The following is a 57,671-nucleotide window of genomic DNA, read 5'->3' on the forward strand; positions in this document are numbered from 1 at the left end:
TTGGTTACTTTGGCCGAAACCAAAGTGACGCGCCGTAAAGGCGCAAGGCGGCCTCAAGCCGAACCTTCAATCGGCAACCACGCGGCACCTGTTTGCTGCGCGACAGCGCGGCACCGGGGCGATGAGCGAACTCCCACAGCATTACCAGCGCTGTACCAGAGAGACCACAACACTTAACGAGGGCAGAGTCCATTCATTCACGACCAACCGTAACAAAATCATTCCACCGTAACGAATTCACTCCAAACTTCTCCGATCCCCAACCTGCAAGGCTTTGATCAGACGGGAATTTTGCAGCCCTGCATTACTGTATCGATTTCGCTACACCCCTCATTTCAATCGTACCCCAAAAACATCACAAATCATTGATTTAAAACAACAAATCCATATTGGCCGCAAAATTGCTACTGAGCCTCGCATTATGCCGGCATCAGCCGCGGTCTTTACCCTTGAGGAGTTGTTATGAGCGAGTTGCGATTCACCGTTGAACACGAATGGCTGCGGGCCGAAGCCGATGGCAGTGTCACGGTAGGCATCACACCTTATGCACAGGAATCGCTCGGTGATGTGGTCTTTGTACAGCTCCCCGAATTACAGACCTACACTCAACACGCTGAAGTCTCGGTAGTGGAATCGGTAAAAGCCGCCAGCAGCATCAATATGCCGCTGGATGGCGAGGTGGTCGCCGTCAACTCCGAACTCGACAGCACCCCGGAACTGGTCAACGAAGATGCGCTGGGCGCAGGCTGGTTCTTTCGCTTCATCCCGCAAGACGCCAATGCCATTCACGGCCTGTTGGATCAGGACGCCTATGACCGACTGATCAAAGCCAACGCTGAAGCCTGAGGAGCGAGCCATGACTGACCTGAACACCGCCAACGAATTCATTGCCCGCCACATCGGCCCACGTGCCAGCGACGAGCAGGCCATGCTGAAAACCCTGGGCTTCGACTCCATCGAAGCACTGAGCGAAAGCGTGATCCCGCAAAGCATCAAGGGCACCAGCGTTCTGAACCTGCCGGCTGGCCAGAGCGAAGCGGATGCCCTGGCATCGATCAAGGCCATCGCCAGCAAGAACCAGTTGTTCAAGACCTACATCGGCCAGGGTTACTACAACACCCACACCCCGGCTCCGATCCTGCGCAACCTGCTGGAAAACCCGGCCTGGTACACCGCCTACACGCCGTATCAGCCAGAGATTTCCCAAGGCCGCCTGGAGTCGCTGCTCAACTTCCAGACCCTGATCAGCGACCTCACCGGCCTGCCGATTGCCAACGCATCGCTGCTGGACGAAGCCACTGCCGCCGCAGAAGCCATGACCTTCTGCAAGCGCCTGAGCAAGAACAAGGGCAGCCAGCACTTCTTCGCTTCGGCCCATTGTCACCCGCAAACCCTGGACGTGCTGCGCACCCGTGCCGAGCCATTGGGTATTACCGTTGTCGTGGCCGATGAAGCGGAACTGGGCGATGTCAGCGACTACTTCGGCGCGCTGCTGCAATACCCGGCCAGCAATGGCGATGTGTTCGACTACCGCGAACTGATCGAACGTTTCCACAGCGTCAACGCTCTGGTGGCGGTGGCAGCCGACCTGCTGGCTCTGACTCTGCTGACGCCACCGGGCGAATTCGGTGCCGACGTGGCCATCGGCAGCGCCCAGCGTTTCGGTGTGCCGCTGGGCTTCGGCGGTCCGCATGCGGCGTATTTCTCCACTCGCGATGCTTTCAAACGCGACATGCCGGGCCGTCTGGTCGGTGTATCGGTGGATCGCCACGGCAAACAGGCCCTGCGCCTGGCCATGCAGACCCGCGAGCAACATATCCGTCGCGAGAAAGCCACCAGCAACATCTGCACCGCACAAGTGCTGCTGGCCAACATCGCCAGCATGTATGCCGTCTACCACGGGCCTGCGGGACTGACGCAAATCGCCAACCGCGTGCATCGCATGACCGCGATCTTCGCAGAAGGCCTGAACCAGCTGGGCCTGAAAGTCGAACAGGAATTCTTCTTCGACAGCCTGACGATCAACACCGGTGGCAAAACCGCCTCGCTGCACGCCAAAGCACGCGCGCACCATATCAATCTGCGTGAAATCAACACTGAATACCTGGGCCTGTCCTTCGACGAAACCACCTCGCAGTCGGCCGTCGAAACCCTGTGGGCGATTTTTGCCGCCGACGGTCAGAGCCTGCCGGACTTCGCAACCCTGGCTTCCAGTGCCAAGTCTTATCTGCCCAAGGCCCTGGCGCGTCAATCGGCGATCCTCAGCCATCCGGTCTTCAACCGCTATCATTCCGAAACCGAGCTGATGCGTTACCTGCGCAAGCTGGCCGACAAGGATCTGGCGCTGGACCGCACCATGATTCCGCTGGGCTCCTGCACCATGAAGCTCAATGCTGCCAGCGAAATGATCCCGGTCACCTGGGCCGAGTTCGGCAACCTGCATCCGTTCGCACCTGCCGAGCAAAGCGCCGGCTACCAGCAACTGACCAGCGAACTGGAAACGATGCTCTGCGCCGCCACCGGTTACGACGCCATCTCCCTGCAACCCAACGCCGGTTCCCAAGGCGAATACGCAGGCCTGCTGGCGATCCGCGCCTACCACCAGAGCCGTGGCGACGAAGCCCGAGATATCTGCCTGATCCCGTCGTCCGCCCACGGCACCAACCCGGCCACCGCGCATATGGCGGGGATGCGCGTGGTGGTGACTGCCTGCGACGCTCGCGGCAACGTCGATATCGAAGACCTGCGCGCCAAGGCCATCGAACACCGCGATCAACTCGCGGCACTGATGATCACCTACCCTTCGACCCATGGCGTGTTCGAGGAAGGCATCCGCGAAATCTGCGGCATCATCCATGACAACGGCGGCCAGGTTTACATCGACGGTGCCAACATGAATGCCATGGTCGGCCTCTGCGCACCGGGCAAGTTCGGCGGCGACGTTTCGCACCTGAACCTGCACAAGACCTTCTGCATCCCGCACGGCGGTGGCGGCCCGGGCGTCGGCCCGATCGGCGTGAAGTCGCACCTGACCCCGTTCCTGCCCGGCCACGGCCAGATGGAACGCAAGGAAGGTGCAGTCTGCGCAGCGCCATTCGGCAGTGCCAGTATTCTGCCAATCACCTGGATGTACATTCGCATGATGGGCGGCGAAGGCCTCAAGCGCGCTTCGCAACTGGCGATTCTCAACGCCAACTACATCTCCCGTCGCCTGGAAGACCATTACCCGGTGCTCTACACCGGCAGCAACGGTCTGGTGGCCCACGAATGCATTCTGGACCTGCGCCCGCTCAAGGAAACCAGCGGCATCAGCGTCGATGACGTTGCCAAGCGCCTGATCGACTTCGGCTTCCACGCTCCGACCATGTCGTTCCCGGTGGCTGGCACTCTGATGATCGAGCCGACCGAGAGCGAATCCAAGGAAGAGCTGGACCGCTTCTGCGAGGCCATGATCAAGATCCGCGAAGAAATCCACGCGGTGGAAAACGGCACCCTGGACAAGGATGACAACCCGCTGAAAAACGCTCCGCACACCGCTGCGGAAATCGCCGGTCAATGGAGCCATCCGTACAGCCGCGAGCAGGCCGTGTACCCGGTCGAATCGCTGATCGAGGGCAAATACTGGCCACCTGTGGGTCGTGTCGACAACGTGTTCGGCGACCGCAATCTGGTCTGCGCCTGTCCGTCCATCGAAAGCTACCAAGAGGCGTGATCGCCCAGCCTTCGCGAAAACATTCATTCGCGAAGGCCTCCTCTCCAAACGGAATCCATCATGCCAACAGAACAATTGCTGACCACACCGCTACACACCCTGCACCGCGAACTCGGCGCAAAAATGGTGCCTTTCGCCGGTTACGACATGCCTGTGCAATATCCGGCCGGCGTAATGAAAGAACACCTTCACACCCGTGAAAAAGCCGGTCTGTTCGATGTTTCGCACATGGGCCAGATTCTTCTGACCGGTGCCGATGCTGCGCAGGCACTGGAAACCCTGGTCCCGGTGGACATCATCGATCTGCCGGTCGGCATGCAGCGCTATGCGATGTTCACCAACGAAAACGGCGGCATCCTCGATGACCTGATGGTCGCCAATCTGGGCAACGATCAACTGATGCTGGTGGTCAATGCCGCCTGCAAGAACGAAGACCTGGCGCATCTGCGCAAGCATCTGGGCTCTCGGTGCACCATAGAACCCCTGTTTGAAGAGCGAGCCCTGCTCGCCCTTCAGGGCCCGCTGGCAGCGGTCGTGCTCGCTCGTCTGGCCCCACAGGTAGCGAGCATGACCTTCATGCAGTTCACCCGTGTCACGCTGCTGGGTATCGAATGCTATGTGAGCCGCTCGGGCTACACAGGCGAAGACGGTTATGAAATTTCGGTTCCTGCCACACAGGCCGAAGCACTGGCGCGTCGCCTGCTGCAAGAGCCGGAAGTGGCTCCAATCGGCCTGGGTGCCCGTGATTCGCTGCGTCTGGAAGCCGGTCTGTGCCTGTACGGCCATGACATGAACGCCGAGACGTCACCCGTAGAAGCCAGCCTGTTGTGGGCAATCTCCAAGGCCCGGCGCGCCGAAGGTGTTCGTGCCGGAGGATTCCCCGGTGCCGAAAAAATATTCGTCCAGCAGCAGGCCGGCGTAGAAAAAAAACGTGTCGGCCTGTTACCGCAGGAACGTACACCGGTGCGTGAAGGCACCGAAATCGTCGATGCAGAAGGCCAGACAATCGGCAGTGTTTGCAGCGGCGGTTTTGGCCCGACGCTGGGCGGTCCCCTGGCGATGGGTTATCTGGACAGCCACTTCGCTGCGCTGAATACGCCGGTCTGGGCGATGGTACGTGGCAAGAAAGTCCCGATGCTGGTAAGCAAAATGCCTTTTGTTGCACAACGTTACTTCCGCGGTTAATAACGGCGTCAAAAAAACAGCAATTATTCATGGCACGATTACCCTGTTGCATGACTCTTTTCGAGAGTCGGGCAACAGGGTTTTTGTCGTCGAAAACAATGCCCCGACAAAGTGCATGAACGGTCCATGATCGGGCAGTTTTGCACCCTCGCTGGAAGATCTCTGCAACTCATCGAGGAGCATGAAAACAAGGGGCAAACCGGGGCTTGTTTTTGTAACGAGAGTTGGCGTAGAGTTTCCTGACTGTGTTTGCATAGGTCGCTGAATCTGGACCTGGGCAGTAGCTCAAAGCGTTGCTACATCCCGTTCTACGTTTCTTACTTCTTGCAACCAGCCCCAGTACTCTTTCGTGTGAAAGAGGCTGTCACCAATTCAAGCGTCAAGGAAATAAGAAAATGTCTCAACGTCAGAGCGGCACCGTCAAGTGGTTCAACGACGAAAAAGGTTTTGGTTTTATCACTCCAGAAAGCGGTCCGGATCTGTTCGTACATTTCCGCGCAATTCAAGGTAACGGCTTCAAGAGCCTGAAAGAAGGCCAGAAAGTGACCTTCATCGCCGTGCAGGGCCAGAAAGGCATGCAGGCAGATGAAGTACAGGCCGAAGGTTAATAACCAAAGCCCGAAAAGCCCCTGATTTATTGATCTCAGGGGCTTTTTTATGGACGCGATTTCGTAAGATGCGGTCTTGACCGTAATCGAGAGCTTCGCAATGTCCAAACACCTGCTTCGACCGCAAGGCGATTTCGCCCCCGCCGGCCTTGCTCGACGTCTGGCAGCCATCTGTTACGACGCCTTCCTCTGCTTCGCCCTGCAACTGGTTACCGCATTCCTCTACAAGCTGGTGCTGATGGCTTTCATCGGCGAGGCCAGACTGCGCGTCCTGTCCGAATCCGGTTCGCTGGATGGCGATCCCCTGCTCTCCTCCATTCTCCTGCTGGTCACCTTCGGCTTCTTTGCCAAGTTCTGGACCCATGGCGGCCAGACGCTGGGCATGCAGGTATGGGGCATTCGCGTGCAGAACGCCGACGGCACCGCTATCAGCCTGATGCAGGCGCTGCTGCGCTTTATCGTGTCAATCGCGTCCTGGCTGTGCCTGGGGCTGGGCTTTGTCTGGAGCCTGTTCGACAAGCAGCAGCGCACCTGGCATGACCTCTACTCCAACACCCGACTGGTGCGGGTTCCCAGACAGAAATAGCGCCCATGAAAAAGCCGACTCAAGGTCGGCTTTTTCAACTCACTGAATGATCATCCAGCGCGGCGAAGCAACAACACACCTGCCAGGGCGCAGGCACCCGCCGGTACCAGCACCGCGAACAGCGGCGAGAAACCGAACACCAGACTCGACGGGCCCAGCAGATCCTGAATGATGCGGAAGGTAAAGCCGACCAGCACACCCGTGAAGACACGTTGCCCCAGAGTCACGGAGCGCAGCGGGCCGAAGATAAACGAGATAGCCATCAGCACCAGCGCCACAGTCACCAGCGGCTGCAGGACCTTGGTCCAGAAGGCCAGCCAGTAACGACCATTGCTCAAGCCCTGATCCGCCAGATAGTGGGCGTAGCTCCACAGGCCGGAAATCGACAGCGACTCGGGCGGCATGATGACCGTGCTCAGCAGTTGCGGGCTGAGGGAGACTTCCCAACGTTCCACCGGAGTGTTGATGACCTCGGTGCTGCCATCACGGAAATACGTGGTGCTGACGTCCTTCAGCTCCCAGTAGTCGGTCATGTAGTTGGCCTGTCTGGCAAAGCTCGACGTCAGCATGTGGTGCTGCTCATCGAAGCGATAGCGCGTCACGCCATACATCAGCCCGTTGGGCTGAACCGTGTTGATGTGGATGAACTCATCGCCCTGACGGTGCCACAGGCCATGCTTGGCACTCTGGGAATCGCCGCTGCCCTGAGCCAGCGAGCGGGCGGCCTGAGCCTGGTTTTCGGCGTAGGGCGCAACATACTCGCCCACCAGCACACCGGCAGCCATCAGGAACAGCATGGGCTTCATGACCGCCCATACGATGCGTGCAATCGACACACCGGCGGCACGCATGATAGTCAGTTCGCTGCTGCTGGCCAGGGTACCCAGGCCGATCAGGCAACCGATCAGGGCGGCCATCGGCAACATGTCGTAGACCCGCCGCGGGGCGGTCATCAGAACGAAGCTGCCGGCATCCATCAGTGTGTAGCTGTCGCTGATATCGCCCATCTCGTCGATGAAGGCGAACAGCGAAGCCAGACCCAGAATGATCCCCAGCACCGCCATGATCGCCAGGAATACGCTTTTACCAATGTATCGATCGAGCTTAACCACGAGCCACCTCCGCTACGCTACGGCGACTCGCCATTTTCAGCCGCAATGGCTCCCAGTAAATCAATGCCATGCCTATCAGCAGGAAAATCCCGTGGACCCACCACATGCCAAGGCCGAGCGGCAGCTTGCCTTTCTCCAGGGCGCCACGCACGGCAATCAGGATGGTCAGGTAGGACATGTACAGCAGAATCGCCGGCAGCAGCTTCAGGTAACGCCCTTGACGCGGGTTGACCCGTGCCAGCGGCACAGCCATCAGGGTCACGATGAAGACCAGGATCGGCAGCGAGATACGCCATTGCAACTCGGCCCGATAGCGTGGCGTGTCGTTGCCGATCAGCTCGCTGGTGGGAATCGCTTCACGATCGGTGACGTCTTCGCTGATTTCCGGCTTGGGCAGCATCGCGCCATAGGTGTCGTATTTGACCGCCCGATAATCGGCCTGCCCCGGATTACCGTCGTAACGGTAGCCGTTTTCAAGAATCAGGAAACGGCTGCCATCCGCACGTACTTCCTGGTGGCCCTTGTCGGCTACCAGCACGGTGATGCTCGGTTCCTTGTTCTTGTCGGTGGGAATACGCCGCTCGGAAATGAACACGCCGCTCAGGTTGGTGCGGTCCTCGGACAGCTCCTGGGTGTAGGTAACCCGCGTACCGTCGCGCAACGCCTGAAAACGACCCGGTACCAGGGTGTCGAACTCGGTCATCGCATCCTGCTTGTTGATCAGCAGCGAAAACTGGGTTGCGCCTTGCGGCGCGAGGCTGAAGCTCAGCCAGGCAACCAGCAGTGCCACGACGGCAGCCGGAGCCATGGTGATAGCGAGCAGACGCTGCTGACTCATGCCGGTAGCGGCAAGCACGGTCATTTCACTTTCCAGGTACAGACGGCCATATGCCAGCAGAATACCGAGGAACAACCCCAGCGGCAGGATCAACTGCAGGAAGCCCGGCAGACGGAAGCCCATGATCATGAAGAGCACGCCCGGATCGAGCGCACCCGAAGCAGCCTGGGCCAGGTACTTGATGAAGCGCCCACTCATGATGATCACCAGCAATACAGCGCTTACCGCGCTCAAGGTGATCAGCACTTCTCGGGACAGATAACGGAAGACAATCAAACCAGACACTCCAGAGTTGTCAGGCTCAGGCAGCCGAACAAGGAAAAAATGAGCCACGGCAACCAGACATTCACACCCGGCAAAGGTGCGAGCCGCCAAAAAATATGCGGCATTATCCTGTGATTGAGTGTTCCTGTCACTGCGCGGTCTGGATAGATCTCACAACAACTTCCTACACAGACCGTACGAGCTGTTGTTCGGGGTTGTCAGCGGCTGCAAAGCGGGGTCAAACTGCAAGGCTTGACGCTGGCGTCGGCTGCACAAGGCTTCGACTTGCCGCACACATCATTCATTTTGCGAAAGCTCGCAGTCTATTCGGGGACCCGACATGGAATTGGTTGTTAAAAGCGTAAGCCCAGAAACCTTGAAGACCGCCACCCTGGTGGTTGCCGTGGGCGAAAATCGCGTTCTGGGCACCGCGGCTCAAAGCGTGGACACGCTCAGCGGCGGTGCCATTGCCGCCGTTCTCAAGCGCGGCGATCTGGCAGGCAAGGTTGGTCAGAGCCTGTTGCTGCACAGCCTGCCCAACCTCAAGGCCGAGCGCGTCCTGCTGGTGGGTATCGGCAAGGAAACCGAACTGTCGGATCGTCAATTCAAGAAAGTCATCGCCAGCGCGCTCTCGACCCTCAAGAGCCTGGGTGGCAGCGATGCCGCCATCGCCCTGGATCAGGTGGCGGTGAAAAATCGCGACACTTACGGCAAGGCCCGCCTGCTGGTGGAAACCCTGGCTGACGGCGAATACGTGTTCGACCGCTTCAAGAGCCAGAAAGCCGAACCTCGCGCCCTGAAGAAAATCACCCTGCTGACCGCCAAGGCCAGCGTTGCCGATGTAGAACGCGCAGCCACCCACGCCCAGGCCATCGCCAAGGGCATGGCTTTCACCCGCGATCTGGGCAATCTGCCGCCCAACATCTGCCACCCGACTTACCTGGGCGAAGAAGCCAAGGCACTGGGCAAGGCCCACAAGAACCTCAAGGTCGAAGTGCACGACGAGAAAAAACTGGCCGAACTGGGCATGGGCTCGTTCCTGGCCGTGGCTCAGGGCAGCGCCCAGCCGCCGCGCCTGATCGTCATGAACTACCAGGGCGGCAAGAAAAGCGAAAAACCTTTCGTGCTGGTCGGCAAGGGCATCACCTTCGATACCGGCGGCATCAGCATCAAGCCGGCAGCCGGCATGGACGAGATGAAGTTCGACATGTGCGGTGCCGCCAGCGTGTTCGGCACCCTGCGCTCCGTGCTCGAGCTGCAACTGCCGATCAATCTGGTCTGCATCCTGGCCTGCGCCGAGAACATGCCGAGCGGCACCGCGACCCGTCCGGGCGATATCGTCAAGACCATGAGCGGCCAGACCGTCGAAATCCTCAACACCGACGCCGAAGGCCGTCTGGTCCTGTGCGATGCTCTGACCTACGCCGAGCGCTTCAAGCCGCAGGCGGTCATCGACATCGCGACCCTGACCGGCGCCTGTGTGGTTGCGCTGGGTGGCCATACCACAGGCCTGCTGGGCAACAACGACGTGCTGATCAATCAACTGCTGGACGCTGGCAAAATGGCCGACGACCGTGCCTGGCAACTGCCGCTGTTCGATGAGTACCAGGAGCAACTGGACAGCCCGTTCGCCGACATCGCCAACATTGGCGGCCCGAAAGGCGGCACCATCACCGCGGCCTGCTTCCTGTCGCGCTTCACCAAGTCTTATGACTGGGCGCACCTGGACATCGCCGGCACTGCATGGCTGAGCGGTGGCAAGGAAAAAGGCGCAACCGGTCGTCCGGTTCCGCTGCTGACCCAATACCTGCTCGACCGCGCCGGCGCATAAGATGCCAGGCGGGATATCGGCCTTGCTGGTCGATATCCCGCCTGATCTGGAACAGAAATGACTCAAGTCGACTTTTACATTCTCCCCAGCGCCGATCCTGCGGCACGCCTGGATTTCGCCTGCAAGCTGACGGAAAAAGCCTGGCGCCTGGGTCACAAGGTCTATCTGCATTGCAGCGATGCCGCCCAGCGTGAAGACCTCGACGCCCGGCTGTGGCGTTTCAAGGGTGAAGTCTTCCTGCCCCACGGCGAAGCCGAAAGCGATCAAGAGGCCCCGGTGGTACTGGGCCTTGGGGACGATCCGGGGCAACATCAGGACCTGCTGGTCAACCTCGACCTGCGCATCCCGACCTTCTTCAAACGCTTCGCCCGGGTGGCGGAAGTGGTCGTCGAAGAGCCGGCAATACGTCTGGCGGCACGAGAGAGTTTCCGCTCGTACCGCGAACAGGGTTATCCTCCGCAAGATCACCGACTACAGCGTCTTTGAGTACACGATGGATACTTCAAAAAAAGCTGAACCTGCGCTTCTGCTGGACGATCTCGAATCGATCCGCCAACTGCTCGGCGATGACAACCTGCAACCGCCCCTGCTGACGGATACTGTCCACCGCGAAGTCCAGATCCCGTTGCTGTTCGACGTCGTCGGCAACAAGCCCGACAGAACACCGGAAGCGGATTACGACAACCCGGACATTCCGACGCTGCAGCCCGACACAGCAGTGCAAGCAGCAGCCCCCGAGCCCGCTGCAGAACCGCAACCCGGCCCGAACCCCGATGCCCTGCTGCATCTGGACAGAGAACTGCGGGCCGCAGCGCAATTGATCATGCAAGACGTGATCGACGACTTTGCACCGCATATCGAGACGGAGATAAAGCGCCGGCTCGAGGCAAGGGTAGAGAGGCTTTTAGCCTCAGCGGCAAGCGGAAAGCTCTGAAGCTGCAAGCGACAAGCCTCAAGCGGCAAGAAAAAGCTCTCCGCTTGCAGCTTGTAGCTTGTAGCTTGTAGCTTGTAGCTTGTAGCTTTCAACCTGCAGCTTACCGCTTGTAGCCTGCAACTCCCCCCCGGTCTATACTTGTCGGCTTTTCTGAATCAATGCCACAGGGTCCCGCCGCGCATGGACAAGACTTACCAGCCGCACGCCATCGAAACTTCCTGGTACCAGACCTGGGAGTCCGAAAACTATTTCGCTCCGCAGGGCGCGGGTGACTCCTACACCATCATGATTCCGCCGCCGAACGTGACCGGCAGCCTGCACATGGGGCATGGTTTCAACAACGCGATCATGGATGCCCTGATCCGCTTCCGTCGCATGCAGGGCCGCAATACCCTGTGGCAGCCGGGTACCGACCATGCGGGTATCGCCACGCAGATGCTGGTAGAGCGTCGCATCGAGGCTCAGGGCCTGAATCGTCACGACCTGGGTCGCGAGAAGTTTCTGGAAAAGGTCTGGGAATGGAAAGCCGAGTCGGGCGGCAACATCAGCCGTCAGATCCGTCGCCTGGGCTCGTCCGTTGACTGGAGCCGCGAGCGCTTCACCATGGACGACGGCATGTCCGCCGCCGTACAGGAAGCCTTCGTTCGTCTGCATGAAGACGGCCTGATCTACCGTGGCAAGCGTCTGGTCAACTGGGACACCAAGCTGCACACCGCGATTTCCGACCTGGAAGTGGAGAACCACGACGAGAAAGGTCATCTGTGGAACCTGCGCTACCCACTGGCCGATGGCGCGAAAACCGCTGAAGGCCTGGATTACCTGATCGTTGCCACCACTCGCCCGGAAACCATGCTGGGTGACGCGGCCGTCGCGGTAAACCCTGAGGACGAGCGTTACAAGGCACTGATCGGCAAGTTCGTCGAGCTGCCACTGGTTGGCCGTCGCATCCCGATCATCGCCGACGACTACTGCGATCCTGAATTCGGCACCGGTTGCGTGAAAATCACCCCGGCTCACGATTTCAACGACTACGAAGTCGGCAAGCGCCACAACCTGCCGCTGCTGAACATCTTCGACAAGAACGCTTCGGTACTGCCTGCCGCTCAGGTGTTCAACCTCGACGGCACACTCAACGAATCCATCGATGGCCGTCTGCCTGCCGAATACGCCGGCCTGGACCGCTTCGAAGCCCGCAAGCAGATCGTTGCCGCCTTCGACGCCGCCGGCCTGCTGGTCAGCGTCGACGACCACGCCCTGAAAGTCCCGAAAGGCGACCGCTCCGGCACCGTCATCGAGCCGTGGCTGACCGACCAGTGGTACGTATCCACCAAGCCATTGGCCGAGCCGGCCATCGCTGCCGTGGAAGACGGCCGCATCGCCTTCGTGCCCAAGCAATACGAGAACATGTACTTCTCGTGGATGCGCGACATCCAGGACTGGTGCATCAGCCGTCAGCTCTGGTGGGGCCACCGTATCCCGGCATGGTACGACGAGTCGGGCAAGGTCTACGTCGGTCGCGACGAAGCCGAAGTCCGCGCCAAGCACAATCTGGGGCCGGACGTTGCGCTGCAACAGGACAACGACGTACTCGACACTTGGTTCAGCTCGGGCCTGTGGACCTTCTCCACCCTGGGCTGGCCGGAAAAGACCAAGGCACTGGAAACCTTCCACTCCACCGACGTGCTGGTCACCGGCTTCGACATCATTTTCTTCTGGGTCGCCCGGATGATCATGCTCACCATGCATCTGGTGAAAAACGAAGACGGCACCCCGCAAGTCCCGTTCAAGACCGTGTATGTGCATGGCCTGGTACGTGATGGCCAGGGTCAGAAAATGTCCAAGTCCAAGGGCAACGTCCTGGACCCGCTGGATATCGTCGACGGTATCGACCTGGAAACCCTGGTGCAGAAGCGCACCAGCGGCCTGATGCAGCCACAGCTTGCCAAAAAGATCGAAAAGCAGACCCGTCAGGAGTTCGCCGACGGCATCGCCAGCTACGGCACCGACGCCCTGCGCTTCACCTTCTGCTCGCTGGCGTCCACCGGTCGCGACATCAAGTTCGACATGGGCCGCGTCGAAGGCTATCGCAACTTCTGCAACAAGATCTGGAACGCAGCGCGCTACGTGCTGGACAAGGGCGAAGACTGCGGCCAGAACGGCGAAGAAGTCGAACTGTCACTGGCTGACCGCTGGATCATCTCGCAACTGCAACGCACCGAAGCCGAAGTGACCCGCCAGCTGGATCAGTTCCGTTTCGACCTCGCTGCGCAAGCCCTGTACGAGTTCATCTGGAACCAGTACTGCGACTGGTATCTGGAATTGTCCAAGCCTGTGCTCTGGGACGAAAACGCTCCGATCGAACGTCAGCGCGGCACCCGTCGCACCCTGGTTCGCGTGCTGGAAGTCGCGTTGCGTCTGGCGCATCCGTTCATGCCGTTCATCACCGAAGAAATCTGGCAGCGTCTGGCGCCACTGGCCGGCATCAACGGCAAGACCATCATGCTGCAGGCCTGGCCGGTGGCCAATGAAAGCCGCATCGACCCGGCTGCCGAAGGCGACATCGAATGGCTCAAGGGCCTGATGCTGGCCGTGCGTAACATCCGTGGCGAAATGAACATCGGCCCGGGCAAGCCGCTGCAACTGTTCCTCAAGAACGTCAACGCCGAAGACCAGCGTCGCCTGAGCGAAAACGACTACCTGCTCAAGAAGCTGGCCAAGCTCGAATCCATCACCGTACTGGCTGAAGGTGCAGAAGCGCCGCTGTCGGCGACCGGTCTGGTGGGCGAGATGGAAGTGCTGGTGCCAATGGCCGGCCTGATCGACAAGGGTGCAGAACTGGCGCGTCTGGACAAGGAAATCCAGCGTCTGCAAGGCGAAGTCCAGCGCGTGGGCGGCAAGCTGTCCAACGCAGCGTTCGTCGACAAGGCACCGCCTGAAGTCATCGCCAAGGAACGCGCCAAGCTGACCGAAGCCGAACAGGCCCTGAGCAAGCTGGCCGAGCAACACGCCCGCATCGCCAGTTTGTAAGCGACAAGACAGGCCAGCCCGCTCGCGGGCTGGCTTTTTATTGGCTGACCTATTCGCGAGCAAGCTCGCTCCCACAGACTGCGCGGGAACGAGCTTGCTCGCGAATAGGCCGGACACCACCTATCACGGCCGAAGCAGAATCATGAACGAAAGCACCAAGCCTCCCCGCAAAAAGCCCCAGCGCCCCGCCAAACCGGCAGAACCCCGCGAGAAGGCCACGCTGCATCCGCGCAATCGCCATCAGGGTCGCTACGACTTTCCCAGGCTGATCAAAAGCAGCCCGGAACTGGCCGAGTTCGTGATTCTCAACCCCTACGGCAAGGAAAGCATCGACTTCGCCAACCCCGCGGCGGTGCGGGTCTTCAACCGGGCGCTGCTCAAGGCCCTGTACGGCATCGCCCATTGGGATATTCCGGCCGACTACCTGTGCCCGCCGATTCCGGGACGCGCGGACTACCTGCATTTTCTCGCCGACCTGCTGGCCAGCGAGAACAATGGCGAAATTCCACGCGGCGCGCCGATCAAGGCCCTGGACATCGGCACCGGAGCCAACTGCATCTATCCCTTGCTGGGCCATAGCGACTACGGCTGGCACTTCGTAGGCTCGGATATCGACAGCACAGCCATCGCCTCCGCCACGACCATCATCAAGGCCAACGGCTTGAGCAAGGCCATCAGCGTGCGTCAGCAGACCAATCGCAAGCACATCCTGCTGGGCCTGCTCGACAGCAGCGAACGCTTCGAGGTGAGCCTGTGCAACCCGCCCTTCCACTCTTCACTGGAAGAGGCACAACGCGGCAGCCAGCGTAAATGGCGCGCACTGGGCAAGGCCGACCCCAAGCGTAAGCTGCCGGTACTCAATTTTGGCGGACAATCCCAGGAGCTGTGGTGCGAAGGTGGCGAGATCGGCTTCGTGACCCAGTTGATTCACGAAAGCTCACAGATACCTCAACAGGTGCGCTGGTTCAGCACCCTGGTTTCCAAGGCTTCGAACCTGCCTGCAATCCAGGCAGCGCTGGCACGGGCCGGCGTGTTGCAGAGCCGGGTCGTGGAAATGGGTCAGGGCCAGAAACAGAGCCGCTTCGTGGCCTGGACCTTCATGTAGGAACCCATTCATTCGCGAATGAGCGGAGCGCCGCCCGATTCGCTCCCACAGGAACCAAAAAAGCCGTGCCCGGTTATCCGGCGCACGGCTTTTTCACAGCAAGCGTGAGCTTACTTGTTGATCGAGTCGTTCAGCACTTTGGCCGGTACGAACTTGATGACTTTCTTGGCAGCGATTTCGATGGCAGCGCCAGTCGAAGGGTTGCGGCCGGTGCGAGCTGGACGCTCAGCAACTTTCAGCTTGCCGATACCCGGCAGGGTGATTTCAACACCGTTTTCCAGTTGGTCGGCAACGATTTGGCCCAACTGCTCAAGAGCATTACGCGCGGTGGTTTTTGGCGCGTCGATAGCTTCAGCGATATCGGCGATCAATTGGTCTTTGGTAAGAGCCATGTGGTGTTCCTTCCCTATCAAATTCATTTGGATTGCAGAACGTAACGTCGGCCAAAGGCCGGGCAATGAACCAGACTCCGCTGGCAGCCACGATAAATCGCGAAATGTAGATACTTAAACCGGGATTTGGTTCGGCCCACACGTAGACGATCTGCATGCTTGGCGCGCTAGAGTGCGCAAGACCGGGCAAAACTAGCACAGAGCCGGGTAAATATCCGCCCTTACCTATCCTTTTGGTCAGGTTTAAGCGGTATTTGCTCAAAAATTGATCACAAAACATCCTGTCGAATGGAAAACCGGGCTCTGCAAGGCCATTTATCGCAGGCGTGCGTTACACTGACGGCCTTGCACGAGCCGTCCGCTCTTCATCATTACCAGCCGAGATATCCATGCCGATCCGTCACTGCATCGTCCACCTGATCGACAAGAAACCCGATGGTACGCCCGCTGTTCTTCACGCTCGCGATACCGAACTCGCCGAGTCCCAGGCCATCGAGAACATGCTGGCGGACCTCAACGAGAGCTATAACGCCAAACAGGGCAAGGCCTGGGGTCTGTTCCATGCCGAATCCGGCGCGCACCCGTTCAGTGGCTGGCTGAAAGAGTATCTGGATGGTGCAAAGGATTTCACGGCGTTCTCCCGGGTTTCGGTGGAACACCTGCAGAAGCTGATGGAAGAATCGAACCTGTCGGTGGGCGGTCATGTGTTGTTCGCCCATTACCAGCAAGGCATGACCGATTACCTGGCCATCGCCCTGCTGCACCACAGCGAAGGCGTGGCGGTGAATGACGAACTGGACGTGACCCCGTCGCGACACCTGGATCTGGGCCAGTTGCACCTGGCTGCCCGGATCAACATTTCGGAATGGCAGAACAACAAGCAGTCCAAGCAGTACATCTCGTTCATCAAGGGCAAGAACGGCAAGAAAGTCTCGGAGTACTTCCGCGACTTCATCGGCTGCCAGGAAGGCGTCGACGGCCCCGGCGAAACCCGCACCCTGCTCAAGGCCTTCAGCGACTTCGTGGAAAGCGAAGACCTGCCGGAAGAGTCGGCCCGCGAGAAAACCAAGACCCTGGTGGATTACGCCAGCAGCCAGAGCAAAATGGGCGAACCCATGGGCCTGGAGGAGTTGTCGGAGCTGATCGACGAAGACCGCCCGCGTGCGTTCTACGATCACATCCGCAACAAGGATTACGGCCTGTCGCCTGAAATCCCGGCGGACAAGCGCACCCTGAACCAGTTCCGGCGCTTCACAGGCCGCGCAGAGGGCCTGTCGATCAGCTTCGAGGCACACCTGCTGGGTGACAAGATCGAGTACGACGAGCAAGCCGGTACGCTGATCATCAAGGGCCTGCCAACCCAGCTCACCGACCAGCTGAAACGGCGCTGATTGTCATGCTGCTGCGCACCCTCAAGAAATTCGCGCTGATCATGCTGGTGGTCGTGGTCTATCAGAACTGGGGCAAGATCGAGAACCTGTTCAACCCGCAACCGGCCAGCGTTGCGCAGAGCTACAGCCAGGCCAGGGTCGTGATGTATGCGACCGAGTGGTGCGGCTACTGCAAGCAGACACGGCGCTTTCTGGACAGCAAGGGTATTGCCTTCACCGAATACGACATCGAGAAGTCGGCAGAAGGCCGCAAGGCCTATGAAGCCCTGGGCGGACGCGGCATCCCGCTGCTGGATGTCAACGGGACGCTGATTCGCGGCTTTTCGCCGGACGCTATATTGGCGGCCCTGAAGTAGGAACAATCGGGCGGCGCTCCGCTGATTCGCGAAAAAGAGCTTCGCGAATGAATGGGCTCTGTCTGCATTAAGTATTGCAAGTCCGTCAGAGGACTGTAGGAGGCAGCTTGCTGGCGACTTCACCGTTGTCGTCAGCAAGCTGCCTCTCATCAAACATAAATGCAACACCATGAATTAAAAGGCTTTTCTGTAGGAGCGCGCTTGCCTGTTTGCTGCGCGACAGCGTGGGCGATCTCCTGCCGCACGGTATCTACGCCCGCTTCTCGATCCGGAATCCGAAGCGTGGAAAATGCACATGCACCACGCCTGCCCGCGGGTCTTCACGGCGCAGGATCAGTTCCTCGCGGCCACTGAATACCAGTTCCCCTTCCACCGCTTCCACACCGTAATCGACAGCCGAAATCGCAACACGATCACCGGCCTTGAAACCATTGGGGTCGACAAACACCTCATCGGGCAATGCGGCAGGCGTGGCATCGGCGGCGATCTGGATGGCTTCGGCAGCTGTGAGTTCGTTGTGTGCGCCATGACCGAAGCCCAGCACCCGCCCAAGCCAGGCCGATACTGCCGGATAATCATCCACCAGCGGTGAGGTCACGGGAGTCTGCTTGAGGAACCAGAGAGTGTGTGCCACCGAGAAGTCGGCAATGGAAGGCTCGCCAAACAGGAAGTCGCCATTGCGCTCCAGTTGCTGCTCAAGCCGCCCCATCAGTGTGGGCCATTGATGCTGCGCCTGCTCCAGCGGCAGACGCGAAGCGCTTCCGCCATCGAACAGTGTCGACCTGTCCGCAACAAAGGTCTTCAAGGCTTCAGGAGGTACCTTGGCAAAACGCACGGCCAGGGAAGCGGGCTGGAACACCAGACTGACTGCATGCATGAACAGCACCGAATCGCCCCAGGCAGCAAGACCGGCTACCGTGAACTCCTGGCCTTCGGGATAAAAGGTCGGGGAGGTCTTTTCCTGTTCCAGGCGACGCGCGATCAATGCTGTATCGCAGTAGATATCCGCACCGATCTGCAACACCGGGGTCTTGCGATAACCACCGGTCAGGGCCGTCAGGTCTGGCTTGGGCATGACCGGCGGTATGATCACCGACCGCCAGGACAAGCCCTTGAAACCGAGCATCAGGCGGGCTTTTTCGGCAAACAGCGATGCAGGGTAATGATGAAGAATCAGCTCTGACATGCTTTGGCCTCTCAGGCGCAGGAAAAGCAACAGCTTACCTCCCTGCACCCGGGCAGCCTACAGGATCAGGCTGATGACACGGCATCACGCTGAGTGATCGGAGACCCCGTATAACTGGAGGCCAGGACTTCCTTGGCGCTCTTGCGCAGCTTCTTGATCAGACGCTCCTGACGCAATGCCTCGCCCTTGCTGCCCCAGACCTCGACATAGACCAGCGCGACCGCCGGACTGGAATGGAAGAAACGTGCGCCCTTGCCACTCTGGTGATCGGCAAAGCGTCGATAAGGATCATCACTGATGCCGCAATACAGCGAACCATTGGCTGCACGCACCAGATAGACAAACCAGGGCTTGTCGACAGGTGCTGCAACATCGATCGCGGCATTCATGGCGTCAGGCATGGGGCTTTTGGGTAAACGCCTTGAGCCCTTTCTGGGCCTGGGCACGAATCGCGTTCTGCACCAGCGGCGTCCAGCCCAGCAGCAGGCCTTTGGTACCCAAGGCCTGACGCGACCAGCGCCACAGGTCAAAGTGGTCATGATGTTCGCAGATCTTGCCGTCACGGAACACGAAACGAGCCTGGATGTTATTGACCACGGTGCGGCCTGTCTGGCTGAACAGGTAAGTGGCGACCCAGTGCGCACCGCCGCTGCGCTCATCGGCGCGGACATTGTCGAAGACCACCGAGAAATCCTGGGCACGGGAAGTCAGCATGCGCCACATGTCACCGGCCTGCTTGCCACGCAGTTCGCCGAAGACCGGGTCGCTGAACAGCACGTCATCGCTGTAGCAGGCAGCCATGCCTTCGGCATCCAGACGGGCAAACGCCTCATAGAAACGGATGATCAAGGCGTTGTTGATTTGCATTTTTTGTTCGTTGCTCATGCATTCAGGTCCATTGGGAGCAAAAGAAGGTGAACGATAAGCGGCAAATCGACACTTTGCCATCATCATTCGCAGGATAAATGGTGCCCTTCAGCAACCCGCCAGGTGCGAATTCATCCGCGAAGGTGCCTTCGCGAATAAATTGGCTCCTGCCGCCGTCAAATTTTCTCGCTCGATACCTGCACATACAAGGCCCGACCCGCGCCCATGCCGGCGATGATCGCCCCCAGCCCCAGTGCGGCGAAAATCCAGCCGATCGAATCCCAGCTTCCGCTCACATCATGCACCACGCCCACCGCCAGCGGTCCTATGGACGCGATGGTGTAGCCGATACCCTGCGCCATGCCCGACAGGTTGGAAGCCACATGGGAATCACGGGAGCGCAGCACGATCAGCGCCAGAGCCAGGCTGAACGTACCGCCCTGCCCCAGCCCCAGCAGAATCGCCCAGCCCCACAGCCCTTCCAGCGGCGCATACAGGCAACCGAACAAGCCGCCCAGAGTCATCAGCATGACGAGCACGATGGCCAGACGCTGATCCTTGCCACGTGTCGCCAGCCAGGGTGCACTCAGGGCACTGACCAGTTGCACGATGATCGAACCGGACAGCAGCAGGCCGGCCTGGGTCGGGGTCATGCCGCGATCGATCAGCACCGAAGGCAACCAGCCGAAGACGATATAGGCCAGGGAGGATTGCAGCCCCATATACAGGGTGACCTGCCAGGCCAGCGGATCACGCAACAGACCGCGCACGCGATACGCCACCTGATGGTTGGCATGCAGCTCGCGGGCCTGGGGCAACCAGACCAGCGCTGCCAGCAGCGCCGGGATCATCCAGAATCCCAGGCCGACACTCCAGCGATTATCGAAATACTGGGTCAAGGGCACGGTCAACCCGGCGGCAATCGCGGCACCAAGGCACAGCGCCATGGTATAGACGCCGGTCATTGCTCCGGCCTGCCGGGGGAAATCACGCTTGACGATACCGGGCAGCAGGACACCGATGATACCGATGCTTGCACCGGCCAGCAGGCTCCCGGCAAACAGTCCGACCTCACCGAAGTTGCTGCGCAGCAGAACCCCGGCAGCCAGCACCAGCAGAATCCCCAGTACCACCCGCTCACTGCCGAAGCGTCTGGCGAGTCTCGGTGCCAATGGCGCAAACAGCCCCAGACACAACACCGGCAAAGTCGTCAGAAGCCCGGCCCTGGCCGACGACAGCCCGAGGCTTTCGGACACCGCATTGAGCAATGGTGCAACGCTGGACAGCGCAGGCCGCAGGTTCAGGGCCACCAGCACCAGGCCCAGCAACAGCAGCCATGGGCGTTTGAGAATGGAAGTGTCTTGGGTCGGGGTCGTGCTCGCCTGAGGCGCCTTGGTCGTCATGAGTCTCTCTTGGGCAGGATGTCTTGCAGCGCATAGCGCAAAGGGTGTGCATCCTGTTGGAGAACCTTGCCGAATACAAGTTCGCTTGAAAACAGGCATGAAAAAACCGGACACAAGGTCCGGTTTCTTCATGCAGCCTCTGCGACTCAGTGAATGATCTGGCTGAGGAACAGTTTGGTACGGTCGCTTTGCGGGTTGTCGAAGAAGTCGTTAGGCGAAGCCTGTTCGACGATCTCGCCCTTGTCCATGAAGATCACGCGGTTTGCCACGGTACGGGCAAAGCCCATTTCGTGGGTTACGCAGAGCATGGTCATGCCTTCTTCGGCCAGGGAAACCATGGTGTCGAGTACTTCCTTGACCATTTCCGGGTCGAGTGCCGAGGTCGGCTCGTCGAACAGCATGATTTTCGGCTTCATGCACAAGGCACGGGCAATCGCCACACGCTGCTGCTGACCACCGGAGAGCTGGCCCGGATACTTGTTGGCCTGCTCCGGGATGCGCACGCGCTCCAGGTAGTGCATGGCGATTTCTTCGGCCTTTTTCTTCGGCATGTTGCGAACCCACATCGGTGCCAGCGTGCAGTTCTGCAGGATGGTCAGGTGCGGGAACAGGTTGAAGTGCTGGAACACCATGCCGACTTCGCGGCGGATGGTTTCGATCTGCTTCAGGTCGGAAGTCAGTTCGGTGCCATCGACGATGATGCGGCCCTGCTGGTGCTCTTCCAGACGGTTCAGGCAACGAATGGTCGTGGACTTGCCCGAACCCGAAGGGCCGCACAACACGATACGTTCGCCCTGACGCACGTTCAGGTTGATGTCTTTCAATACATGGAACTGGCCGTACCACTTGTGTACGCCTTCCATCCGGATCATGCCTTCAGCGCCCAGAGGCTTACTGATAACTTCACTCATCACAAAACTCCTAACGCTTGTGGCCTGTGTCCAGCTTACGTTCCAAATGCATGGAATAGCGGGACATACCGAAACAGAAGATCCAGAACACCAGGGCCGCGAAGACATAGCCTTCGGTGGCCATACCCAGCCATGCCGGGTCGGCGGTGGCTTGCTTGACGCTGTTGAGCAGGTCAAACAGACCGATGATGATCACCAGACTTGTATCCTTGAACAGCGCAATAAAGGTGTTGACGATGCCAGGGATAACCATCTTCAACGCCTGCGGCAGGATCACCAGACCCATTGCGCGCCAGTAGCCCAGGCCCATGGCCGCTGCGGCTTCGTATTGACCCTTTGGAATTGCCTGCATGCCACCGCGCACCACTTCGGCAATGTACGCCGACTGGAAGAGGATGACGCCGATCAGGGCGCGCAGCAGCTTGTCGAAGTTCATCCCCTCGGGCATGAACAGCGGCAGCATCACCGACGACATGAACAGCACAGTGATCAACGGCACACCACGCCAGAACTCGATGAAGGTCACGCACACCACACGCACGGCCGGCATGTTGGAGCGACGCCCCAGCGCCAGCAGGATACCCAGCGGCAATGCACCGGCAATACCGACGGTCGCGATCACCAGGGTCAGCATCAGGCCGCCCCACTGACTGGTTGCAACTGTGCTCAGACCAAACGCGCCACCATGCAGCAGGTAGAACGCGATGACCGGGTAAAGCACCAGGAAGCCGATGGCGTAGAACGCCTTGCGCGGAAACTTCGAGATGAACAGAGGCGCTGCACCGACAATCGCCAGGATTGCAGTGAGGTCGACCCTCCAGCGCAGTTCGGTCGGGAAGTAGCCATACATGAACTGGCCAAAACGCTGCTGGACGAATACCCAGCAGGCACCTGCCTTGGTGCAGTCTTCCTTGGTGGTGCCGATCCAGTTGGCATCCAGCAGCGACCAACTGATCATCGGCGGGAGGATCAGGTAGATCAGGTAGAACGAGAACAGCGTCAGCAACGTGTTGATCCAGCTGGAGAACAGGTTCTGCCGCATCCATGCAACCGGACCGAACACTTTGGCCGGTGGTGGCATGTCAGGTTTGAAAGTATGAGTCGTCATGCGCGTTTCCTCACCGCTCGATCAGCGCAATGCGCTTGTTGTACCAGTTCATCAGCATGGAGATGCTGATACTGATCGCCAGGTACACACTCATGGTGATGGCAATGACTTCAATGGCCTGACCGGTCTGGTTGAGTACCGTACCGGCGAACAGCGAAACCATTTCCGGATAACCAATGGCTGCCGCCAGCGAAGAGTTCTTCGCCAGGTTCAGGAACTGGCTGGTCAACGGCGGGATGATCACTCGCAGAGCCTGCGGAATGATGACCTTGCGCAGCGTTGGCCCGGGACGCAGCCCAAGGGAGCGAGCCGCTTCGGTCTGGCCGTGGCTGACCGACTTGATACCCGAACGCACGATTTCGGCGATGAACGCCGCGGTGTAGATGGTCAACGCCAGGGTCAGGGAGATCAGTTCGGGGATCAGTACCCAGCCGCCGGTGAAGTTGAAGCCTTTGAGCTGAGGCAGTTCCCAGTGCACCGGGCTGCCGAAGATCAGCATGCTCAGACCTGGAATGACCAGCAACAGACCCAGGGCGGCCCAGAACTTGTGGAACGGTTCGCCGGTGAGTTCAAAGCGCTTGTTGGCCCAGCGCACCATGACGATCACCGCCACGATGGCGATGACAATGCTGGCCAGGAATGCCCATGCACCTTCGGCAGGAATTGCCTTGGGCATGTTCAACCCGCGGCTGCTGACAAAGAACATGTCCAGGTAGCCGTGAGCCTGACGTGGTCCGGGCAGGGTCAGGAAGACGGCGGTGTACCAGAACAGGATCTGCAGCAACGGCGGAATGTTGCGGAAGACTTCGACATAAACAGTCGCCAGCTTGTTGATCATCCAGTTCTGGGACAGGCGAGCGACGCCGATGATGAAACCCAGAATGGTCGCCAGGATGATACCGATGACCGATACCAGCAAGGTGTTGAGCAAGCCGATGACGAAAACGCGGGCATAGCTGTCCGCTTCGGTGTAATCGATCAGATGCTGGGCAATACCGAAACCGGCACTGCGCTCAAGAAACGAGAACCCCGATGTGATACCACGATGCTGCAGGTTGGTCTGGGTGTTGTCGAACATGAACCAGCCCAACGAGACCACCGCCACTACGGTGATGATCTGAAATAACCACGCGCGCACTTTTGGGTCGCTCAAAGAGAGCTTTTGCTTTGGTGCGACGATTTGCTTTTCCATGAAATGCCCCAGGAAAAATCGAACAGAACAACGCCCGACAGGCTTGAAAGCCTGCCGGGCGCCGGGTCAATCAGCGAATTGGTGGAGCGTACTGAATGCCACCTTTGTTCCACAGAGCATTCTGGCCACGCTTGATTTGCAGCGGGGTCGACTCGCCCAGGTTGCGCTCGAACATCTCGCCGTAGTTACCTACCTGCTTGACGATCTGAACAACCCAGTCCTTGCGCAGCTTCAGGTCTTTGCCGTACTCACCGTCAGCACCGAGCATACGGGCAACGTCAGGGTTCTTGGTGGCCTTGGCTTCAGCTTCGACGTTCTTGGAAGTGATGCCTGCTTCTTCAGCGTTCAGCTGAGCGAACAGGGTCCAGCGAACGATGGAGAACCACTCTTCGTCGCCTTTACGCACGACCGGGCCCAGAGGCTCCTTGGAGATGACTTCTGGCAGAACGATGTAGTCGTCAGGCTTGGCCAGCTTGCTGCGCTGTGCGTAGAGCTGCGACTGGTCGGAGGTCAGTACGTCGCAACGGCCGCCTTCCAGCGACTTGGCGCTTTCGTCGGAGGTGTCGAAAGTGATCGGAGTGTATTTCAGGCCGTTGGAGCGGAAGTAGTCGGAGACGTTCAGCTCGGTGGTGGTACCAGCCTGGATACAAACGGTTGCACCGTCCAGTTCCTTGGCGCTCTTGACGCCCAGCTTGTTGTTTACCAGGAAGCCGATACCGTCGTAGTAAGTCACGCCGGTGAAGACCAGACCCATGCCCGAGTCACGGGAGCTGGTCCAGGTGGTGTTACGCGACAGAATGTCGATTTCACCCGATTGCAGCGCGGTGAAACGCTCTTTGGCGTTCAACTGGCTGAATTTTACCTTGGTCGCGTCACCGAAAACGGCAGCAGCTACGGCACGGCACACGTCTGCGTCGATACCGGTAATCTTGCCTGTAGCATCTGGAACGGAGAACCCTGGCAGGCCATCGCTGACGCCGCACTGAACAAAACCTTTCTTCTGGACAGCGTCAAGTGTGGCACCGGCGTTAGCTGCACCGGTCACGCCGAGTGCTGCTACAGCTGTAACGACCGCCAGTGTGGATTTCAACATCTTCATTCAAACCTCCAGTGTGCTCTTTATTGTGTGGGTCTTCAGTCACGCCGCACCCTTGTGAGGCATTAATGACCCGTGCTGGCTTTTTTTTGGGTCATGCGACGCTGGACCTGAATCGCGAATCGAGTACGAGGCCACCTCATCACTCACATTCACCATTCATTTATAGCCCTTGTACCAAAGCCCCGTATTTTTCCCGGACCAGAGCGGTACAGGATCAATCATGGCAAGAGTCCTGACGCATGGACTCCCGTGCTGCCTTCGATCGTCACAAGTAGTAGCCTAATAGTGTTACCGATCGATGTGAGCGCTTTGACTCCACACGTTCCATAGCAAAGGCCGTACCATCATGCTGGCGATGTCGAATTAGCGACAGGTCAAGTCGAAAACTTGTAACCTTGCGACATCTTCTTTCACTTTTAAACTGCATGCGCACCTAATTAATGCGCAGAAAAATAACCAACGCACACTATTGGAGCACTCATGAGCGAGTCCTTGATCCTGCAACCCACCGCCGAACCCGATGCCTGCGTCATCTGGCTGCACGGCCTTGGAGCCGACCGCTATGACTTCCTGCCCGTCGCCGAGGCCCTGCAGGAAACACTGACCACCACGCGCTTCATCCTGCCTCAGGCGCCGAAACGTGCTGTCACCGTCAACGGTGGTTATGAAATGCCGAGCTGGTATGACATCAAGAGCATGACCTCCGAAGCCCGCTCCATCGATCACGATGAGATGGAAGCCTCGGCCCAACAGGTTCTGAACCTGATCGAACAGCAGCGCGACAGCGGCATCGACCCCGCAAGAATCTTCCTGGCCGGCTTCTCCCAGGGCGGCGCCGTGGTGCTGCACACGGCCTACAAGCGTTGGCAGGGGCCGCTGGGCGGCGTGCTGGCGTTGTCCACTTACGCACCGACCTTCAATGACCAGATGACATTGTCAGCCAGTCAGCAACGCATCCCGGCCTTGTGTCTGCATGGTTTCCATGACGAAGTGGTCCACAATGCCATGGGACGCGCCGCTTATGAGTACCTCAAGACTCTGGGTGTAACCGCTCAATGGAAAGAGTACCCAATGGGCCATCAAGTGTTACCCCAGGAAATTTCCGACATCCAGATCTGGCTTGCCGAGAAGCTTCGGTAACGTCTTCTTCAAAGCGCTTTGAACAGGCCTGATCGGAGACCTTTGTAGCGAACCGAGGATGACACTACGCCGCGCCCGATTCTTGCATTACACTGCTCGGCGTACATTCCTTAATCAATTGACGAGATGACCGTGCTCAAAGCACTTAAAAAGATGTTCGGTAAAAGCGAGGCTGAGCAGCTCGCGCCCAACCATGCAGCATCAAGCCCTGTTTCCCCGACTCGCACTGAAAGCGAATCACAGAATCGCGCCGCTCAGGCTCCAGCTCCGGCAAAGGAGCCCGCGGCTCCCGCGCAGACCCGAAACGCCAAGCCCAAGGCCGAACGTCCACGCCGGGAGCGCGCGCCCAAGCCGCCGGTCGTCGCCTGGAAACTCGAAGATTTCGTCGTAGAACCCCAGGAAGGCAAGACCCGCTTCCATGACTTCGACCTGGCTCCCGAACTGATGCATGCGATCCATGACCTGGGTTTCCCGTACTGCACGCCGATCCAGGCGGGCGTACTGGGTTACACCCTCAAGGGCAGGGACGCCATCGGTCGTGCCCAGACCGGTACCGGCAAGACCGCCGCGTTCCTGATCTCGATCATCACGCAACTGATCCAGACACCACCGCCCAAAGAGCGTTACATGGGCGAGCCCCGTGCCCTGATCATCGCCCCGACCCGCGAACTGGTGGTGCAGATCGCCAAGGACGCCGCGGCGCTGACCAAGTACACCAACCTCAACGTCATGACCTTCGTGGGTGGCATGGAGTTCGACAAGCAGCTCAAGCAGCTCGAAGCGCGCCATTGCGACATTCTGGTCGCGACACCGGGACGCCTGCTGGACTTCAACCAGCGCGGTGAAGTGCATCTGGATATGGTCGAAGTGATGGTCCTCGACGAAGCCGACCGCATGCTGGACATGGGCTTCATCCCGCAGGTCCGCCAGATCATTCGCCAGACCCCGCACAAGGGCGAGCGTCAGACACTGCTGTTCTCCGCGACCTTCACCGATGACGTGATGAATCTCGCCAAGCAATGGACCACCGACCCGGCCATCGTCGAGATCGAAGCCGAGAACGTCGCCAACAGCAATGTCGAGCAGCATATCTACGCGGTGGCTTCGGCCGACAAGTACAAACTGCTGTACAACCTGATCAACGACAATGGCTGGGAACGGGTAATGGTCTTTGCCAACCGCAAGGACGAAGTGCGCCGTATCGAAGAGCGTCTGGTACGTGACGGCGTAAACGCCGCGCAACTGTCAGGCGATGTCCCTCAGCACAAACGGATCAAGACGCTGGAAGGCTTCCGCGAAGGCAAGATCCGCGTCCTGGTGGCGACAGACGTCGCAGGCCGCGGCATTCATATCGACGGCATCAGCCACGTGATCAACTTCACCCTGCCGGAAGTGCCGGACGATTACGTGCACCGTATCGGGCGTACAGGCCGTGCGGGTGCCGATGGCGTCTCGATCAGCTTTGCCGGGGAAGACGACTCTTACCAGCTCCCGGCCATCGAAGAGAAACTGGGTCGCAAGATCAGTTGTGAAATGCCGCCGACTGAGTTGTTGCGGGCTGTGGTACGCAACAAGGCCTGACCCTTCTTCGCGAATGAGTTCGCTCCTGCGGCTTGTGCAGGAGCGGATTTATCCGCAAACACCCCCACTTATTTCCAGCGATCCGCCGCTGCCTGATCACTGTGCCGTCCTTCGACCCAGCGCGGGCCTTCGGCGGTGTTTTCGCGCTTCCAGAACGGGGCGCGAGTCTTGAGGTAGTCCATGACGAAATCGCAGGCCTCGAACGCGGCCTGACGATGGGCACTGGCAACGCCGACAAACACGATGGGCTCGCCCGGCTCCAGGGCACCAACCCGATGCAGCACTTCAAGCCTGAGCAATGGCCAGCGCTGTTCGGCTTCTGCAACGATCTTTGCCAGGGCCTTTTCGGTCATGCCCGGATAATGCTCCAGAAACATGCCCGAGACTTCACGCCCTTCGTTGAAGTCGCGCACATACCCCACAAAGCTCACCACCGCACCGATGCCGACATTGGCGGCATGCAGTGCATTGACCTCGGCCCCCGGATCGAACGCCGCCGCTTGCACGCGAATCGCCATGCTCAGCCTCCGGTCACGGTCGGAAAGAATGCCACTTCATCGCCATCCGCCAGCGGCTCATCCAGCTGGCACAGCTCCTGATTGCGGGCGCACATCAGGTTCTGCTCGGCCAACACCTGCCAGACCTCGCCCCGCTGCACCAGATGCAGGCGCAGCTCGTCCAGCGTGGCGAAAACACCGTCGACACGCTCGCCGTCCAGCCCCAGGGCTTCACGATAGCGGGCGAAATACTGAACCTGAATACTCATTGCGCAGCTCCCGGCTCCGCTGCAACGAAATGACCACTCTTGCCGCCGAGCTTCTCCAGCAAACGTACCGACTCGATGGTCATGCCACGATCAACCGCCTTGCACATGTCATAGATGGTCAACGCGGCAACACTGGCGGCGGTCAGGGCTTCCATTTCAACGCCCGTCTGCCCGGCCAGCTTGCAGCGCGCCACGATCAGCACGGCATCGTCACCCTCGGCACTGAGCTCGACCTTGACGCTGGTGAGCATCAGCGGATGACAGAGAGGGATCAGGTCACTGGTTTTCTTGGCCGCCTGAATACCGGCAATACGCGCAACGGCAAACACATCCCCCTTGGGATGACCACCGCTGACAATCATTTGCAGGGTTTCGGGCAACATGCGTACAAGCGCCTGGGCCACAGCCTCACGGGACGTCACGGCTTTATCGGTGACGTCGACCATATTGGCGCGACCTTGGGAATCGAGATGAGTCAGCACAGCCTTACTCCGGAACAGGAGAGGCGATTGTAGATAGCCATGGGCACAAGCTACAAGCTACAAGCGAAGCACGTTCCAGCCTCTCTTGCAGCTTATAGCTTGCCGCTTGTCGCTCACTACCTACAAATGACTCTCCGCATACTCGGCCAGTATCGAGCGTGGAACCCCTTGCAGGGTGATGTGCACGCCGTTGGGGAAGTCCTTGAAGCGCTCCGTCAGATAGGTCAGCCCCGAGCTGGTGGCTGACAGGTAAGGGGTGTCGATCTGCGCCAGGTTACCCAGGCAGACCACTTTCGAACCGGCACCGGCACGGGTGATGATGGTTTTCATCTGGTGCGGCGTCAGGTTCTGGCACTCGTCGATCAGGATCAGGCTTTGCTGGAAGCTGCGGCCCCGGATGTAGTTGAGGGATTTGAACTGCAACGGCACTTTGCTGAGGATGTAGTCGACGCTGCCATGGGTGTTTTCGTCATCCATGTGCAAAGCTTCGAGGTTGTCGGTGATTGCCCCCAGCCACGGCTCCATTTTTTCCGCCTCGGTGCCGGGCAGGAAGCCTATTTCCTGATCCAGGCCTTGCACGCTGCGGGTGGCGATGATGCGACGATAGCGCTTGCTGACCATGGTCTGCTCGATGGCAGCGGCCAGCGCCAGGATGGTCTTGCCGGAACCGGCAGCGCCGGACAGGTTGACCAGATGGATATCCGGGTCAAGCAATGCGAACAGTGCCAGCCCTTGATAGATGTCACGGGGTTTCAGCCCCCAGGCTTCCTGATGCAGCAAGGGTTCCTGGTGCATGTCGAGAATCAGCAGTTCGTCGCTGCGCACGCCTTTGACCCAACCGACAAAGCCCTGCTCGTCGATGATGAACTCGTTCATGTGAACCGCAGGCAGGCTCTCGCTCAATTGCACGCGATGCCAGGTGCGGCCATGATCCTGACGGGTTTCGACCTTGCTGACCCGATCCCAGAACGAACCCGGGATATCGTGATAACCACGCGACAGCAGCGAGACGTCATCGACCAACTGGTCGGTGCTGTAGTCCTCGGCGGCAATGCCACAGGCCCGCGCCTTGAGGCGCATGTTGATGTCCTTGGTCACCAGCACCAGACGCAAGTCCTTGTCGCGGGCATGCAGGTCGACCAACTGGTTGATGATGATGTTGTCGTTCAAATGTTCGGGAAGAAGGCTGTTGGGCTCCTCACGCTTGCTCATCAGGATGGACAGGAAGCCTTTGAATACGCCCGTACCACGGTCGATGGGCACGCCCTTTTCGACCTCTTCCGGTGAGGCTTCACCCAGGGTCTTGTCGATCAGGCGGATGGCCTGCCGGCACTCGGCGGCGACCGAATGCTTGCCGTCCTTGAGCTTGTCCAGTTCCTCCAGAACCGTCATCGGAATGGCAACGCGGTGTTCTTCGAAGTTCAGCAGTGCATTTGGATCATGGATCAATACGTTGGTATCGAGCACGTAAAGGATAGGCTGGTTAGTGGAAGGGTTGCGTCCGTGATCATCCATACTCGCTCACCTTTATAGAAGCCAGGCGGCGCAGAACCACTACAAAGCTGCGCCACGAAAAGGCCGCCGGTTCCTTCCCTTGAGACAGGGAAGAATGTTGCTCAAGATGGGGTCGTTGAGGACGCCACCTGTGTTGCAGGTTTCGGCGGTCTGTTGTCGTAATACAGCAAAACCGATGACAGAAAAAAGCTCTTTGACAGTTTTTTGAAGTTTATTTCACAGTATGACGAATAGCGCTTGGCGGGGGCCTCCAGCACGTTTACAGTCGGAAGTCATCTCGACCCGGATTGGCCGAAAAAACCGGCCTTCCCTCTCCCCGGAATCCCCTCAAACCCTTATTCCTCCTGGGTATCGGAGAAATTCCGGCAGTCATCCCAGACCAGCTCGCTCTGTGCGGTATTGGCCAGCAGCAAAGGCAGCGCCGACTGCGCCTTGTTGCCCATGTCATGAAACACCACCGTACCCCGCCGCCAGAGCAGCATGAGGGTCAGCACCCGATCCCCCACCTGCTGGGCCGAGAGACGTCCCATGACGTCCTGGGAATCGATATTCCACAGCGAAACCCGCAAGTGCTGCGAGCGGAAGTATTCGCCACTGTCGGCGCGACGATGACCGTAAGGCGGTCGGAACAGCGGTACGAAGTTGTCCGGGAGAACCTGCTGGACCAGAGCGGCACTGCGCTGCACGGAATCCTGCCAGTCGACCCAGTTGCTGTGGGAACGATACTCCCAGCCTTGAACCCCTACGCACTGCTGCCTGTAGAGTGCCTGCAGACTGGCGGCCGAGCTGCCTTCCAGGCGCGCCTGCAGGTTTTTCCCCAGCACGAAGAAAGTCGCCGTCATTTTCTGCTGCCGCATGAAATCGGCCAGCCAGTCAGTATTGCCATCTGCCGGGCTTGGCCCGCTGTCGAAATTGAGCATGAAGGTGCGATCAGGCATTTCATCGCCGCTCATTTCATCGGAGTTGTAGCGCTCGATTTCACTGCTGGTCTGCGGAAACAGAGCGGCCATGTACAGCAATTCGTTCAGGTAGCGCTCGTGGAAAACCGAACTGGGTCTGGCCCAGGCGGCATAGAAGGAATCGGGTGAAACCTGATACTCCTCGGCGCGCTGACGCAATTGCTCCATGTCCTCGACCAGCACACAGAAGTTCGCATCTTCCTCACAGCTCTTCTGCGCCGCCTGATAGTTCTCCAGCAGACGCAGCCACAGACGGTGGCGCACCACATTCAATGACGGCACGTTGATGTAGCGCAGCCCCAGGCGCTGCTTGAGCCCTTCTTCGCCCAGCGTTTCGCTGACAGCCAGGGCATGGGCGAAAGCCAGGATCTCGGCACGGGAGGCGACATCGAACAAGGCCGGCGTCTCCAGGCTCTCAGGCCAGACGCTGCGATCGATGGTGGCGACTTCAGGCACCGCCGCCTGAGCTTCAAACCAGAACAGACACGCGCAAACTGCTAAAACGATACGCAAAACCAATGCCCTCTCGATCCAATATCAACGCCATCACCCGCGCCGCACTATAGCCGATCCGGGGCAGTGTCTTATGTCCGGCCCGTTACAAAGCCACAGCCCGTCAACGTTTCTATCGCCACCATAGCTGGAGTCATCCGCCATCACCCCCTAGAATCGGCCGACGATCAAAGGAGACGACTTCATGCTGATGGTGATTTCCCCAGCAAAAACCCTCGACTACGAAACCCCACCGACCACTGAGCGCTACACCCAGCCGCAATATCTGGATCACTCCCAGGAGTTGATCACCCAGCTTCGCGAACTGACGCCCGCGCAGATCGGCGAACTGATGCATCTGTCCGACAAGCTCGCGGGGTTGAACGCAGCGCGCTTCGGCAGCTGGACTCCAGCCTTCACACCCGATAACGCCAAACAGGCGCTGCTGGCCTTCAAGGGCGATGTATATACCGGCCTGCAGGCGGAAACACTGACCGACGCCCAGCTTTCCTACGCCCAGGATCACCTGCGCATGCTATCCGGCCTTTATGGATTGCTGCGCCCTCTGGACCTGATGCAACCCTATCGCCTGGAAATGGGCACGAAGCTGGCCAATGCCCGTGGCAAGGACCTCTACGCCTTCTGGGGCACGCGCATCAGCGAATGGCTGAATCAGGCCCTGGCCGACCAGGGCGATGACCTGCTGCTGAACCTGGCTTCCACGGAATATTTCTCTGCGGTCAAACGTTCGTCATTGAAAGCCCGCATCATCGATACCGAGTTCAAGGATCTGAAAAACGGCCAGTACAAGATCATCAGCTTCTACGCCAAGAAAGCCCGGGGGATGATGAGCCGTTTCGTGATTACCGAGCGGATCAACACTCCTGAAGCGCTGAAGGAATTCGATGTGCAGGGTTACCGTTACAGCGCCGAACAATCGACACCGGACAAACTGGTGTTCCTGCGAGACACCCCAGAGCAGTGATGGCGTCAATGTTGCGTAGCGCGACTGGCGCTACGCACATTGACATCGCTATTTCAAACACTCTTCGCCATTTTTATGACGCCGGATAAACATCACCTGATGCGGCGTTCATTTTCCAAACGAACTTTCTCGAAAAAAAGACAACTTTTTTGAGCAGTGGCACAGCGCCTTCCTGCCGTAATGGCAAAAAAATATCTCCTCTCGGGAACCCCTTTATTGATAAGGCCTCCAACAAAAATGCCATCATTTTGAAAGTATGAGCTGCCAAAAGCAGATCGGAATTTTTCTCAAAAACAGGACGAGCGGCCCGGAACTAATCGCGAACCCATATGCTCCTACATCCCGTAACAATTCTCGACAACCCTGTAAGAGATCACTTACAGCGCAGCGAGAGCAAAAGGAAGTTGCCAGAGATCGAGTGTAATTCTGCGGAATCACTACTTAAGACTCTGAACTTAAACTCACATCACTAATTGAATCAGGTAGACAAGCGAACACCGTGATCAGCGGTGTATAGAGCAGGGCTCCAGATCGTCAAAGCCAAGGCTTGCAGATCGACCTGCCGAGGATCGCTATACAAGGAGTGGTTTGCCACAACCAAGAGAGCACGGCCCGCTCCCACAAGGAGAGAGGGACCTGCCACTTGCACTTAGTGTCATTGAGTTTGCCACCTTTGTTGGGCACTCATTAATTAAATATGCCTGCGTTAGTTCAGCGGCCTTTAGAGGTCGTACTGACTCGCGTGTGACATCTGCTGGCCAAAATTATTATCCAGCCAACTTTATGGCGTGAAAATCGAGGAGAGTACGATGCGTATCAGCATCTTTGGTTTGGGTTATGTCGGTGCAGTATGTGCCGGTTGCCTTTCTGCACGTGGTCATGATGTTGTTGGTGTGGATATTTCCAACACCAAGATCGACCTTATCAACAACGGCAAGTCGCCTATCGTTGAGCCGGGCCTGGAAGAACTCCTGGCACAGGGCATTCGCAACGGCAAACTGCGCGGCACCACGGACTTCTCCGAAGCCATCCGCGCCACCGACCTGTCGATGATCTGCGTAGGCACGCCAAGCAAGAAGAACGGCGACCTGGAACTCGACTACATCGAGTCGGTATGCCGCGAGATCGGTTATGTCCTGCGTGACAAGACTTCCCGCCACACCATCGTGGTCCGCAGTACCGTACTGCCGGGCACCGTCGCCAACGTTGTGATCCCGATTCTGGAAGACTGCTCCGGCAAGAAAGCCGGCGTCGACTTCGGCGTTGCAGTGAACCCTGAGTTCCTGCGCGAAAGTACCGCGATCAAAGACTACGATCACCCACCAATGACCGTTATCGGCGAGTTCGACAAGGCCTCCGGTGACGTTCTGCAATCCCTGTACGAAGAGCTCGACGCACCGGTTATCCGCAAGGACATCGCCGTTGCCGAAATGATCAAGTACACCTGCAACGTGTGGCACGCCACCAAGGTCACTTTCGCCAACGAAATCGGCAACATCGCCAAGGCGGTCGGCGTCGACGGTCGTGAAGTGATGGAAGTGGTCTGCCAGGACAAGCAACTGAACCTGTCCCAGTACTACATGCGCCCAGGCTTCGCCTTCGGCGGTTCCTGCCTGCCAAAAGACGTTCGCGCCCTGACCTACCGTGCAGGCAGCCTGGACGTGGAAGCACCGCTGCTCAACTCCCTGATGCGCAGCAACGTCTCCCAGGTACAGAACGCTTTCGACATCGTGGCCAGCCACGACACCCGCAAAGTCGCCCTGCTGGGTCTGAGCTTCAAGGCCGGCACCGACGACCTGCGCGAAAGCCCGCTGGTCGAACTGGCCGAAATGCTGATCGGTAAAGGTTTCGACCTGAGCATCTACGACAGCAACGTCGAATACGCTCGCGTACACGGCGCCAACAAGGATTACATCGAGTCGAAGATCCCTCACGTATCGTCCCTGCTCAACTCGGACTTCGATGAGGTCATCAACAACTCCGACGTGATCATCCTGGGTAACGGCGACGAGCGCTTCCGCGCCCTGGCCGACCAGACTCCAAAGGGCAAGCACGTTGTAGACCTGGTGGGCTTCATGTCCAAACCGACCAGCGAAGATGGTCGCGCTGAAGGTATCTGCTGGTAAATCAGCCGCAAGCGCCAAGCACCAAGCCACAAGCTCAAGCGTTACCGCTTGCAGCCTGGGGCTTGGTGCTTGCAACTGACTTTGGGATACAGATCATGGATATGGACAGGCTAAAGCACGGCCTACTAGAGGCCGCCGGCTGGCTGTTTTACCTGAGTTTATTAATGGGCATCGCAACTGCATTGCCCACAAGTATCTTCGACTCACAATCGAGGAATTTTATTTTCCTGATTGGTGCCGTGGGTATCTGGCGCTACTCCATGGGCATCACGCATTTCGTGCGCGGGATGCTGTTTCTGTATGTGGTCTATCCACACTTGCGCCGCAAGCTGAAAAAGCTGGGCAAGGCTGCAGATCCATCCCATGTGTTTCTGATGGTCACCAGCTTCCGTATCGAAGCCCTGACCACAGCCCAGGTGTACAGCTCGGTCATTCGCGAAGCAATCAACTGCGGTCTGCCGACCACGATCGTTTGCTCGCTGGTGGAAATGTCCGATGAACTGTTGGTCAAGAGCCTCTGGGCCAAGATGAACCCGCCCGAGCGTGTGAAGCTGGACTTCGTGCGCATCCCCGGTACCGGCAAGCGCGACGGCCTGGCTTATGGCTTCCGCGCCATCTCGCGTCACCTGCCCGATGAGCGTGCAGTGGTAGCCGTGATCGACGGCGACACCGTGCTCAATGAAGGAGTGGTCAAAAAGACCGTTCCATGGTTCCACTTGTTCGATAACGTCGGCGGCCTGACCACCAACGAGTTCTGTGAAGTTCGTGGCGGTTACATCATGAGCGAATGGCACAAGCTGCGTTTCGCCCAGCGTCACATCAACATGTGCTCCATGGCCCTGTCCAAGCGCGTCCTGACCATGACAGGCCGCATGTCGGTATTCCGCGCCACCGTGGTCACCGACCCGGAGTTCATTGCCGACGTGGAAAGCGACTCGCTCAATCACTGGCGTCTGGGGACCTTCAAGTTCCTGACCGGCGATGACAAGTCGAGCTGGTTCAGCCTGATGCGTCTGGGTTACGACACGTTCTACGTACCCGATGCCGCCATCAACACCGTTGAACACCCTCCTGAAAAAAGCTTCCTCAAGGCCAGTCGCAAGTTGATGTACCGCTGGTACGGCAACAACCTGCGTCAGAACTCACGTGCATTGGGTCTGGGCATTCGTCGTCTGGGTCTGTTCACCAGCATCGTGTTGTTCGACCAGCGTGTGTCGATGTGGACATCCATTCTGGGCCTGACCGTCGCCATCATTGCCAGCTTCAAATATGGCGGCGCATTCATCCTGATGTACCTGCTGTGGATCGGCATGACCCGCCTGATCCTGACACTGCTGCTGTCCTGCTCGGGACACAGGATAGGGCCTGCCTACCCCATCATTCTCTATTACAACCAGATCGTCGGCGCCCTGATGAAAATCTACGTTTTCTTCCGCCTGGATCGACAGTCCTGGACTCGCCAGGACACGAAACTAAGCCGCGACATGGCCAGCTTTCAGGGCTGGTTCAACACCTGGTCGTCCCGAACCATGACTTTTTCAGCTGGCACCATCTTCGTCGCAGTACTGCTGACGATGGTGTGACCGGGCCAATGAATCAATTGCTCAAGTAGGAAAAATAGCCATGAATACAGCCGTGAATGCGAACGTCGTACATGAATCCGAAGCCCAGCGCCAACACGCCCGGGTCAAGATTCCAGCCAAACTGCGCCTGCTCACCGGTGAGCAGAATGCCCCTCTGGTACGGGTCGAAGACCTGTCGGCCGGTGGCCTCAGTTTCGTTGCTCCCAGCCAGATCAAACTGACCGAAGGCGAAGTCATCAAGGGTCGCCTGCAGTTCCTCATCGACAACCTTGGCCTGGCCATGGACGTCGAGATGCAAGTGCGCTCCATCAGCTCCAGCGGGCGTATCGGCTGCCAGTTCCAGAACCTTGAAGCACAAGACATCGCCACCCTGCGCCACATCATCACCTCTCACCTGAGCGGCGACATCGTCAGCCTGGGTGAAGTACTGGCTACCCTGCAGCGCGACAACTTCACCAAGGCTCGCAAGAACAAGAAAGAAACCACAGGCATGAGCGCCCTGGGTCGTCTGCGTGCAGTGACCTTCAGCCTGGGTATCTTCATCGTCGGTCTGGCAGCTTTCGGCTTCATCTTCAAGACCGTGTACGGCCTGTACTTCGTCAGCCACGCTTCGGCCGGCCTGGTATCGGTGCCGAGCATGGAAGTGACCATGCCTCGCGAAGGCACCGTACAGAGCCTGGTGCAGACCAACGGCGAAGCTGCCAAAGGCGCACCGCTGGCCACCTTCAACACCAGCATGCTGGAAATGCTCAAGGGCGGCCTGACCGGTGAAGACCTGCAGCCAGCCAAGATCGAAGAGCTGTACGGCAAGCAATTGAGCGGCACCATGACCAGCCCTTGCGATTGCGTTGTCGTCCGCCAACTGGTGGCCGACGGTCAGTTCGCCTCCAAAGGCCAGGTGATCTTCCAGCTGGCGCCACGCAACGCGCCTGCTCTGGTTGAAGCCCGTTTCACCTATCGCCAGTTCAACGACGTCAAGCCAGGCACTCCTGTGAGCTTCCAGATCGCCGGCGAAGATCAAGTACGTACCGGCAAGATCATCAGCAGCAGCAACCTGAGCAATACCGACCTGTCCACCGACATTCGTGTACAGATCCAGCCTGACGAAAGCCTGAGCAGCTCGCTGGCCGGCCGTCCTGTCGAAGTCGTCAGCGACCGTGGCCCGTCCGTGAACTGGCTGATCGATAAAGCCATGGCTGCGGGTCTGTAATCATGAATGGCCCACTACGACGCCTGTCGACCCCCACGCTATTGAGCCTCGCCGTCGCGCTCGGCCTGAGCGGCTGTGCCGGCCTGCCCGATCAACGCCTTGCCAATGAAGCCCTTAAAAACGGCGACACCGCACTGGCGCAGCAGAACTATCGGCAACTGGCGGACCTGGGCTACAGCGATGCACAAGTCGGCCTGGCCGACATCCAGGTCAGTACCGGGGACCCTGCCCAGCTCAAAGAGGCAGAAGCCACCTATCGTGCCGCCGCCGAAACGTCACCTCGGGCTCAATCGCGTCTGGGGCGTCTGCTGGCCGTCAAGCCCGATGCCACAGTGGCCGAGCACCACGAAGCGGAAGCCTTGCTCACCAAGGCATTCGCCAATGGCGAGTCCGGCACCCTGCTGCCGCTGGCCATGCTCTACCTGCAATACCCGCAAGACTTTCCGAACGTGAATGCCCAGCAGAAGATCAACCAGTGGCGTGCCACGGGTTATCCGGAAGCCGGTCTGGCCCAGGTGCTGCTGTATCGCACCCAGGGCACTTACGACCAGCATCTGGATGAAGTCGAAAGCATCTGCAAGCAGGCACTCAACAGCACCGACATCTGCTACGTCGAACTGGCCACCGTGTATCAGAAACGCGGCCAGACCGAGCAGCAGGCAGCACTGATCGAACAACTCAAGAGCGCCCATGCCTCGGGGCGCGTCAGTGCCCAGCGAGTGGACGGCGTAGCCCGTGTGCTGGGTGACAGCCAGATCGGTACTCCGGACGAGAAGACCGCCCAGCAACTGCTGGAAGATATCGCCCCCGGCTACCCGGTTTCCTGGGTCACCCTGGCCAAACTGCTGTACGACTTCCCTGAACTGGGTGACGTGGACAAGATGATGGAGTACCTGGACAACGGTCGTGCTGCGGACCAACCCCGCGCCGAACTGCTGCTGGGCCGTCTCTACTACGAAGGCAAATGGGTGCCGGCCGACGCGAAGAAGGCCGAAGAGCATCTGCAGAAAGCCGCAGCGACCGAAATCTCCGCCCACTACTACCTGGGTCAGATCTACCGTCGTGGCTATCTGGGCGAAGTCTATTCACAGAAAGCTCTGGACGAATTGTTGATCGCCGCCCGTGGCGGCCAGAACAGCGCCGATTTCGCCATCGCTCAACTGTTCTCCCAAGGCAAGGGCACCAAGCCCGATCCGGTCAACGCATGGGTCTTCGGCCAGTTGGCACTGGCTCAAGGCACACCGCAAGCCACCGAGCTTGCCCAGGTACTCGATGCTCAACTACCGCCTGAAAAACGCGCCGCCGCCCAAGGGCTGCTGCAACGCGAACAAAAGGTCCGGGGCGTCACAGCCAGACAGAACGTACTGGTTCAGACCCTGACAGAAGAAAAAGACGGTGAGGAAGCGCTATGAAGTTGAATCCCCTGATGGCCGCCGGCATGGGCCTAGGTTTTACTCTGCTGTGGGCCTGCCCGACTCTGGCTGCGCTGACTGAAGAACAGAATTTCGGTATTGAAGTAAAGATCAGCGCACAGTCCGAAGACGACCGTGACCTGGGCACCCGCTCGGGCGGTGACGTCCAGGGCCTGGGCCTGGACCTGCGTCCATGGGTCTACGGCCAGAGCGGCAACTGGAGCGCTTACGCCATGGGCCAGGTGGTCACCGCCACCGATACCATCCAGACCGACCCGCTGGAACAGACCACCACGACCAACAATGGCGAAACCGGCACCCAGCGCTCGCGCGGCAACTCCAGCGAGCGCGAAGTCGACAAGAGCTACGCAGCCCTGCGTGAATTCTGGATCGGCTACAGCGGCTTCACGCCCTACCCGGGCGAAATCCTCAAGGTAGGTCGCCAGCGTCTGCGCAACGATGACGGTCAGTGGCACGACACCAACATCGAAGCCATCAACTGGACCTTCGACACCACCTTGCTGCGTGCCGAACTGGGCGCTGCACAACGCTTCAGCGAATACCGCACCGACCTGACCGAACTGGCTCCGGACGATGAAGACCGCCTGCACCTGTTCGGCTCGGCCAGCTATCAGTGGACCCCAGGCCAATGGGTAGGTATTCGTGCCCACCACAGCCAGGATGACGGCAAGCTCAAGAACCAGAACGAAGTCCTGGACGATCTGGACAAGACCTCCAACGGCGACCTGACCTGGCTGGGTCTGACGGCTGACAGCGATGCCTACAACCATCGCAACACCAATGCCGTCAACTACTGGGGCAGCCTGACCGGCATGACCGGCAATCGCGACGAAATCGGCGCCATCTACAACCCTGCCACCGATCAGTACCTGGCTGGCCAGAAAACCAGCCGCGACGTCAACGGCTGGGCCACCGATCTGGGTATCCGGTTCCGTCTCGATCCACAATGGCAAGTCGGTGCCGCCTATGCGCGCGCCAGCAAGGACTACGTCCAGAACGGCCTGGAAAGTAACCGCTCCAACTGGACCGGCACACGCTCGCGCATTCATCGCTTCGGTGAAGCCTTCCAGGGCGAAATGGCCAACGTGGAAACCGGAACTCTGTTCGCTTCGTGGCGCATGAACGACGAATACGACGCGTCCCTGATCTACCACAAGTTCCGTCGCGTGGACGGTAACTCGGGTATCGGCGGCGCGGGCATCAACCCTAACCGGGAAATCACCGATGCCAACGGCGTACCGACCAACACCTTCAGCTCCCTGCCGCTGGAAGACGGCCGCAAGGACCTGGGTCAGGAAATGGATCTGGTCGTCACCAAGTATTTCAAACAGGGCCTGCTGCCTGCCGCAGTAAGCCAGTCGATCGATGAACCTTCGGCACTGGTGCGCTTGCGTGCAGGTGTCTTCAAGCCCGGCGACGCTTACCACAATGGCGTGGATGACTACATGCACCGCGCAATTGTCGACGTCATCTGGCGCTTCTGATGCGAACCGCCAAAGGAGTGCGATGAGATGAACAGTCAAGCAAGCAATGTGCGCAAGCGCACCTGGCCTCACGCCCTGCTCGAAAGCGCAGTGCTGAGCAGTGCGCTGCTGATGGCCAGCACTGCAGCGCTGGCCAATACTGCGCCGGTCGCCCCCGCTTCAAACGTAAAGGAACTCAAGGAGGCCAAGAGCTACAACATCAGCAGTGCGCCCATCGAGCCGCTGGCAATGGACAAGCCTGTGCTGCCGGACATCAGCGGTTATACCGCTGAAGCGGCCCTGAAAAAGATCGACCGCAGCAAGCCGGGCAAAGTCACCGTGGCGCGCATGATGGAAGAAACGGGCCTCAAGGAATTCATCGGCGGCGATAACAAGATGGCCGAATGGGTTGCCCGCCAGCGCGGCATCCCGCAAGCCATCATGATCTCCGACGGTTATGTGAACCTGCAGGACCTGGCCAAAAAAGTGCCGAAACAGTTTCTGAGTGAAGTCTCGCCAGGCGTGTACATCGCGCGCCTGCCGATCCTGGTCAAGGAAACCGGCATCTTCGAAATCGACAAGAGAACGAAGGAACTGCGTCTGTCCCAGGAAAAAGGCTCGTTCCTGGTCAGCGAAGGCAAGTTGCTCATCACTCACACCCGGGTCGACGCCTGGAGTGAGCAGCGCAACGGTCTGGCACTGTATCGCAAGCCCGACGAGTTCCGGCCTTTCGTGCTGACCTGGGGTGGCTCCGAAACCTGGATCGCCAATACCAAGATGTCGAGCATGGGCTATGACCAGAGCAAGTCCTACGGCATCAGTATTTCGCAGTACACACCCAACACCGCGAAGATTCTCAATCGCCCCGAGCCGACCGGCTGGATCGTCGATTCGGAATTCTATGACATGTGGTACGGCTTCTACTGCTACGAAACCCGTGACTTCGTGATCAAGGGCAATACCTACAAAGACAACATCGTCTACGGCATTGACCCCCATGACCGCTCGCACAATCTGATCATTGCCGAGAACGAAGTCTACGGGACCCGTAAAAAGCACGGGATCATCATTTCCCGGGAAGTGGACAACAGCTTCATCTTCCGCAACAAGAGCCACAACAACAAACTCTCCGGCGTGGTACTGGACCGTAACAGCGTCAACAACATCGTCGCCTACAACGAGATCTACCAGAACCACACCGACGGCATCACGCTGTACGAAAGCGGCAACAACCTGCTGTGGGGCAACCGCGTCATCGCCAACCGCCGCCACGGTATCCGCGTGCGTAACAGCGTGAACATCAAGCTCTATGAAAACGTCGCCATGGCCAACGGTCTGATGGGCGTCTACGGCCACATCAAGGACCTGACCAATACCGACCGCGACATCGCTCTGGACCCCTTCGACGCCGAAGTGTCGCTGATCCTGGTAGGTGGCGAGCTGACCAGTAACGGCTCCGGCCCGCTGTCCATCGACTCGCCCCTGAGCGTAGAGCTTTATCGCGTGTCGATGCTCGCCCCGACCAAGCAAGTAGGCATCAGCCTCAACGGCATTCTGGGTGAGCGTCAGGACGAAATCCTCGACCTGATGATACGTCAGCAGAAAGCCGTGTTGATCGACCCCGTTGAAAGCCAGACCGAACTGCGGGAATGAGGAAAGGTATTTTTATGCACGCCAAACTGATCAAGCTATTGAGCCTCTCCAGCCTGACCGCCGCCTTGATGGCCGCCGCTGGAGCGGCTCGCGCAGATGACTCGCAAGCGCCGACCTTCACCGCCGAGCCTTGCTGCAGCCTGTGCCCTGCTGCCCATGACGCGAAAAACTACACCACGCGCTATCAGCAGAACTTCACCACCCTGATTCAGGCCGAAGGCGACTGGCTGTTCCGTACCCAGGAAGACCTGCGTACCGAGTTCGACACAACGCCCGCCGGCTATCGCCGTCTGCAGGAACTGCACGATGCCTTCAAGAGAAAGGGTGTCGAGCTGGTGATGGTCTATCAGCCGACTCGTGGCCTGGTAGATCGCAACAAATTGTTTCCTGCCGATCGCGACAAATACGACTACGACAAGGCTCTGAAAAACTATCAGGCCATGCTCGGTCGCTTCAGCAAGATGGGCTACTGGGTGCCGGACCTGTCGCCGTTGACCAACGAGCAACAGGCCCATGATTTCTACTTCCGCGGCGACCAGCACTGGACACCTTACGGCGCTCAGCGCACTGCGAAAATCGTTGCCGAAACCGTGAAGAAAGTCCCCGGCTATGCCGACATTCCGAAGCGTGAATTCGAGAGTCACAAGTCCGGACGCATGGGCAAGACCGGAACCCTGCACAACATGGCTGGTCAATTGTGCGGCACCAGCTACGCGATTCAGTACATGGATCAGTTCACCACCGAGCCCAAGGGCGAGGCCGGTGACGGCGATCTGTTCGGTGATTCCGGCAACCCGGAAATCACCCTGGTCGGTACCAGTCACAGCGGCAAGAACTACAACTTCGGTGGCTTCCTTCAGGAATACATCGGGGCCGATGTGCTGAACGTGGCATTCCCTGGTGGCGGTCTGGAAGGCGCAATGCTGCAGTACCTGGGCAGTGAAGACTTCCAGCAGCGTCCACCGAAGATCCTGATCTGGGAATTCTCGCCGCTGTATCGCCTGGACCAGGAAACCATCTACCGCCAGATGATGGCGCTGCTGGATAACGGTTGCGAAGGCAAGCCTGCGGTATTGAGTGCCAGCACCACACTCAAGCCGGGCACCAACGAAGTGTTGGTAAACGGCAAGAACGGTATCAAGGACATCCGCAACAGCAAGAACCAGATCGATATCCAGTTCGAAGATACCTCGGTGAAAGTTCTGCAGGCCAGGCTCTGGTACATGAACGGTCGCCATGAAGATCTGAAAATCGAGAAGCCGGACACCGCCGATACCGACGGACGCTTCGCCTTTGAGTTACGAGAGGACGAAGACTGGTCAAACCAACAATTGCTCGCTCTTGAAATTCAAGGCCCGGAAGCCGGAACAGAACCACTGAAAGTCGAAGCAAAAGTATGCAAGCGCAATGATCTGCCAGGCACTGCGCAACACACCGCTCAAGCCGGACTATGAGGTGACTTATGCAGACTCCGAAACTGATACGCCCTACCCTGCTGTCGATGGCAATCCTGTCATCGATGGCATGGGCATCGGGTGCATCTGCCACAAGCACGCTGGTTCCCCCACAGGGTTACTCGGCACCTATCGAGAAAATGAAAACCGGCAGCCACGACTTCACATGTGACGCCGTGCCGAAACCGTACACCGACAAACTGGTGTTTCGCAGCAAGTACGAAGGTTCCGACAAGGCTCGGGCAACGCTCAATGAAGAGTCCGAAGAAGCCTTCCGCGATGCAACCAAAGACATCACGACACTTGAGCGCGGTATCAGCAAAGTCGTCATGCAGTACATGCGTGACGGCCGCCCGGAACAACTCGATTGTGCGTTGAACATGCTCACCACCTGGGCTCAGGCCGATGCGCTCGAGTCCCGCGAGTTCAACCACACCGGCAAGTCCATGCGCAAATGGGCACTGGGCAGCATGGCATCGTCCTATCTGCGCCTGAAGTTCTCCGAGTCGCATCCGCTGGCCAACCGTCAGCAGCAGACTCAAGTCATCGAAGCCTGGTTCAGCAAACTGGCAGACCAGGTAGTCAGTGACTGGAGCAACCTGCCCATGGAAAAGATCAACAACCACTCGTACTGGGCCGCATGGTCGGTGATGGCGACCGCTGTCGCCACCAACCGCCGCGACCTGTTCGACTGGGCGGTCAAGGAATACAAGATCGCTGCCTATCAGGTCGACAAGGACGGCTTCCTGCCCAACGAAGTCAAGCGTCGTCAGCGCGCCCTGGCGTATCACAACTACGCCCTGCCGCCACTGGCAATGATCGCCAGCTTCTCCCTGGCCAATGGCGTCGACCTGCGTAACGAAAACAACGGCGCGCTCAAACGCCTGGGCGACCGGGTACTGGCCGGCGTCAAGGATCCTGACGACTTCGCCTCCCGCGGTGGCACGAAGCAGGACATGAGCGAGCTGAAAAAAGATCCGAAATTCGCCTGGCTCGAACCGTTCTGCTCGCTCTACAGCTGCAGCCCGGATGTGATCGAGCACAAGCATGAGATGCAACCGTTCAAGACGTTCCGTCTGGGCGGCGACCTGACCAAAGTCTACGACCCGTCCCATGACAAAGGTGACAAGGGCGGTTCGTGATTCACGCATGGCTCTGTGGGAGGGAGCTTGCTCGCGACTGAGCTGTTCGTGAGCAAGCTCCCTCCCACAGAACAGGCACAGGTAAATGCAGTATCCCCCCCGATTTTCATGGGGGGTTTGGGGGGGCTTTGAGCCCTTGAATGTTGGACAAACGGAGAGATAAGGATGGTTTTCTCATCCAACGTGTTCCTGTTTCTGTTCTTGCCGATCTTCTTCGGCCTGTACTACATAAGCGGGCAACGCTACCGCAACCTGTTGTTGCTGATCGCCAGCTACATCTTCTATGCCTGGTGGCGTGTGGACTTCCTGACGTTGTTTATCGCCGTCACTGTCTGGAACTACTGGATCGGCCTGCGGATCGGGGCCAGCGGAGTCAGAACCAAAACGGCGCAGCGCTGGCTGTTGCTCGGCGTGGGCGTCGACCTGTGCATCCTGGGCTACTTCAAGTACGCCAACTTCGGTGTCGACAGCATCAACGCGGCCATGACCTCGATGGGCCTGGAGCCATTCATCCTGACCCACGTACTGCTGCCAATCGGTATCTCGTTCTACATCTTCGAGTCCATCAGCTACATCATCGACGTCTATCGCGGCGATACACCGGCCACGCGCAACCTGATCGACTTCGCTGCATTCGTTGCGATCTTCCCGCACCTGATCGCCGGTCCCGTACTGCGTTTCCGCGACCTGGCCGATCAGTTCAACAACCGCACACACACGCTGGACAAGTTCTCCGAAGGCTGCACGCGTTTCATGCAGGGCTTCATCAAGAAAGTGTTCATCGCCGACACCCTGGCAGTTGTTGCAGACCATTGCTTCGCACTGGAAAACCCGACCACAGGCGATGCCTGGCTGGGTGCGCTGGCCTACACCGCACAGCTGTATTTCGACTTCTCCGGTTACAGCGACATGGCAATCGGTCTGGGTCTGATGATGGGTTTCCGTTTCATGGAAAACTTCAAACAGCCTTACATCAGTCAGTCGATCACCGAGTTCTGGCGCCGCTGGCACATCAGCCTCTCCACCTGGCTGCGTGACTACCTGTACATCACCCTGGGCGGCAACCGTGGCACCAAGTTCGCCACCTATCGCAACCTGTTCCTGACCATGCTGCTGGGTGGTCTGTGGCACGGTGCGAATATCACCTACGTGATCTGGGGTGCGTGGCACGGCATGTGGCTGGCGATCGAAAAAGCGGTCGGCATCAACACCAAGCCTTACCACTTCAACCCGATCCGCTGGGCGCTGACCTTCCTGCTGGTAGTCATCGGCTGGGTCATCTTCCGCGCTGAAAACCTGCACGTTGCCAGCCGCATGTACAGCGCCATGTTCAGCTTCGGTGACTGGAACCTGTCGGAACTCAACCGTGCAAGCCTGACCGGCCTGCAAGTGGCGACGCTGATCCTGGCCTACGCAACTCTGGCGTTCTTCGGTCTGCGCGACTTCTACCAGGGTCGCTCGGAAAGCGACAAGCCCAAGGCCGACGGCCCGGCGACCGCAGAGCCCGGCACCATCAAGGCCGTACCTGGCGACGCACCTGGCAGCATCAACCTGCCTGGCTACACCGTCGGTACCAACGCCCAGGTGCAACCGGCCTACTGGACTGTCGACTGGTCTCGCTACGCCATGCGTGCGCTGATCCTGCTGCTGTTCATCGCTTCGATTCTCAAACTTTCGGCGCAGAGCTTCTCGCCGTTCCTTTACTTCCAGTTCTGAGGAGCCTGACATGACCCGTTCATTACGAATCCTCTACGTCACGCTGTTCATGTCGCTGCTGGTGATTCTGGGTATCTGGTCGTTGCGCAGTTTCAGCAACTTCTCGACCTCGGCCGAAACCACAGTGCTGGACGGCAAGTGGACCAAGGCGGCGGAAACTCATTACGACGATGAGTTCCCGATCAAGCGCCTGGGCACCAACCTCTGGGCCGCCCTGGACTTCAAGCTGTTCAACGAAGGCCGTCCGGGCGTCGTGATCGGCAAGGACCAGTGGCTCTACACCGACGAAGAGTTCGATGCCATTGCCAATGGCGAGAAAAACGAAGCGGACAACCTGGCAATTATCCAGGGCGTACGCGACGAGCTGAAAAAGCAGGGCACGGAACTGGTACTGGCGATTGTTCCAGCCAAGACCCGTCTGTATCCCGAGCACATGGGCAAGAAAAAACCGGCCACCCTGCACACTGACCTGTACCAGCAATTCCATGCTCAGGTCGCGCAAGCCGGCATCTTCGCCCCTGACCTGCTGGCGCCGTTGCAGGCCGCCAAGCAGAAAGGCCAGGTGTTCCTGCGCACCGACACTCACTGGACCCCGCTGGGTGCAGAAGTGGCCGCGCAGCAACTGGGTGTCGCGATTTCCAGCAAGACTCCGTTGGACGGCGAACCCGAACAGTTCGTTACCCAGGCCAAGGAAGCAACGCCCTACAAAGGCGACCTGACCAACTTCCTGCCACTGGATCCGCTGTTCAGCAATTTGCTTCCAAAGCCGGATGATTTGCAACAACGCAGCACAAATCCTGTCGAAGGAACTGCCGCCGGTGATGATGCCTTGTTTGCAGACACCGAAATTCCTGTCGGCCTGGTTGGCACCAGTTACAGCGCCAACCCCAACTGGAACTTCGTCGGCGCCCTGAAGCAGGCATTGCGCAGCGACGTCGTCAACTACGCAGAAGACGGTCACGGACCGATTCTGCCGATGCTCAAATATCTGCAAACCGATGCGTTCAAGACCACCCCGCCACAAGTGGTCATCTGGGAATTCCCGGAGCGCTATCTGCCTGCTCACAACGACCTTGGCGAGTTCGATCAGAAGTGGATCGCCGAGCTGAAGAAGTCACGTGATAGCCAAGAGAATCTGGCCTTTAACACCAAACAATCCGAGTCGCCTGTACAGGCGCAAAACTGAGAGGACTCAATCATGACCCTACAGCACACTCCAAATCGTTCGGCCAAGAAAAGCCTGTTCAAAACCTGCGCGCTGGCTGCAACTCTGGGCCTGATGTCCCTGCAAGCATTTGCCGGTGACTCTGCCCTCTACGGCCCGACCGCACCGAAAGGCTCGACCTTCGTGCGCGTCTACAACGCCAGCAACGCCGAGATCAGCGCCAGCGTCGGCAACACCAACCTGAACGAAGTCGCGCCACTGGGCAGCACTGCGTTCAGCTTCATGCCACAGGGCGACTACACCGCCAAGATCGGCAGCCAGAGCCTGCCGGTGAAACTGGCTGGCGACCACTATTACACCATCGTCAACAACGCCAGCGGCAAGCCGCAACTGGTCGAAGAAGCCCCGTTCAAGAACAAGCAGAAGTCGCTGGTTCGCGTACAGAACCTCAGTGACAAATCGCTGACCCTGAAAACGGCCGACGGCAAGACCGAAGTGGTCAAGACCGTATCAGCCAAAGGCACCGGCGAGCGTGAAATCAACCCGGTCAAGGTCAGCCTGGCGCTGTACGACGGCGACAAGAAAGTCACTGACGTGAAGCCTGTTGCCCTGGAGCGTGGCGAAGCCGCCGTGCTGTACATCACCGGCAGCGGCAGCAACCTCTCGCCAGTGTGGGTCAAGCCACCGGTAGCGACTCGCTAAGAATCAAGTTGGCGGGTTCATGGCCTCTGTCAGCCACGGGCCCGCTAGCGCAGTACAAGAACAAGACAGAAACGACAGAAACCACGTACAGCCCTTATTGACTTATTGAATGCTATTGGAGAAACAAAATGATTCCAGTGATCTTGTCAGGCGGTAGCGGTTCACGACTCTGGCCGCTTTCGCGTAAACAATTCCCTAAACAATTCCTGGCACTGACAGGCGAACACACTCTGTTCCAGCAGACTCTGGAGCGTCTGGTGTTCGAGGGTATGCAAGAGCCCATCGTGGTCTGCAACAAGGAGCATCGTTTCATCGTAAACGAGCAGTTGGCAGCACTGGACCTCAACACCCAGGCCATCCTGATGGAGCCGTTCGGGCGCAACACCGCACCCGCCGTGGCCCTGACGGCGATGATGCTGGTCAATGAAGGCAACGACGAGCTGATGCTGGTCCTGCCGGCCGATCACGTGATCGACGATCAGAAAGCCCTGCAACGCGCACTGGCTCTGGCCACCGTTGCAGCCGAGCGTGGCGAAATGGTTCTGTTCGGCGTACCGGCCAACAAACCGGAAACCGGTTATGGCTATATCAAGTCCACCGCCGATGCCCTGCTGCCTGAAGGCGTGAGCCGCGTCTCGCACTTCGTCGAGAAGCCAGACGAAAAACGCGCTGCCGAATTCGTCGAGGCAGGCGGTTACTACTGGAACAGCGGCATGTTCCTGTTCCGCGCCAGCCGCTTCCTGGAAGAGCTGAAAAAGCACGATCCGGACATCTACGACACCTGCCTGCTGACCCTCGAGCGCAGCCAGCACGATGGCGGTGCCGTCGACATCGATCCGGCGACCTTCGCCTGCTGCCCGGACAACTCCATCGACTACGCCGTCATGGAAAAAACCCAGCGCGCCTGCGTCGTGCCGCTGTCGGCTGGCTGGAGCGATGTCGGCTGCTGGTCGTCGCTGTGGGAAGTGCATGAAAAAGACAGCAACGGCAACGTCACCAAAGGCGATGTCGTCATTCAGGACAGCCGCAACTGCATGATCCACGGCAACGGCAAACTGGTCTCGGTGATCGGCCTGGACAACATCGTAGTCGTCGAAACCAAGGACGCCATGATGATCGCCCACAAGGACAAGGTCCAGGGCGTCAAGCAGATGGTCAACACCCTCAACGAGCAGGGCCGCAGCGAAACCCAGAACCATCTGGAAGTCTATCGTCCGTGGGGCTCCTACGACTCTGTGGACATGGGCGGCCGCTTCCAGGTCAAGCGCATCTCGGTCAAACCGGGCGCCAGCCTCTCGCTGCAGATGCACCACCACCGCGCCGAGCACTGGATCGTGGTATCCGGTACGGCTCAGGTTACCTGCGACGAGAACGTGTTCCTGCTGACTGAAAACCAGTCGACCTACATCCCGATCGCTTCGGTACACCGCCTGAAAAACCCGGGCAAGATCCCGCTGGAAATCATCGAAGTCCAATCGGGCAGCTACCTGGGTGAAGACGACATCGAACGTTACGAAGACGTCTACGGTCGCTCCGGTGCGCTGGAAGCGGGCGTGAAGACTCAGACGATTGCAAGGTAACAGAGAGCGGTAAGCTGCAAGCCTCAAGCTACAAGCTGTATGGGTTTCAGACTTGCAGCTTGTAGCTTGCCACTTGCAGGTCAAAGAGCAACAGGACCTCAACACTCTTTTGCGTACCCCATCCGCAAAAGTTTGTTGAGGTTTTTTTGGGCTCACACTCAGAAGACCTCCCCGGCTGGATCATAACCACTACGTCGGGCTGCGCGAGCGTTCTGTTTGGCCATGAGTCGCGATGGTAATTTAGTACCCATGACAAAGGACGAATATGTATCGGCGTTACGCAGCAAAATCGGCAGGCCTACCGCAGGATCCTGAAAGGCCTGAGCCGCATTTTCAGGTGTAATTGGGTGCCCGGCCACAAAACTCATGGCAGGCCAATAGCGATTCGTGATGATCGTGGGGTCAGGGCCATATTTTCTGATATCCGCAAACATGGCGCGGTAATGAGCCGACCACTGCTTGAGGGCCTCATCCGTAACACTAGATGGCAGCTGGTTAACCGGAAAATAGTAATAGTCCACCGTATTATCGGCGGCATGACTGGCCTCATGGATGAGTGTCCAGGCAACTTCCAGCGGGTGGTGGTTCAGAAAGTTGGCATTCAGTGAAATCGTCCTCATTGGCGCAGACTCGGTCAAATGCGAGGTTCTGCCAGCGATTGCTGAGTCCGAGACAAAAAGGCTGACTTTCCATTGGGCATCAGTTAACAATGACCCTATAAACGCTCTCTGTCTGGTAAAAGAATTTATCAATCCCTCGATCAGTTGCTGCTTGTATGCAGCATCCATATCACCAAATGCGCTGATCATTCTGGCAACGCCCTGCATTGGCGTGACCTTTGGCAACTCATTCAGAACGCCCTTTAACAACTTGTCGGCAAGCCTGGCGACCGACTTGAAAGTGCTCGCCTGCTCCGCATTGAACTCCTGCAGCCCTCTTGCAGTGATCTTCAAACCAAACGGCACCAACATATTCATTTCCTGTTCATCCAGTACGTCATAGGGCGCAGCTCCCTTCGCATCGATAAACCGCATGGGTGAATTGCGTACAAAGCAAAACAGATTCAAGCCGCCCTCCTCTTCCGCCGGGTCCGGGTTGATCCAGTGCTGCAACCACGGCGCGTAATAGCGCATGCCGTAGTAATACAACCCCGTCGCATCCCGCTCCTTGCCGGAGTAACGCACAGTCTTGTAGCTGGCCTCGATGGCACTTCGCCCTGCCCACCATGACGTCCCGCCAAAGGGGTAATAATGTTCCTGGCTGATGATCTGTGCCTGTGCATCCAGCTCCAGCGTGCTGGAGCCCAAGTGATCGGTCAGGCTGTAGCGGTATTGATCGTTGTCGAGGTCGTCAGGCTTGCCCTCTTGCCAACGCAGTACCCGGACGCTGCTGCGACCGGCCTGAGCGGTGATGACATGCAGCATTTCACCGGTCGCGGTATCGGTGCGAACTTCCAGCCCCGGCAGGTAGCGCACTTCAGCCATATGAGTGACGGCCTTGGCCTGGGTAGTCCGCACCTTGCGCAGGCGCTGACCGCTGGCGTCGTAGACATAACGCTCGCTGTCGTCGATACCGGACTCGCGCACAATCGGCCGCACCTCCTGCAACTGGTTGCGAAGGTCCCAGTTCAGGGTTTGTCCGGCTTGCAGTTGCAGCAAGTTACCGTTGGCATCAAAAGCCGCGGCAATGTCTTCTTCAGTGGGTGGCTGATTATTTTCTACCAACAGACTACGGTTACTCTGCCTGGCGGTCACCAGCGTTCGTGAATGATTTTGCGACCCGACATGGGTCAACTGCTGCAGATTCCCTCCGGCATCGTAATGGTAGGTTTGCGTGTAATTGGCCAGTTGCGTCGGGTCGGCCGGGCTCTGGAAATCAGGAAACACCGGTCCGTGATTGACCAGCGCCAGTTCACGCCCCGTGGCTTCGCTTAATTGATACAGCGTGTCGTATTGATAGCTCGAAACCGGCTCGATGCGCTGATTGGCGAAGTAACGGACAGGCTGCGCAAGGTCTTCGAGCCGGATGACATTGCCTACAGGATCGTAGTCGCAAGTCAGATCCTGCATGGATTCGCCACCGCTACGGACCGCTTTGAGCCTTATCAGGCGACCGTCTTTTTCGCCATAAGTCGCACTGCTGATCACACCATTGCCCGCCGTTTCGGATTCGACACGGCCTTGGGCGTCGTAGCGGATATCGCTGACAAGGCACTGTTCCGACTGGCCATTGAGCCGCAAGAAACAGGCGTGCAACTGACCGGCAACGCTATGGACAAAGCGCTGCAGATTGCCCTGTGCATCGGTTTGTTCGAGAGAGTCGCCCAGCGGGTTGAATCGCCAATGCGAAACCGCCCCGGCCCCCGGCTCCAGCAATGCATCGCGCTCGGATTCCGGCTCGGGCCAGTCAGGAAGGATAAGGTCTGCGAGAAAATGCTGCGCCTGTTCGATCACGGCACCTGTCAGGCTGAACTCGGTACTCAGTCGCGTACCCGCCGGATCGTCGTGGCGAATCAACTGACCGCACTGGTTATGGACCGTCGAACCCACATCGCCATAGGTCAGCCGTTCGACACACTGTTCATTCTCGAAGACTGCCGTCGGCCTGAGCAACGCATCGTAGTCCGAGCGTCGGACCGTGCCGCGTCCATCCCAGCCTTGCAGCATCTGGCCAGCTTCGCCTGGCAGCGAAACACGCCAACCGGCGTCCACGCTGTCACGGGCCAGTACCTGAGCGCTGAGGGAATGGATATTGACGAGATTGGCCGGGCCGTCACTCTCGCCGAGCCTGGGGTCCTGGCTTTCTGTCAGTCGCCCTGCCGGATCGAACAGCGAGCGATGGGAACGAGCAATCGCGGCTTCATCGGCCTGATGACGATACCAGGCCACCCAACACACAGTCAGACCACGAGGATCGATGACCGTGAGCGTCGGTGTGTCGCGATGCAAGGCTGCGGATTGCCCATCCATGGCGTTGTCCTCTGCAAGCTCCTGTTTGCAGCCTAGTGTGTACAGCGCCATGAATGGCAGCCACTCCGAAACTTCGGATGGGCGGTAAACGCGTGAGCCCGGAAGAGATCAGCGGAAGATTCAGGGCGGGCGACAGGGCAAAAATCAAATGTTTTCTGCGGGTCACCCATGACATCTGGGTGGAAGGCAAGGACTCCATCGAATATGAAATTGTTTAAATAAGGTTCAACAACGCCAGGTCAGGTATGCCACGGGAGAGTCAAGCATTGGTCAACCTCCCCTGCCTTTCGGTACGATGCCAGTCTCTACGCTGAAGAGATGCCCATCATGCTCATCGGTATTGTGCTTATCCTGACCTGGCTCATCCTGCTGTTGCGCTATCCGGCAAAGGCCTTGCCTGTATCACTGGTAGCTGCGGCAGGCCTCGGGATCGTGGCCGCCGTCGTGATCTGGCAGGACAACCGCGAAGCACATCAACTCGATCGCCTGGGGCTGCGCCTGGATTATTCGCCGCAACAATGCCCGGCAGGCAAACCCTTGCTGGTACTCATCGACAACACCAACAAGGTCCCGCTGCGCGAACTGCGCTGGCGCGTGGCGGCCTATGCGCCCGGCGATACCGTGAACCTCGCCGAAGATGCCTACACTGCACCGCATTACAGCGGCCCCGGTGAGTTGCAGCCGGGCAGTCAGTGGCAGGATTGTCTGCCGTTGCCACCGTTGCGGCCGGGCTATCGCCCACAAAGCCTGGAGTTTCGTCCCGAACACCTACAAGGCAGCTTCTCGGATTAAGGAAAACCAAATGCCCACAGCACTTATCACCGGCTGCTCGAGCGGCATTGGCCGGGCTCTGGCGGATGCATTCAAAAACGCGGGTTATGAAGTCCGGGCCACGGCACGCAAGCCTGAAGATGTTGCCGACCTCAATGCTGCTGGTTTCAGCGCCGTGCAACTGGACGTCAACGACAGCGCCGCCCTCGAACGTCTGGCAAGCGACCTTGAACGACAGGGCATCGGTGTGGATGTGTTGATCAACAACGCCGGCTATGGCGCCATGGGGCCACTGCTCGATGGTGGTGTAGAAGCCATGCAGCGCCAGTTCGAAACCAATGTGTTTTCCGTGGTAGGCGTCACCCGCGCACTGTTTCCGGCATTGCGGCGCAGCAAGGGGCTGGTGGTGAATATCGGCAGCGTCTCGGGCGTATTGGTCACCCCTTTTGCCGGTGCCTACTGTGCCTCCAAGGCGGCCGTCCACGCCTTGAGCGATGCATTGCGCCTGGAACTGGCACCGTTCTCGATTCAGGTCATGGAAGTGCAGCCCGGTGCCATCGCCTCAAGCTTCGCGAAAAACGCCACCCATGAAGCCGAGCAACTGATCAGCGAACAATCCCCATGGTGGCCCATCCGCGAAGGTATTCGCTCCAGAGCCAAAGCCTCTCAGGACAATCCGACGCCCGCCACCGACTTCGCCAGGGAACTGCTCAAGGCCATCGAGCAGGCAAACCCGCCACGCCTGCTGCGTCTGGGCAACGGCTCGCGAATCCTGCCGCTGATGTCATGGCTGTTACCCAAGGGGCTGCTGGAAGGCGGTTTGAAAAAACGCTTCGGCCTCGACAAGACGTTGTAACTCCCCTCTCGCCTCCTTTGCGCCGCACTGAAACTCGATAGCCCCCCATATGGGGGGCTTTGCCCACAAAGGCAGCCCTCTAGCATACGCACCAATCAGCAGCAAAAAAAATCCTCAACAGATTCTTTGCGCCCCAAAATTGCGCGCAACAAATAAAGCTTACCGTTGAGCTGCCGATACACTCAAACGGAGGCAAGACCGCTATGGCAGGCTGATATTCGATCACCTATGCAACTCCTTACAGCAAGGAGCGAATAGCAACACACATCCGTTTACGATCAGTCTGCAAGAAACGAGGTCTGCAAATGCTTAAAAATGCTCCTTTGAGTATGAAGTTACTGCTCATTCTGATGTTCCCTCTCCTTGGGCTTCTGGCCTTCTCCGGCATCTACATTGCCGACAAGATCCAGACTCTGGATGCCATGAGCCGCACCGTTTCGGCCAGCACTGCTGCACAAAAACTGAGCAACCTGGTCACCACGATCCAGCGCGAACGAGGTGCAAGCGGGGTATATCTGGGCAGTGGCGGCAAGTCCATGCAGGACAAACTAAAGAGTTTCCGTGCAGACACCGACAAGGCAGCAGCCGTCATGAAAGCCCTGCCTCGCCAGAGCGGCCTGGACAAGGTATTGCAGACAATAGACGAGCTCGGCCCCTTGCGTCAGAAAGTGGATGCGCTGGGACTCAACAGCACCGAGTCGGGCGCACGCTTCACCGACATGATCAAAAACCTGGTCGACTTCACCTACTCTCTGGAAGCCAGTGTCGATGAACCTGCAATCCTTCGGGCGCTGAGCTCGCTCAACCAGTTCGTGGCGATGAAAGAGCGGGCCGGTCGCGAGCGCGTGCTGCTCGGTCTGGCCTTCAACCAGAATCGCTTCGATGCGAGCCTGTTGTCGCGTTTCAGCCGTAACCTGGGTGAGTTCAGCGGCTACTTCGAAGCTTTCCAGCGCTGGGCACCGCAGGTCTTCAAAACCAGGATGGACAACGTCCTGCAACAACCCGGTTCGCTCGAAGTAGCCCGCCTGCAGCGTCTGGCCTTCGACACACCATTGGGCGACGCGCTCAATATCAAGCCTGAAGACTGGTTCAACCTGTCGACCAACCGTATCGATCAGATGGGCATTGTCGAAGAAGAACTGAGTCAGGCCGTACTGGATCTGGCAACCGATGCTCGCGCAGATGCACAGAGCAGCCTGTACATCGCAATCGTGACCGTGGTTGCAATGCTGATCGCCGTGCTTTGCCTGGCACAGCTGATCATCCGCAACATCAAATTTGCCGTCAGCGACGTCAACCGTACCCTGATCGCCCTGTCGACAAGGGATCTGACGGTCAGAACCCAATACACAGGCACGGATGAGTTCGGCGAAATCTCGCGCAACCTGGACAACATGGCCCAGCAGATCAGCGAAGTGATCCGGGAAATCGGCAGCGCGACCACCAAAGTCGCCCTGGGTGCCGATGAATCCTCGGCGGTCGCTGTCCAGACCAGCCAGAACGTTGCCCAGCAACGCCAGGGCACCGATCAGGTCGCCACCGCCATCAGCGAGATGAGCGCCACGGTCAAGGATGTCGCCCGCAGCACCACCGACGCCGCCGAAATGTCGCAACGCGTCAACAACAGCACCGTGCAAGGCAAGACCGAGATCGACAACACCATTCGCCTGATCAAGGACCTTTCGGTTCAGGCTGAACAGACCTCGCAGATCATCAACAACCTCAAGGGCGAGAGCGATTCCATTTCCTCCGTTCTGGACGTGATCCGTGGCGTCGCCGAGCAGACCAACCTGCTGGCCCTCAACGCTGCCATCGAGGCCGCAAGGGCTGGTGAACAAGGCCGTGGCTTTGCAGTGGTTGCCGACGAAGTGCGCCAACTGGCGAAAAAGACTCAGGACTCCACCGTCAGCATTCAGAACATGATTGCCAACCTGCAGTCAGGCTCCGACAGCGCAGCACAGTCGATGAAGGAAACCCTGAACAAGGCTCAGGAAGGCGCAAGCAACGTAGTGCGTGCTGGCGAACTGCTGGAGGAAATCGCCAACGGCATCGCGAGCATCAGCGACCGCAATATCCAGGTCGCCTCGGCTGCCGAAGAACAGAGCCTGGTGGCCGAAGAAATCCATCGCAACGTCAACGACATCAACACACTGGTCGTTCAGGTCAGTGCAGGTGCCGAACAAACGGCTCATACCAGCCGCGAACTGGCGCGTCTGGCCGAACAGCAACAAGGACTGGTCAACCGCTTCAAGGTGGTTTGAGGCCCAGACCGCACGCCATCTGACAGTGGCAGGCAGCTTGCCGACGACAGAGCACAGTCGCCAGCAAGCTGCCTCCCACTTCATCCTGCTTTGAGTCGCAGACCTTGAGCCTTGGCTGCGACGGATTTCAACGCGGCTCGACCCTCGCCAACGAACGTTCCAGTTCAGTCTTTGCCATACCAATCAGATGCACCACCGAAAACGCCAGATCGCGTTTCGGGCCGTTGAGGCTATCACCGGTTTCGTAGGCAGTGGCCGCTGCACAACGCAGCAGGTCGCTGACGTGGAGCAGGGATTCTTCGAGGGTCATGTGTAATGAATCATGGGTTACGTTTGTCATTAAGAAGTTCTCCGGTAAAAGCCGCCATAGATGAAACTTGCACTGGAGAGAATCGTAAGGGCTGCTAAACCCGATCGCAGATATCAGCGACGGATGCAGCCTAGAGTCATAAATAATCTTGAGCAAGGACCCGGAACACTCTCGGAAACTTCACTCATAGGAAAGGGAAAAGGTTGTCGGATCTGGCTGTAAGAGATGGTTTTTCGTTAGCAGACGTAAA

Annotated in this window: 49 protein-coding genes; 31 read left to right on the forward strand and 18 right to left on the reverse strand. The window is 58.6% G+C overall.

The genetic code is table 11. The features are described 5' to 3' along the window. Positions 1-462: 462 nt before the first annotated feature. The 5 genes from gcvH to JSY17_RS23945 all read left to right on the forward strand — a co-directional run bounded on the left by gcvH (position 463) and on the right by JSY17_RS23945 (position 6,091). Positions 463-846: a glycine cleavage system protein GcvH gene (gene gcvH / locus JSY17_RS23925; protein WP_117164372.1), complete on the forward strand. Its 384-nt coding sequence runs from the start codon at positions 463-465 to the stop codon at positions 844-846. Positions 847-856: 10 nt separating this feature from the next. Continuing rightward, positions 857-3,712: an aminomethyl-transferring glycine dehydrogenase gene (gene gcvP, locus JSY17_RS23930; protein WP_200979931.1), complete on the forward strand. Its 2,856-nt coding sequence runs from the start codon at positions 857-859 to the stop codon at positions 3,710-3,712. Positions 3,713-3,772: 60 nt separating this feature from the next. After that, on the forward strand, positions 3,773-4,897 hold the full coding sequence (gcvT, locus tag JSY17_RS23935; protein WP_206403169.1) for a glycine cleavage system aminomethyltransferase GcvT: 1,125 nt from the start codon (positions 3,773-3,775) through the stop codon (positions 4,895-4,897). 395 nt (positions 4,898-5,292) lie between these two features. Then, positions 5,293-5,505: a cold-shock protein gene (locus JSY17_RS23940; RefSeq protein WP_007931076.1), complete on the forward strand. Its 213-nt coding sequence runs from the start codon at positions 5,293-5,295 to the stop codon at positions 5,503-5,505. Positions 5,506-5,605: 100 nt separating this feature from the next. Further along, on the forward strand, positions 5,606-6,091 hold the full coding sequence (locus tag JSY17_RS23945; protein WP_200979935.1) for an RDD family protein: 486 nt from the start codon (positions 5,606-5,608) through the stop codon (positions 6,089-6,091). A gap of 50 nt (positions 6,092-6,141) precedes the next feature. Here JSY17_RS23945 and lptG read toward each other — a convergent pair whose 3' ends face one another. Together lptG and lptF are read right to left on the reverse strand one after the other, a co-directional pair. Next, a complete protein-coding gene (lptG, locus tag JSY17_RS23950; RefSeq protein WP_117164365.1) occupies positions 6,142-7,203 on the reverse strand; it encodes an LPS export ABC transporter permease LptG in 1,062 nt (353 codons plus the stop codon). Beyond that, a complete protein-coding gene (gene lptF, locus JSY17_RS23955; protein WP_117184352.1) occupies positions 7,196-8,317 on the reverse strand; it encodes an LPS export ABC transporter permease LptF in 1,122 nt (373 codons plus the stop codon). The genes lptG and lptF overlap by 8 nt, the downstream gene beginning before the upstream one ends. A 328-nt stretch (positions 8,318-8,645) precedes the next feature. On the opposite strand from lptF, the gene JSY17_RS23960 reads away from it, so the two are divergent. The 5 genes from JSY17_RS23960 (at position 8,646) to rlmF (ending at position 15,202) form a co-directional block, all read left to right on the forward strand. Further along, positions 8,646-10,136: a leucyl aminopeptidase gene (locus tag JSY17_RS23960; RefSeq protein ID WP_117164363.1), complete on the forward strand. Its 1,491-nt coding sequence runs from the start codon at positions 8,646-8,648 to the stop codon at positions 10,134-10,136. 57 nt (positions 10,137-10,193) lie between these two features. After that, positions 10,194-10,622 carry a DNA polymerase III subunit chi gene (locus JSY17_RS23965; RefSeq protein WP_117184350.1) on the forward strand — a complete coding sequence of 143 codons (429 nt, stop codon included), beginning with the start codon at positions 10,194-10,196 and terminating at the stop codon, positions 10,620-10,622. A gap of 7 nt (positions 10,623-10,629) precedes the next feature. Beyond that, positions 10,630-11,070 (forward strand): DNA polymerase III subunit chi, encoded by a 441-nt coding sequence (locus JSY17_RS23970; RefSeq protein WP_206403171.1) that lies wholly within the window; start codon positions 10,630-10,632, stop codon positions 11,068-11,070. A 180-nt stretch (positions 11,071-11,250) separates the two neighbouring features. After that, positions 11,251-14,097 carry a valine--tRNA ligase gene (locus JSY17_RS23975; RefSeq protein WP_117184348.1) on the forward strand — a complete coding sequence of 949 codons (2,847 nt, stop codon included), beginning with the start codon at positions 11,251-11,253 and terminating at the stop codon, positions 14,095-14,097. 142 nt (positions 14,098-14,239) lie between these two features. Then, positions 14,240-15,202: a 23S rRNA (adenine(1618)-N(6))-methyltransferase RlmF gene (gene rlmF / locus JSY17_RS23980; protein WP_201015007.1), complete on the forward strand. Its 963-nt coding sequence runs from the start codon at positions 14,240-14,242 to the stop codon at positions 15,200-15,202. A 110-nt stretch (positions 15,203-15,312) separates the two neighbouring features. Here rlmF and JSY17_RS23985 read toward each other — a convergent pair whose 3' ends face one another. Next, entirely contained in the window at positions 15,313-15,594 is a 282-nt protein-coding gene (locus JSY17_RS23985) for an HU family DNA-binding protein (protein ID WP_020304671.1), read from the reverse strand. Positions 15,595-15,983: 389 nt separating this feature from the next. Here JSY17_RS23985 and yejK point away from each other — a divergent pair, with 389 nt between their 5' ends. Further along, positions 15,984-16,985 carry a nucleoid-associated protein YejK gene (gene yejK, locus JSY17_RS23990; RefSeq protein WP_117184346.1) on the forward strand — a complete coding sequence of 334 codons (1,002 nt, stop codon included), beginning with the start codon at positions 15,984-15,986 and terminating at the stop codon, positions 16,983-16,985. 5 nt (positions 16,986-16,990) lie between these two features. Beyond that, positions 16,991-17,341, forward strand: coding sequence for a glutaredoxin family protein (locus tag JSY17_RS23995; protein ID WP_117164357.1), 351 nt, complete (start codon positions 16,991-16,993; stop codon positions 17,339-17,341). A 250-nt stretch (positions 17,342-17,591) separates the two neighbouring features. On the opposite strand, the gene JSY17_RS24000 is transcribed toward JSY17_RS23995, so the two are convergent. From JSY17_RS24000 to JSY17_RS24035, 8 genes are all read right to left on the reverse strand, one after another. Beyond that, positions 17,592-18,527, reverse strand: a complete 936-nt coding sequence (locus JSY17_RS24000; RefSeq protein ID WP_117184345.1) for a glutathione S-transferase family protein — start codon at positions 18,525-18,527, stop codon at positions 17,592-17,594. A 65-nt stretch (positions 18,528-18,592) separates the two neighbouring features. Beyond that, positions 18,593-18,928, reverse strand: coding sequence for a GIY-YIG nuclease family protein (locus JSY17_RS24005; protein ID WP_200999468.1), 336 nt, complete (start codon positions 18,926-18,928; stop codon positions 18,593-18,595). Then, positions 18,921-19,412 carry a nuclear transport factor 2 family protein gene (locus tag JSY17_RS24010; protein ID WP_117164353.1) on the reverse strand — a complete coding sequence of 164 codons (492 nt, stop codon included), beginning with the start codon at positions 19,410-19,412 and terminating at the stop codon, positions 18,921-18,923. The genes JSY17_RS24005 and JSY17_RS24010 overlap by 8 nt, the downstream gene beginning before the upstream one ends. Before the next feature lie 158 nt (positions 19,413-19,570). Next, positions 19,571-20,797: an MFS transporter gene (locus tag JSY17_RS24015; protein WP_200979951.1), complete on the reverse strand. Its 1,227-nt coding sequence runs from the start codon at positions 20,795-20,797 to the stop codon at positions 19,571-19,573. A gap of 146 nt (positions 20,798-20,943) precedes the next feature. Next, a complete protein-coding gene (locus tag JSY17_RS24020) occupies positions 20,944-21,708 on the reverse strand; it encodes an amino acid ABC transporter ATP-binding protein (protein WP_117164351.1) in 765 nt (254 codons plus the stop codon). Positions 21,709-21,718: 10 nt separating this feature from the next. Beyond that, on the reverse strand, positions 21,719-22,816 hold the full coding sequence (locus JSY17_RS24025; RefSeq protein WP_117186363.1) for an amino acid ABC transporter permease: 1,098 nt from the start codon (positions 22,814-22,816) through the stop codon (positions 21,719-21,721). 10 nt (positions 22,817-22,826) lie between these two features. Further along, positions 22,827-24,008, reverse strand: a complete 1,182-nt coding sequence (locus JSY17_RS24030; RefSeq protein WP_117164349.1) for an amino acid ABC transporter permease — start codon at positions 24,006-24,008, stop codon at positions 22,827-22,829. A gap of 70 nt (positions 24,009-24,078) precedes the next feature. Continuing rightward, positions 24,079-25,107, reverse strand: coding sequence for an amino acid ABC transporter substrate-binding protein (locus JSY17_RS24035; RefSeq protein WP_117184341.1), 1,029 nt, complete (start codon positions 25,105-25,107; stop codon positions 24,079-24,081). A gap of 480 nt (positions 25,108-25,587) precedes the next feature. Here JSY17_RS24035 and JSY17_RS24040 point away from each other — a divergent pair, with 480 nt between their 5' ends. Continuing rightward, positions 25,588-26,247, forward strand: a complete 660-nt coding sequence (locus JSY17_RS24040; protein WP_117164347.1) for an alpha/beta hydrolase — start codon at positions 25,588-25,590, stop codon at positions 26,245-26,247. Positions 26,248-26,373: 126 nt separating this feature from the next. Further along, positions 26,374-27,828 carry an ATP-dependent RNA helicase RhlB gene (gene rhlB / locus JSY17_RS24045; protein ID WP_206403173.1) on the forward strand — a complete coding sequence of 485 codons (1,455 nt, stop codon included), beginning with the start codon at positions 26,374-26,376 and terminating at the stop codon, positions 27,826-27,828. Between the two features lie 68 nt (positions 27,829-27,896). Here rhlB and moaE read toward each other — a convergent pair whose 3' ends face one another. The 5 genes from moaE to JSY17_RS24070 all read right to left on the reverse strand — a co-directional run bounded on the left by moaE (position 27,897) and on the right by JSY17_RS24070 (position 32,063). Further along, the gene (gene moaE, locus JSY17_RS24050) at positions 27,897-28,346 is read right to left on the reverse strand and encodes a molybdopterin synthase catalytic subunit MoaE (protein ID WP_117164345.1); all 450 of its coding nucleotides are present in this window, start codon (positions 28,344-28,346) and stop codon (positions 27,897-27,899) included. A 2-nt stretch (positions 28,347-28,348) separates the two neighbouring features. After that, complete coding sequence (locus tag JSY17_RS24055) at positions 28,349-28,594, reverse strand: MoaD/ThiS family protein (protein WP_117184338.1); 246 nt, start codon at positions 28,592-28,594, stop codon at positions 28,349-28,351. Continuing rightward, positions 28,591-29,076, reverse strand: a complete 486-nt coding sequence (moaC, locus tag JSY17_RS24060) for a cyclic pyranopterin monophosphate synthase MoaC (protein ID WP_117184337.1) — start codon at positions 29,074-29,076, stop codon at positions 28,591-28,593. The genes JSY17_RS24055 and moaC overlap by 4 nt, the downstream gene beginning before the upstream one ends. Positions 29,077-29,196: 120 nt before the next feature. Continuing rightward, positions 29,197-30,591, reverse strand: coding sequence for a PhoH family protein (locus tag JSY17_RS24065; protein WP_117164342.1), 1,395 nt, complete (start codon positions 30,589-30,591; stop codon positions 29,197-29,199). 335 nt (positions 30,592-30,926) lie between these two features. Further along, positions 30,927-32,063 (reverse strand): polysaccharide deacetylase family protein, encoded by a 1,137-nt coding sequence (locus tag JSY17_RS24070; RefSeq protein ID WP_200999473.1) that lies wholly within the window; start codon positions 32,061-32,063, stop codon positions 30,927-30,929. A gap of 184 nt (positions 32,064-32,247) precedes the next feature. On the opposite strand from JSY17_RS24070, the gene yaaA reads away from it, so the two are divergent. The 13 genes from yaaA to JSY17_RS24135 all read left to right on the forward strand — a co-directional run bounded on the left by yaaA (position 32,248) and on the right by JSY17_RS24135 (position 50,254). Then, positions 32,248-33,027: a peroxide stress protein YaaA gene (yaaA, locus tag JSY17_RS24075; protein WP_117184336.1), complete on the forward strand. Its 780-nt coding sequence runs from the start codon at positions 32,248-32,250 to the stop codon at positions 33,025-33,027. An 809-nt stretch (positions 33,028-33,836) separates the two neighbouring features. Beyond that, positions 33,837-35,153, forward strand: coding sequence for a nucleotide sugar dehydrogenase (locus tag JSY17_RS24080; protein ID WP_117186359.1), 1,317 nt, complete (start codon positions 33,837-33,839; stop codon positions 35,151-35,153). A 101-nt stretch (positions 35,154-35,254) separates the two neighbouring features. Next, positions 35,255-36,736 carry a mannuronan synthase gene (gene alg8 / locus JSY17_RS24085; protein ID WP_117184334.1) on the forward strand — a complete coding sequence of 494 codons (1,482 nt, stop codon included), beginning with the start codon at positions 35,255-35,257 and terminating at the stop codon, positions 36,734-36,736. A gap of 40 nt (positions 36,737-36,776) precedes the next feature. After that, positions 36,777-37,946 (forward strand): alginate biosynthesis protein Alg44, encoded by a 1,170-nt coding sequence (locus JSY17_RS24090; protein WP_117184333.1) that lies wholly within the window; start codon positions 36,777-36,779, stop codon positions 37,944-37,946. A gap of 2 nt (positions 37,947-37,948) precedes the next feature. Beyond that, the gene (gene algK / locus JSY17_RS24095) at positions 37,949-39,358 is read left to right on the forward strand and encodes an alginate biosynthesis TPR repeat lipoprotein AlgK (RefSeq protein WP_117186358.1); all 1,410 of its coding nucleotides are present in this window, start codon (positions 37,949-37,951) and stop codon (positions 39,356-39,358) included. Further along, entirely contained in the window at positions 39,355-40,863 is a 1,509-nt protein-coding gene (locus JSY17_RS24100) for an alginate export family protein (protein ID WP_117164336.1), read from the forward strand. The genes algK and JSY17_RS24100 overlap by 4 nt, the downstream gene beginning before the upstream one ends. Positions 40,864-40,890: 27 nt before the next feature. Next, positions 40,891-42,495, forward strand: coding sequence for a mannuronan 5-epimerase AlgG (gene algG / locus JSY17_RS24105; protein WP_206403174.1), 1,605 nt, complete (start codon positions 40,891-40,893; stop codon positions 42,493-42,495). Between the two features lie 14 nt (positions 42,496-42,509). Beyond that, a complete protein-coding gene (locus JSY17_RS24110; protein WP_206403176.1) occupies positions 42,510-43,949 on the forward strand; it encodes an alginate O-acetyltransferase AlgX-related protein in 1,440 nt (479 codons plus the stop codon). Between the two features lie 8 nt (positions 43,950-43,957). Beyond that, the gene (locus JSY17_RS24115) at positions 43,958-45,091 is read left to right on the forward strand and encodes a mannuronate-specific alginate lyase (protein ID WP_117164333.1); all 1,134 of its coding nucleotides are present in this window, start codon (positions 43,958-43,960) and stop codon (positions 45,089-45,091) included. A 165-nt stretch (positions 45,092-45,256) separates the two neighbouring features. Further along, positions 45,257-46,807 carry an MBOAT family O-acyltransferase gene (locus JSY17_RS24120; protein ID WP_117184329.1) on the forward strand — a complete coding sequence of 517 codons (1,551 nt, stop codon included), beginning with the start codon at positions 45,257-45,259 and terminating at the stop codon, positions 46,805-46,807. 10 nt (positions 46,808-46,817) lie between these two features. Continuing rightward, entirely contained in the window at positions 46,818-47,993 is a 1,176-nt protein-coding gene (locus tag JSY17_RS24125; protein ID WP_117186356.1) for an alginate O-acetyltransferase, read from the forward strand. A 12-nt stretch (positions 47,994-48,005) separates the two neighbouring features. After that, positions 48,006-48,674, forward strand: a complete 669-nt coding sequence (locus JSY17_RS24130) for an alginate O-acetyltransferase AlgF (protein WP_117184327.1) — start codon at positions 48,006-48,008, stop codon at positions 48,672-48,674. Between the two features lie 128 nt (positions 48,675-48,802). Further along, a complete protein-coding gene (locus JSY17_RS24135; protein WP_117164329.1) occupies positions 48,803-50,254 on the forward strand; it encodes a mannose-1-phosphate guanylyltransferase/mannose-6-phosphate isomerase in 1,452 nt (483 codons plus the stop codon). Positions 50,255-50,412: 158 nt separating this feature from the next. On the opposite strand, the gene JSY17_RS24140 is transcribed toward JSY17_RS24135, so the two are convergent. Next, complete coding sequence (locus JSY17_RS24140) at positions 50,413-53,223, reverse strand: RHS repeat domain-containing protein (protein WP_206403178.1); 2,811 nt, start codon at positions 53,221-53,223, stop codon at positions 50,413-50,415. A 53-nt stretch (positions 53,224-53,276) separates the two neighbouring features. Between JSY17_RS24140 and JSY17_RS24145 the strand changes: the two genes are divergently transcribed. The 4 genes from JSY17_RS24145 to JSY17_RS24160 all read left to right on the forward strand — a co-directional run bounded on the left by JSY17_RS24145 (position 53,277) and on the right by JSY17_RS24160 (position 57,111). After that, positions 53,277-53,441, forward strand: coding sequence for a hypothetical protein (locus JSY17_RS24145; RefSeq protein WP_201012659.1), 165 nt, complete (start codon positions 53,277-53,279; stop codon positions 53,439-53,441). 109 nt (positions 53,442-53,550) lie between these two features. Continuing rightward, a complete protein-coding gene (locus JSY17_RS24150; RefSeq protein WP_206403179.1) occupies positions 53,551-54,015 on the forward strand; it encodes a multidrug transporter in 465 nt (154 codons plus the stop codon). A gap of 10 nt (positions 54,016-54,025) precedes the next feature. Further along, complete coding sequence (locus JSY17_RS24155; RefSeq protein ID WP_206403180.1) at positions 54,026-54,850, forward strand: SDR family oxidoreductase; 825 nt, start codon at positions 54,026-54,028, stop codon at positions 54,848-54,850. Positions 54,851-55,200: 350 nt separating this feature from the next. Next, positions 55,201-57,111 carry a methyl-accepting chemotaxis protein gene (locus JSY17_RS24160; RefSeq protein ID WP_206403182.1) on the forward strand — a complete coding sequence of 637 codons (1,911 nt, stop codon included), beginning with the start codon at positions 55,201-55,203 and terminating at the stop codon, positions 57,109-57,111. Between the two features lie 127 nt (positions 57,112-57,238). Here JSY17_RS24160 and JSY17_RS24165 read toward each other — a convergent pair whose 3' ends face one another. Further along, the gene (locus JSY17_RS24165; protein ID WP_117186354.1) at positions 57,239-57,451 is read right to left on the reverse strand and encodes a DUF6124 family protein; all 213 of its coding nucleotides are present in this window, start codon (positions 57,449-57,451) and stop codon (positions 57,239-57,241) included. Positions 57,452-57,671 lie beyond the last annotated feature (220 nt).

It is taken from the genome of Pseudomonas capsici (assembly GCF_017165765.1).
Lineage (GTDB): Bacteria > Pseudomonadota > Gammaproteobacteria > Pseudomonadales > Pseudomonadaceae > Aquipseudomonas > Aquipseudomonas capsici.

Bases quoted from the DNA above. Each gene is read 5' to 3' on its own strand.
- gcvP (WP_200979931.1), top strand. From the start codon at position 857: ATGACTGACCTGAACACCGCCAACGAATTCATTGCCCGCCACATCGGC.
- JSY17_RS24115 (WP_117164333.1), top strand. From the start codon at position 43,958: ATGCAGACTCCGAAACTGATACGCCCTACCCTGCTGTCGATGGCAATC.
- JSY17_RS24010 (WP_117164353.1), bottom strand. From the start codon at position 19,412: ATGAGCAACGAACAAAAAATGCAAATCAACAACGCCTTGATCATCCGT.
- JSY17_RS24120 (WP_117184329.1), top strand. From the start codon at position 45,257: ATGGTTTTCTCATCCAACGTGTTCCTGTTTCTGTTCTTGCCGATCTTC.
- JSY17_RS24160 (WP_206403182.1), top strand. From the start codon at position 55,201: ATGTTCCCTCTCCTTGGGCTTCTGGCCTTCTCCGGCATCTACATTGCC.
- JSY17_RS24165 (WP_117186354.1), bottom strand. From the start codon at position 57,451: ATGACAAACGTAACCCATGATTCATTACACATGACCCTCGAAGAATCC.
- JSY17_RS24155 (WP_206403180.1), top strand. From the start codon at position 54,026: ATGCCCACAGCACTTATCACCGGCTGCTCGAGCGGCATTGGCCGGGCT.
- JSY17_RS24005 (WP_200999468.1), bottom strand. From the start codon at position 18,928: ATGCCTGACGCCATGAATGCCGCGATCGATGTTGCAGCACCTGTCGAC.
- JSY17_RS23940 (WP_007931076.1), top strand. From the start codon at position 5,293: ATGTCTCAACGTCAGAGCGGCACCGTCAAGTGGTTCAACGACGAAAAA.
- JSY17_RS24100 (WP_117164336.1), top strand. From the start codon at position 39,355: ATGAAGTTGAATCCCCTGATGGCCGCCGGCATGGGCCTAGGTTTTACT.
- JSY17_RS24055 (WP_117184338.1), bottom strand. From the start codon at position 28,594: ATGAGTATTCAGGTTCAGTATTTCGCCCGCTATCGTGAAGCCCTGGGG.
- JSY17_RS24145 (WP_201012659.1), top strand. From the start codon at position 53,277: ATGGCAGCCACTCCGAAACTTCGGATGGGCGGTAAACGCGTGAGCCCG.
- JSY17_RS24025 (WP_117186363.1), bottom strand. From the start codon at position 22,816: ATGACGACTCATACTTTCAAACCTGACATGCCACCACCGGCCAAAGTG.
- moaE (WP_117164345.1), bottom strand. From the start codon at position 28,346: ATGGCGATTCGCGTGCAAGCGGCGGCGTTCGATCCGGGGGCCGAGGTC.
- JSY17_RS24140 (WP_206403178.1), bottom strand. From the start codon at position 53,223: ATGGATGGGCAATCCGCAGCCTTGCATCGCGACACACCGACGCTCACG.
- JSY17_RS24125 (WP_117186356.1), top strand. From the start codon at position 46,818: ATGACCCGTTCATTACGAATCCTCTACGTCACGCTGTTCATGTCGCTG.
- JSY17_RS24035 (WP_117184341.1), bottom strand. From the start codon at position 25,107: ATGAAGATGTTGAAATCCACACTGGCGGTCGTTACAGCTGTAGCAGCA.
- JSY17_RS24020 (WP_117164351.1), bottom strand. From the start codon at position 21,708: ATGAGTGAAGTTATCAGTAAGCCTCTGGGCGCTGAAGGCATGATCCGG.
- algK (WP_117186358.1), top strand. From the start codon at position 37,949: ATGAATGGCCCACTACGACGCCTGTCGACCCCCACGCTATTGAGCCTC.
- yejK (WP_117184346.1), top strand. From the start codon at position 15,984: ATGCCGATCCGTCACTGCATCGTCCACCTGATCGACAAGAAACCCGAT.
- JSY17_RS24090 (WP_117184333.1), top strand. From the start codon at position 36,777: ATGAATACAGCCGTGAATGCGAACGTCGTACATGAATCCGAAGCCCAG.
- JSY17_RS23970 (WP_206403171.1), top strand. From the start codon at position 10,630: ATGGATACTTCAAAAAAAGCTGAACCTGCGCTTCTGCTGGACGATCTC.
- JSY17_RS23965 (WP_117184350.1), top strand. From the start codon at position 10,194: ATGACTCAAGTCGACTTTTACATTCTCCCCAGCGCCGATCCTGCGGCA.
- JSY17_RS24150 (WP_206403179.1), top strand. From the start codon at position 53,551: ATGCTCATCGGTATTGTGCTTATCCTGACCTGGCTCATCCTGCTGTTG.
- JSY17_RS24030 (WP_117164349.1), bottom strand. From the start codon at position 24,008: ATGGAAAAGCAAATCGTCGCACCAAAGCAAAAGCTCTCTTTGAGCGAC.
- JSY17_RS24000 (WP_117184345.1), bottom strand. From the start codon at position 18,527: ATGTCAGAGCTGATTCTTCATCATTACCCTGCATCGCTGTTTGCCGAA.
- yaaA (WP_117184336.1), top strand. From the start codon at position 32,248: ATGCTGATGGTGATTTCCCCAGCAAAAACCCTCGACTACGAAACCCCA.
- JSY17_RS24065 (WP_117164342.1), bottom strand. From the start codon at position 30,591: ATGGATGATCACGGACGCAACCCTTCCACTAACCAGCCTATCCTTTAC.
- JSY17_RS24130 (WP_117184327.1), top strand. From the start codon at position 48,006: ATGACCCTACAGCACACTCCAAATCGTTCGGCCAAGAAAAGCCTGTTC.
- JSY17_RS24015 (WP_200979951.1), bottom strand. From the start codon at position 20,797: ATGACGACCAAGGCGCCTCAGGCGAGCACGACCCCGACCCAAGACACT.
- JSY17_RS23960 (WP_117164363.1), top strand. From the start codon at position 8,646: ATGGAATTGGTTGTTAAAAGCGTAAGCCCAGAAACCTTGAAGACCGCC.
- rhlB (WP_206403173.1), top strand. From the start codon at position 26,374: ATGACCGTGCTCAAAGCACTTAAAAAGATGTTCGGTAAAAGCGAGGCT.
- alg8 (WP_117184334.1), top strand. From the start codon at position 35,255: ATGGACAGGCTAAAGCACGGCCTACTAGAGGCCGCCGGCTGGCTGTTT.
- gcvH (WP_117164372.1), top strand. From the start codon at position 463: ATGAGCGAGTTGCGATTCACCGTTGAACACGAATGGCTGCGGGCCGAA.
- JSY17_RS24110 (WP_206403176.1), top strand. From the start codon at position 42,510: ATGCACGCCAAACTGATCAAGCTATTGAGCCTCTCCAGCCTGACCGCC.
- JSY17_RS23945 (WP_200979935.1), top strand. From the start codon at position 5,606: ATGTCCAAACACCTGCTTCGACCGCAAGGCGATTTCGCCCCCGCCGGC.
- gcvT (WP_206403169.1), top strand. From the start codon at position 3,773: ATGCCAACAGAACAATTGCTGACCACACCGCTACACACCCTGCACCGC.
- algG (WP_206403174.1), top strand. From the start codon at position 40,891: ATGAACAGTCAAGCAAGCAATGTGCGCAAGCGCACCTGGCCTCACGCC.
- JSY17_RS24080 (WP_117186359.1), top strand. From the start codon at position 33,837: ATGCGTATCAGCATCTTTGGTTTGGGTTATGTCGGTGCAGTATGTGCC.
- JSY17_RS24135 (WP_117164329.1), top strand. From the start codon at position 48,803: ATGATTCCAGTGATCTTGTCAGGCGGTAGCGGTTCACGACTCTGGCCG.
- JSY17_RS23975 (WP_117184348.1), top strand. From the start codon at position 11,251: ATGGACAAGACTTACCAGCCGCACGCCATCGAAACTTCCTGGTACCAG.
- JSY17_RS23995 (WP_117164357.1), top strand. From the start codon at position 16,991: ATGCTGCTGCGCACCCTCAAGAAATTCGCGCTGATCATGCTGGTGGTC.
- JSY17_RS23985 (WP_020304671.1), bottom strand. From the start codon at position 15,594: ATGGCTCTTACCAAAGACCAATTGATCGCCGATATCGCTGAAGCTATC.
- rlmF (WP_201015007.1), top strand. From the start codon at position 14,240: ATGAACGAAAGCACCAAGCCTCCCCGCAAAAAGCCCCAGCGCCCCGCC.
- JSY17_RS24040 (WP_117164347.1), top strand. From the start codon at position 25,588: ATGAGCGAGTCCTTGATCCTGCAACCCACCGCCGAACCCGATGCCTGC.